50 protein-coding genes (1 of these 50 only partly in view) are annotated in these 57,671 nt (G+C 40.4%); 15 read left to right on the top strand and 35 right to left on the bottom strand.

The genetic code is table 11. The annotated features are described in order from the left end of the window. Both ACN9MR_RS22655 and ACN9MR_RS22650 read left to right on the top strand, forming a co-directional pair. Window positions 1-155 carry the final stretch of a putative quinol monooxygenase gene (locus ACN9MR_RS22655; protein WP_426326801.1) on the top strand. 181 nt of this gene lie to the left of the window's left edge, so only the last 155 of its 336 coding nucleotides appear in the window; its start codon lies beyond the left edge, outside the window; it ends in the stop codon at window positions 153-155. Window positions 156-329: 174 nt separating this feature from the next. Then, entirely contained in the window at window positions 330-2,348 is a 2,019-nt protein-coding gene (locus ACN9MR_RS22650) for a M13 family metallopeptidase (RefSeq protein ID WP_426326800.1), read from the top strand. Between the two features lie 125 nt (window positions 2,349-2,473). Here the strand turns inward: ACN9MR_RS22650 and ACN9MR_RS22645 are convergent, their stop codons facing one another. From ACN9MR_RS22645 to ACN9MR_RS22615, 7 genes are all read right to left on the bottom strand, one after another. Further along, window positions 2,474-3,781: an HlyD family secretion protein gene (locus ACN9MR_RS22645; RefSeq protein ID WP_426326799.1), complete on the bottom strand. Its 1,308-nt coding sequence runs from the start codon at window positions 3,779-3,781 to the stop codon at window positions 2,474-2,476. Further along, complete coding sequence (locus ACN9MR_RS22640; RefSeq protein ID WP_426326798.1) at window positions 3,771-5,963, bottom strand: peptidase domain-containing ABC transporter; 2,193 nt, start codon at window positions 5,961-5,963, stop codon at window positions 3,771-3,773. The genes ACN9MR_RS22645 and ACN9MR_RS22640 overlap by 11 nt, the downstream gene beginning before the upstream one ends. A gap of 1 nt (window position 5,964) precedes the next feature. Beyond that, the gene (locus ACN9MR_RS22635; RefSeq protein WP_426326797.1) at window positions 5,965-7,053 is read right to left on the bottom strand and encodes a hypothetical protein; all 1,089 of its coding nucleotides are present in this window, start codon (window positions 7,051-7,053) and stop codon (window positions 5,965-5,967) included. Beyond that, window positions 7,050-7,211: a hypothetical protein gene (locus ACN9MR_RS22630; RefSeq protein ID WP_426326796.1), complete on the bottom strand. Its 162-nt coding sequence runs from the start codon at window positions 7,209-7,211 to the stop codon at window positions 7,050-7,052. The genes ACN9MR_RS22635 and ACN9MR_RS22630 overlap by 4 nt, the downstream gene beginning before the upstream one ends. Window positions 7,212-7,215: 4 nt before the next feature. After that, window positions 7,216-8,148, bottom strand: a complete 933-nt coding sequence (gwsG, locus tag ACN9MR_RS22625) for a grasp-with-spasm system ATP-grasp peptide maturase (protein ID WP_057930908.1) — start codon at window positions 8,146-8,148, stop codon at window positions 7,216-7,218. Between the two features lie 84 nt (window positions 8,149-8,232). Further along, window positions 8,233-8,430, bottom strand: coding sequence for a hypothetical protein (locus tag ACN9MR_RS22620; protein WP_426326795.1), 198 nt, complete (start codon window positions 8,428-8,430; stop codon window positions 8,233-8,235). Between the two features lie 51 nt (window positions 8,431-8,481). Continuing rightward, window positions 8,482-8,673 (bottom strand): hypothetical protein, encoded by a 192-nt coding sequence (locus ACN9MR_RS22615; protein WP_157257913.1) that lies wholly within the window; start codon window positions 8,671-8,673, stop codon window positions 8,482-8,484. A 576-nt stretch (window positions 8,674-9,249) separates the two neighbouring features. Here ACN9MR_RS22615 and ACN9MR_RS22610 point away from each other — a divergent pair. Further along, window positions 9,250-11,022: a tetratricopeptide repeat-containing sensor histidine kinase gene (locus tag ACN9MR_RS22610; protein ID WP_426326794.1), complete on the top strand. Its 1,773-nt coding sequence runs from the start codon at window positions 9,250-9,252 to the stop codon at window positions 11,020-11,022. 10 nt (window positions 11,023-11,032) lie between these two features. Then, complete coding sequence (locus tag ACN9MR_RS22605; RefSeq protein WP_426326793.1) at window positions 11,033-11,779, top strand: LytR/AlgR family response regulator transcription factor; 747 nt, start codon at window positions 11,033-11,035, stop codon at window positions 11,777-11,779. Window positions 11,780-12,075: 296 nt separating this feature from the next. Here ACN9MR_RS22605 and ACN9MR_RS22600 read toward each other — a convergent pair whose 3' ends face one another. From ACN9MR_RS22600 to ACN9MR_RS22575, 6 genes are all read right to left on the bottom strand, one after another. After that, window positions 12,076-12,927, bottom strand: a complete 852-nt coding sequence (locus ACN9MR_RS22600) for a hypothetical protein (protein WP_426326792.1) — start codon at window positions 12,925-12,927, stop codon at window positions 12,076-12,078. Window positions 12,928-13,261: 334 nt separating this feature from the next. Continuing rightward, complete coding sequence (locus ACN9MR_RS22595) at window positions 13,262-14,623, bottom strand: sulfatase-like hydrolase/transferase (protein WP_426326791.1); 1,362 nt, start codon at window positions 14,621-14,623, stop codon at window positions 13,262-13,264. Between the two features lie 58 nt (window positions 14,624-14,681). Then, window positions 14,682-14,960: a hypothetical protein gene (locus tag ACN9MR_RS22590; protein ID WP_426326790.1), complete on the bottom strand. Its 279-nt coding sequence runs from the start codon at window positions 14,958-14,960 to the stop codon at window positions 14,682-14,684. Window positions 14,961-15,361: 401 nt separating this feature from the next. Next, window positions 15,362-16,390: an ABC transporter permease gene (locus tag ACN9MR_RS22585; protein WP_426326789.1), complete on the bottom strand. Its 1,029-nt coding sequence runs from the start codon at window positions 16,388-16,390 to the stop codon at window positions 15,362-15,364. Continuing rightward, window positions 16,335-17,348, bottom strand: coding sequence for an ABC transporter ATP-binding protein (locus ACN9MR_RS22580; RefSeq protein ID WP_426326788.1), 1,014 nt, complete (start codon window positions 17,346-17,348; stop codon window positions 16,335-16,337). Before ACN9MR_RS22580 ends, ACN9MR_RS22585 begins: the two co-directional genes overlap by 56 nt. Window positions 17,349-17,375: 27 nt before the next feature. Then, window positions 17,376-18,233 carry an NEW3 domain-containing protein gene (locus ACN9MR_RS22575; RefSeq protein WP_426326787.1) on the bottom strand — a complete coding sequence of 286 codons (858 nt, stop codon included), beginning with the start codon at window positions 18,231-18,233 and terminating at the stop codon, window positions 17,376-17,378. Between the two features lie 373 nt (window positions 18,234-18,606). Here ACN9MR_RS22575 and ACN9MR_RS22570 point away from each other — a divergent pair, with 373 nt between their 5' ends. The 7 genes from ACN9MR_RS22570 (at window position 18,607) to ACN9MR_RS22540 (ending at window position 27,372) form a co-directional block, all read left to right on the top strand. After that, window positions 18,607-19,218, top strand: coding sequence for a GIN domain-containing protein (locus ACN9MR_RS22570; protein WP_426326786.1), 612 nt, complete (start codon window positions 18,607-18,609; stop codon window positions 19,216-19,218). 257 nt (window positions 19,219-19,475) lie between these two features. Then, on the top strand, window positions 19,476-20,630 hold the full coding sequence (locus ACN9MR_RS22565) for a transglutaminase-like domain-containing protein (RefSeq protein ID WP_426326785.1): 1,155 nt from the start codon (window positions 19,476-19,478) through the stop codon (window positions 20,628-20,630). A gap of 5 nt (window positions 20,631-20,635) precedes the next feature. Beyond that, window positions 20,636-22,141: a serine hydrolase gene (locus ACN9MR_RS22560; RefSeq protein ID WP_426326784.1), complete on the top strand. Its 1,506-nt coding sequence runs from the start codon at window positions 20,636-20,638 to the stop codon at window positions 22,139-22,141. 401 nt (window positions 22,142-22,542) lie between these two features. Further along, window positions 22,543-22,956 carry a hypothetical protein gene (locus tag ACN9MR_RS22555; RefSeq protein WP_426326783.1) on the top strand — a complete coding sequence of 138 codons (414 nt, stop codon included), beginning with the start codon at window positions 22,543-22,545 and terminating at the stop codon, window positions 22,954-22,956. 35 nt (window positions 22,957-22,991) lie between these two features. Further along, a complete protein-coding gene (locus tag ACN9MR_RS22550; RefSeq protein WP_426326782.1) occupies window positions 22,992-25,232 on the top strand; it encodes a trypsin-like peptidase domain-containing protein in 2,241 nt (746 codons plus the stop codon). Between the two features lie 258 nt (window positions 25,233-25,490). Continuing rightward, on the top strand, window positions 25,491-26,306 hold the full coding sequence (locus ACN9MR_RS22545; protein ID WP_426326781.1) for an HNH endonuclease domain-containing protein: 816 nt from the start codon (window positions 25,491-25,493) through the stop codon (window positions 26,304-26,306). Window positions 26,307-26,520: 214 nt separating this feature from the next. Next, window positions 26,521-27,372 (top strand): helix-turn-helix domain-containing protein, encoded by an 852-nt coding sequence (locus ACN9MR_RS22540; RefSeq protein ID WP_426326780.1) that lies wholly within the window; start codon window positions 26,521-26,523, stop codon window positions 27,370-27,372. On the opposite strand, the gene ACN9MR_RS22535 is transcribed toward ACN9MR_RS22540, so the two are convergent. Both ACN9MR_RS22535 and ACN9MR_RS22530 read right to left on the bottom strand, forming a co-directional pair. Further along, window positions 27,369-27,896 (bottom strand): SRPBCC family protein, encoded by a 528-nt coding sequence (locus ACN9MR_RS22535; RefSeq protein WP_426326779.1) that lies wholly within the window; start codon window positions 27,894-27,896, stop codon window positions 27,369-27,371. The genes ACN9MR_RS22540 and ACN9MR_RS22535 overlap by 4 nt on opposite strands. 30 nt (window positions 27,897-27,926) lie before the next feature. Beyond that, the gene (locus ACN9MR_RS22530; protein ID WP_426326778.1) at window positions 27,927-28,811 is read right to left on the bottom strand and encodes an SDR family oxidoreductase; all 885 of its coding nucleotides are present in this window, start codon (window positions 28,809-28,811) and stop codon (window positions 27,927-27,929) included. 778 nt (window positions 28,812-29,589) lie between these two features. Between ACN9MR_RS22530 and ACN9MR_RS22525 the strand changes: the two genes are divergently transcribed. From ACN9MR_RS22525 to ACN9MR_RS22515, 3 genes are all read left to right on the top strand, one after another. Next, window positions 29,590-30,483, top strand: coding sequence for a S1 family peptidase (locus ACN9MR_RS22525; RefSeq protein WP_426326777.1), 894 nt, complete (start codon window positions 29,590-29,592; stop codon window positions 30,481-30,483). Between the two features lie 16 nt (window positions 30,484-30,499). Further along, on the top strand, window positions 30,500-31,762 hold the full coding sequence (locus tag ACN9MR_RS22520; RefSeq protein WP_426326776.1) for a hypothetical protein: 1,263 nt from the start codon (window positions 30,500-30,502) through the stop codon (window positions 31,760-31,762). 813 nt (window positions 31,763-32,575) lie between these two features. Continuing rightward, a complete protein-coding gene (locus ACN9MR_RS22515) occupies window positions 32,576-33,577 on the top strand; it encodes a hypothetical protein (protein ID WP_426326775.1) in 1,002 nt (333 codons plus the stop codon). A gap of 10 nt (window positions 33,578-33,587) precedes the next feature. On the opposite strand, the gene ACN9MR_RS22510 is transcribed toward ACN9MR_RS22515, so the two are convergent. The 17 genes from ACN9MR_RS22510 to ACN9MR_RS22430 form a co-directional block, all read right to left on the bottom strand. Next, window positions 33,588-33,764: a hypothetical protein gene (locus ACN9MR_RS22510; protein ID WP_426326774.1), complete on the bottom strand. Its 177-nt coding sequence runs from the start codon at window positions 33,762-33,764 to the stop codon at window positions 33,588-33,590. A 17-nt stretch (window positions 33,765-33,781) separates the two neighbouring features. Further along, a complete protein-coding gene (porV, locus tag ACN9MR_RS22505; RefSeq protein WP_426326773.1) occupies window positions 33,782-34,864 on the bottom strand; it encodes a type IX secretion system outer membrane channel protein PorV in 1,083 nt (360 codons plus the stop codon). Window positions 34,865-34,915: 51 nt separating this feature from the next. Beyond that, window positions 34,916-38,011, bottom strand: coding sequence for a T9SS type A sorting domain-containing protein (locus ACN9MR_RS22500; RefSeq protein ID WP_426326772.1), 3,096 nt, complete (start codon window positions 38,009-38,011; stop codon window positions 34,916-34,918). Between the two features lie 158 nt (window positions 38,012-38,169). Further along, window positions 38,170-38,703, bottom strand: a complete 534-nt coding sequence (locus tag ACN9MR_RS22495; protein ID WP_426326771.1) for a DUF6252 family protein — start codon at window positions 38,701-38,703, stop codon at window positions 38,170-38,172. Window positions 38,704-39,020: 317 nt separating this feature from the next. Further along, a complete protein-coding gene (locus ACN9MR_RS22490; protein ID WP_426326770.1) occupies window positions 39,021-39,548 on the bottom strand; it encodes a thermonuclease family protein in 528 nt (175 codons plus the stop codon). Beyond that, window positions 39,530-39,739, bottom strand: coding sequence for a hypothetical protein (locus tag ACN9MR_RS22485; protein WP_426326769.1), 210 nt, complete (start codon window positions 39,737-39,739; stop codon window positions 39,530-39,532). Before ACN9MR_RS22485 ends, ACN9MR_RS22490 begins: the two co-directional genes overlap by 19 nt. Before the next feature lie 90 nt (window positions 39,740-39,829). Beyond that, window positions 39,830-40,675 carry a hypothetical protein gene (locus ACN9MR_RS22480; protein ID WP_426326768.1) on the bottom strand — a complete coding sequence of 282 codons (846 nt, stop codon included), beginning with the start codon at window positions 40,673-40,675 and terminating at the stop codon, window positions 39,830-39,832. A gap of 10 nt (window positions 40,676-40,685) precedes the next feature. Further along, window positions 40,686-42,014: a hypothetical protein gene (locus tag ACN9MR_RS22475; protein WP_426326767.1), complete on the bottom strand. Its 1,329-nt coding sequence runs from the start codon at window positions 42,012-42,014 to the stop codon at window positions 40,686-40,688. A gap of 36 nt (window positions 42,015-42,050) precedes the next feature. After that, complete coding sequence (locus tag ACN9MR_RS22470; protein ID WP_426326766.1) at window positions 42,051-42,431, bottom strand: DUF6804 family protein; 381 nt, start codon at window positions 42,429-42,431, stop codon at window positions 42,051-42,053. Between the two features lie 20 nt (window positions 42,432-42,451). Then, window positions 42,452-42,832, bottom strand: coding sequence for a DUF6232 family protein (locus ACN9MR_RS22465; protein WP_426326765.1), 381 nt, complete (start codon window positions 42,830-42,832; stop codon window positions 42,452-42,454). A gap of 615 nt (window positions 42,833-43,447) precedes the next feature. After that, the gene (locus ACN9MR_RS22460; RefSeq protein ID WP_426326764.1) at window positions 43,448-43,783 is read right to left on the bottom strand and encodes a hypothetical protein; all 336 of its coding nucleotides are present in this window, start codon (window positions 43,781-43,783) and stop codon (window positions 43,448-43,450) included. A gap of 272 nt (window positions 43,784-44,055) precedes the next feature. Beyond that, complete coding sequence (locus tag ACN9MR_RS22455) at window positions 44,056-45,123, bottom strand: type I restriction endonuclease (protein ID WP_426326763.1); 1,068 nt, start codon at window positions 45,121-45,123, stop codon at window positions 44,056-44,058. A gap of 10 nt (window positions 45,124-45,133) precedes the next feature. Then, window positions 45,134-45,466, bottom strand: coding sequence for a YegP family protein (locus ACN9MR_RS22450; RefSeq protein ID WP_426326762.1), 333 nt, complete (start codon window positions 45,464-45,466; stop codon window positions 45,134-45,136). Between the two features lie 364 nt (window positions 45,467-45,830). Continuing rightward, window positions 45,831-47,135, bottom strand: coding sequence for an IS110 family transposase (locus ACN9MR_RS22445; protein ID WP_426324980.1), 1,305 nt, complete (start codon window positions 47,133-47,135; stop codon window positions 45,831-45,833). 320 nt (window positions 47,136-47,455) lie between these two features. After that, window positions 47,456-48,121: a response regulator gene (locus ACN9MR_RS22440; protein WP_426326761.1), complete on the bottom strand. Its 666-nt coding sequence runs from the start codon at window positions 48,119-48,121 to the stop codon at window positions 47,456-47,458. 10 nt (window positions 48,122-48,131) lie between these two features. Then, entirely contained in the window at window positions 48,132-49,799 is a 1,668-nt protein-coding gene (locus ACN9MR_RS22435) for a tetratricopeptide repeat-containing sensor histidine kinase (protein ID WP_426326760.1), read from the bottom strand. 121 nt (window positions 49,800-49,920) lie between these two features. Continuing rightward, window positions 49,921-50,115, bottom strand: coding sequence for a hypothetical protein (locus ACN9MR_RS22430; protein ID WP_426326759.1), 195 nt, complete (start codon window positions 50,113-50,115; stop codon window positions 49,921-49,923). A gap of 367 nt (window positions 50,116-50,482) precedes the next feature. Between ACN9MR_RS22430 and ACN9MR_RS22425 the strand changes: the two genes are divergently transcribed. Then, window positions 50,483-51,520, top strand: coding sequence for a hypothetical protein (locus tag ACN9MR_RS22425; protein ID WP_426326758.1), 1,038 nt, complete (start codon window positions 50,483-50,485; stop codon window positions 51,518-51,520). 90 nt (window positions 51,521-51,610) lie between these two features. Here the strand turns inward: ACN9MR_RS22425 and ACN9MR_RS22420 are convergent, their stop codons facing one another. The 3 genes from ACN9MR_RS22420 to ACN9MR_RS22410 form a co-directional block, all read right to left on the bottom strand. Next, complete coding sequence (locus ACN9MR_RS22420) at window positions 51,611-52,162, bottom strand: hypothetical protein (protein ID WP_426326757.1); 552 nt, start codon at window positions 52,160-52,162, stop codon at window positions 51,611-51,613. Between the two features lie 551 nt (window positions 52,163-52,713). After that, on the bottom strand, window positions 52,714-54,042 hold the full coding sequence (locus ACN9MR_RS22415; RefSeq protein WP_426326756.1) for an SWIM zinc finger family protein: 1,329 nt from the start codon (window positions 54,040-54,042) through the stop codon (window positions 52,714-52,716). Window position 54,043: 1 nt separating this feature from the next. Continuing rightward, on the bottom strand, window positions 54,044-57,139 hold the full coding sequence (locus tag ACN9MR_RS22410) for a DUF6493 family protein (RefSeq protein ID WP_426326755.1): 3,096 nt from the start codon (window positions 57,137-57,139) through the stop codon (window positions 54,044-54,046). Between the last annotated feature and the right edge of the window lie 532 nt (window positions 57,140-57,671).

Here is a 57,671-nt window from a genome sequence, read left to right as displayed (position 1 = left end):
AGCAATGGAAAAATAAAGAAATCTTCGTTGGTGCCCACATGCGAACGCAACATATGATTGATTTTCTGAAATTGGCAGAAGCGTTTCTTGAAAAGGAAGCCACATTCACATTTTGGAATGAAATTCCGCTTGACAAACTTAATCCGGTTATTTAATTATCCCGGGCATGGCGAATAAGGTTGGTACAAAATAAAAAATAAACGAAATTCATTGTAAAAAATAACTTAATTGATTAATTCCTGGCATTATCCATGTACAATTTATACGCCCGGCATAACTTGGGGCTAAGTGATGGAATGATGATATTATGAACGAAGTTAATACCAATTATGAAAAATTTGATCCTGGTTATATTTGCCTTAACAATTGTATGCTATTGCTGCCGGTTTCGCAACAAGGCCGAAACAATTGATGGCGCATCAAAAGGATTTGACAAGCGTAACATCGACTCTTCCCAAAATCCATGTTTGGATTTTGATGGTTTCGCAAATGGCAACTGGAAGAAAGCAAATCCGCTGCCTGCCACCGAAAGCAGATGGGGCGCTTTTGAAATACTTGATCAGGAAAACAAAGTAAAGCTGCGGCAGCTTGTAGATAGCATTACTAAAATATCAAAAGCTAAGCCTGGTACAGAGACGCAACAGATTGCCGACTTTTATCACTCCTTTGTAGATACGGGTACAATTGAGCAACTTGGCTTAAAGCCGCTTAGTACATATTTACAGGCAATAGACCAAATTGCCAGCCTTAGCGATTGGGTGAGGGAAACAGGAACCCTTCAAAATATCGGTGTTCCAACATTTGTAACATACAGTATAGAAGCCGATGCCAAAAACAATAAAATGCAGATTTTGTATTTAAGGCAAGGTGGATTAAGCCTGCTTGATGAAAGTTTTTACCATACAAACGTGCACAAGAATGTGATATTGCATGATCAGTTTGTTAAACATGTTAATTTAATGTGGAAGTTGGCTGATTTTAAGCCGCTAACTCCCGGAGAAACCATTTATAACTTGGAGCAACAGGTTGCTAAATTACAGTTATCGAGCCTGAAGTTGCGTGACCAATTAAAAACCTATAACAAAATCCGCACATCAGAAATTATTAGAAAGAACCCGCAGGTTGACTGGAATCTTTTCCTGAAAACTCAGGATATATATACCCCAACGGTTGTTGCAGAAGACCTGGCCTACATAAAAAACCTGACCTTTTTGCTGGAGAGAACGCCATTATCCACTTTAAAATTATATATCAGGTGGCAATTGTTATCTCATTTTGCGCCCTATCTGTCAAAAAGATACCAGGTGCCCCATTTTGCCTTTTTCGGAACAGTAATGGCGGGAAAAAAAGCACAAAAAAGTCGTGTAGAAAATGCAATCGAAGAAACTGAAAAAGCACTGGGTATCCCTCTTGGGAAGCTTTTTGTTGCAAAATATTTTCGAAAGCAGAATAAAGAAAAAATAAGGGAAATGATCGAAAACGTTCGCAGCGTTTACCATCAGAGAATTAACGCTTTAACCTGGATGAGCAATAAGACCAAGGTGGCTGCGCAAAATAAGTTAAAGGCGATGACCTTTAAGATTGGATATCCGGAAAAGTGGCAGAGCTACTCAAGTTTGAAGATCAGTCCATCACAACTGCTGGCAAACGTAATTGCCACAGCTCATTTTCAGCATAAAGAGTGCATAGCTAAAATTGATAAACCTGTAGATAGAAATGAGTGGCATTCGACGCCGCAGACCGTAGATGCGTTTTATGATCAATATACCAATAGCGCATGTTTCCCCGCTGGGATTTTGCAACCGCCATTTTATAATGAGCATGCGGATGACGCCATTAACTATGGTGCAATAATCGCCGTTATCGGGCACGAGATTACCCATGCTTTCGACGACCGTGGATCGAAATTTGATGCTTCAGGCAATTTGAACAACTGGTGGCAGGCTGAAGACAGGCGTAATTTTGAAAGCCTGGCCACCCGATATATTAATTACTTTAACCAAATAGAGGGACAACCAGGCTTGTATATTAATGGACAGCTTACCATTAGTGAAAATATAGCCGATCTGGGTGGGCTTACGCTCGCCTATTATGCCCTTAAGAAAAACTATAAGGACAAAAAAACTCCTGCACCGATTGACGGATTTACCTGGCAGCAACGTTTCTTCTTAGGCTGGGCACAAATGTGGCATAGCGATATTAGTGATGAAGCATTGCGCAACGAACTACAGACCAATCCGCATGTGCCTTTCCGATTCCGGATCAATGGCCCATTAGCACAGCTGAAGGAATTTGAGCAAGCCTGGGGATGTAGCAAAAGAAGAACAAGCTCAATAGTGATCTGGTAACGCTAAAGCTAAATACCGGAAACAAATTTCTAAACTGTTATAAGAACCATCTAAAAAATTGTTGTTTGTAACGGTTAGCGGTGGCTTATTTTTATCCCGGACAGGTACCGGGGGCCAGCCCTCTTCTACTCTGACTGGTACCTGGTAAGCTTTCTGATCTGGTAAAAAAACCGCTCAATTAACCGTAAGTCCTGTGTTACAATTTCGGCATTTCCCTTTAGCTCTTTATCGAAAGGAAGCGTTTTCTGATAAGAAGTTTTCAGTCCTCTTGGAAGCACAACATCAACATAATAATTGCCTTTTTCGTCGGGCGTGAAAGATATGTTTTGAACCCTGCCTTCTATAATGCCATATTCCTGGTAGCGGTAATTGTCGAGTTTGATTAAAACTTTTTCGCCCCTGGCAATTTTTCCCGAATTGGTTGCTGCTACAAACATTCTTCCGATAAGCGCCTTTTTTTGGTCGGGTAAAATAGATAAAACAGGATCGCCACGTTTTACAAATTGATTTTCGCCCCAAAACTGCTGGAAGCTGATTACCCCATCTGTAGAAGAAACTACCAGGTAGTTTTGCTCCCAGGCCCTTAGCGAACGCCTTAACTGCTCTAGCAGCTGTAAGGTTTGTGCGGCGAAATTGATTTTATCTTTCTCTGCATTTATGGTTGTACCGCTTTTTGTTTTATTGAGGTTAAAAATGGCTTCATCTGTTTGCGATAAAGAGATATCGATGTTTTCTAAGTTCTGTTGTGCCTGTAAAAATTTAATTTTTTCGTTTTCAAATTCCAAAGCCGAAATTACCTTTTGGTTTAGCAGCAGCTGAGCGCGCTGATAATTTTTCTTTACCAGTTCGAATTTTAAACCTTCGAAAGTTTTTTGCTTTTTTAATGCAATTATCCTGCTTTTATTGGTCTGAATGTTTTGAGCGGTTGCTATATTTTCGGGCGCATAGGGCTTAAGCCTGGTAAACAGCTGCTCATCCTGAAATGCCTTTGCAAAGTTATTGTAATCGCCCTGTAGCTCACCCAATTTGAACCGCGAAACTTTATCAACCGGAAACGAAAACAGCTTACCGGGGGAAATGGAATCTATAATGCTTTTAAGCTGTAAAACATCTTTATAATTTGCGGTAGATTGTAAAACCATTAATATTTCATCTTTTTTTATCTTTTGATGATCGCTGATGAATATTTTTTCAATTTTAGAGTCGGTTCTGATCTGTAATTTTTCTGGTGGGTTTTGCGAGGTAACCACAATTGTTGCGGGTACAAACTCGGGATATTTAATGAAATAACTCATTAGCAAAATCATTAAAAGGATGGCCAGGATAACCAAACTGCCCCAGCGGACCATCCAGTGTGGTGGTTCTGACAGAATATCCTGCACACCTTCCGAGCGCAGCTGTACCTCGTCCAGTTTATCTTTTTTAGTTTCCAAGTTCGAGCTGGTTTTTTATTAATCTGTAATATTCTCCTTTTTTGGCCACCAGTTCGTTGTGGTTGCCTTCTTCTACAACCATTCCCTTATCCAGCACGATAATTTTATCGGCATGTTTAACCGTAGATAACCTGTGGGCAATTACAATGGCCGTTTTGCCCTTAAAAAACTGGTTCAGGTTTTCGATAATTATTTTTTCGTTATTGGCATCTAACGCACTTGTGGCCTCATCGAAAAAGATGTATTCTGGCGATTTATACACCGCCCGGGCAATAAACAATCTTTGCTTCTGCCCACCGCTAACGCCCATACCTTCGTTACCGATTTTGGTGTTGTAACTTAAAGGCAGGCTTTCTATAAAATCCTGTATGTTGGCAATTTCTATGGCTTTTCTCAGTTTTTGTTTATCAATCGCATCCTCGCCAATGGCGATATTATTGGCAATACTATCGTTAAATACATAACTTTCCTGCATCACTACACCGCAATGGTCGCGCCAGTACCTGGGCGAAATATTTTTCATATCGGTGCTGCCAATTTTTATTTCGCCTTTGTCGGGTTCGTAAAATTTGGTCAATAACTTTAAAAGCGTTGTTTTTCCGCTACCGCTGGCCCCAACTATAGCCGTGGTTTTTTGAAAGGGGATAACAAGGTTTAAATCTTCGAAAACAAACGAATCGGCTCCTGTATACCTGAACGATACAGACTTCAGTTCGATATCTTTCTGCGCAATTTCGGTGGCATATTGTTCTTCGCTGCCTTCTTCGTTGTCTTTATCGTGAATTTCCTGTAACCTTTCGAGCGAAATTCTGGCATCCTGTGTTTGTTTGATAAATTCTATGAGCTGCATTAGGGGGCTGTTTAGCTGGCCAATGATGTATTGTACCGAAAGCATCATGCCCAGGGTAAGGTTACCACTCAGAACCAGTTTTGCGGCAAGGAAACTAACCAAAATATCTTTTATCTGATTAATAAAACCACCGCCAACAGATTGCCACTGTTCTAACGAGAGGGCCTTTATTTTGATCTTAAATAACTTTACCTGTAAAAATTCCCAGCCCCAGCGCTTCTGTTTTTCGGCATTATGCATTTTTATTTCCTGCATGCCATTAATCAGTTCTATTACCGTGCTCTGCTCTTGCGCAACCTGGGCAAACATTTTATAATCAAGTTCTTTTCTTCTTTTAAGGAAAAAAACAATCCACCCCACATACAAAAGTGCGCCCAGCAGGTACACGATAAATAACCGGTAATCGTAAATGAAGAGTATAATGCTAAAAATAAGCAGGTTTACCATCGAGAAGAGGGTATTGAGCGAGGAGCTGGTTAGCAATTGTTCTATCCGGTGGTGATCGTTTATCCGCTGCATAATATCACCTGTCATCCGTGTATCAAAGAAACTGATCGGAAGTTTCATCAGCTTGATAAAAAAGTCGGAAATGATTGAAATGTTAATCCGGGTAGAAAGGTGTAGCAAGATCCAGCTCCTAATTATTTCGATCCCCATTTTACCCATAAAAAGCATCACCTGGGCGAGTAAAACCAGGTAAATAAAGTTAATGTCCTGGTTTTGTATGCCTACATCAACAATACTTTGGGTAAGGAAGGGAAAAATAAGCGATAATAAACTCCCGGCCAGTAAGCCAACGGCCAGCTGGATAACGAGCGATTTATATTTTAGTAAATACCTGGAGAGGAAAGAGAAGCTTGTTTTTTTTTCTGTGTCTTCGAAATCGCTGGTGTAAAATGCAGGGCTTGTTTCTAAAATAAGGGCAATACCTTCTTCTGTATTTTCGTGGGCATTTTCGCCGATCCAGTATTTTATAAATTCTTCTTTGGTATAGGTAATTAAGCCATAACCCGGATCTGAAACATAAACCTTACCGGCCTTGTCTATTTTATAAACCACAACATAGTGGTTTTTATTCCAGTGTACAATGCAGGGCAATGGTGCATCGGCCAGCAGGGTATTAAAATTTATTTTAACACCAAGCGTTCTAAAGCCTAAAGCCTCTGCTGCATTACTCAGGCCAAGCAAACCACTTCCTTCCCTAGTGGTTTCCGCAAGGGTTCTGATTTGCTGCAACGCAATGCTTTTGTTATAGTGTTTGGCTATAATGCGCAGGCAGGTTGGTCCGCAGTCCTTATTGTCGGGTTGTTTATAAAAGGGGAAAGATTTCATGCTAAACAGACCAGGCCATATTAAAATGATTTGATAATTTTTGCTGATCTATATCGCATCCCCTTGCAGAGATGGCAACACCAGAATCCTTTAGGTTAATATAATTTTCTTCATAATCCCATTTTGATAAATAAGGATTGTAAGCACATTCAGCTTGATGATACCATTTCTCATCACCTTTAACAGGCACTCGGCTATCAACACACATGTACCTAAATTCACAATCGCTGCAAACAAGTGTATTGTTTTTGTTGATATTTCCTAATTCGCGAAATTTATCCGAATGGATGGTATTTAAAAACAGATCTTTGGTTAACAATTTTACATTGCCAAAGCTATATGTATTGTTTAAACCATTTTTAACGTTCCCTTCCCGATCGATGTATACCTTTCCGTAGTAGTAAGAATGAACGTTGTAGGCCTCTAAAAAATGTTCGTTATTTAACGACAGTTTATCTGTAGTTAGCTTGGTTTTATAGGTAGCAAATTCTTCTTCAAAAAAGTTAAAATAAACATTTTGATATAGTTGTGTGGTTTCTGCTTGGTTGGTTGAATTGAAGAAATTAACCGAAAAAATTAAGCGGTAATTGCAGATCAGCTGACGTGTTGTTTCATAGCTTTCCTGATCAAAGTTTTCAATGTACAGATAAACACTATCTATTTCGAGGGTATCTATTTTCGCTAAAAGCACGAACAGATGATCATCTATCCGAGGCGCTATAACTGATACGTTTAAAAGGTACTCATCTTTAATAAAATCAAAAAAAACAGGGTCTGTATCCGAATGCACAATTGCATTAGTGAGCAGATTTGGTTGCTCAAAATTTCTGTTTAAACTTTTGAAACGGTTCTTTTCATTACGGTCAGTTATTTCAAATATGATTTCTTCCTTAAGTAAAAAATCTACCAACTCCTCTTTTTCCCCCCGGTCGGTAATTTTATTAAAATTAATCACATCGTTGGTATCCAAAACGTCATAATGCGCGTTAGGGATAAAAAAATAATCTTTCCGAATAATATCATAAATAATTGCTCTATTGTAACCCTTAACAGGAATGCACAATTGATTTCTTAAAAATAATTTATTCATAACGGCGATTTATAAAGTAGGTCTAATTGTAAACTTTTGGTGCAGAATATTTTAGATTCTCTGGTTTTGATTAAATACCTCGGTTTTTCTTTTTTAACTAAAGATTTTAAATGAATGGGCGCATTTCCATTTTGAATTTCCAGGCTGATTTTTTTCATGTGATTATAGATTTAAAGCAATTTCCTTTTCCAGGTTGTAGTTGCAAGGACTGGAAACCATTCCGAACTGACCAATAGGATTGAGGTCTAAAAAATAATATTGCTGATCTTCTTTGGATAGAACGACATCAAAAGAAGCGCAATTCAAACCCATATTATCCAACAAGCCTTTAATTTTCCGCTCGTAATATTTTGGAAATTGGTAAGGTGTTATTCTATTGGGTTTCGATCTGTCGTAATTTCTAAAGTCGACCTTGGTTTTACTATTGCTTTGAGAAAAAATTGCCATCGCATAAAAATTGCCATTGAGGTAGAAACACCTTATTTCATAACTTTTTAAAATGTTTTTCTGGAAAAATGTAGGGACAAATTCATTTGGCAATGCTTCAATATCAGCTGCTGTTATTTCGGTTGTATAGGTTAGATGAATGAAATCATCAGTATCAAAAATAGAAAGAGGAGCATTTAAGGGTTTAGAAATGATATTTTTTTCCTGCTTATAAAATTCAAGTAAGGCTTCTTTATTTCCGGTAACAATAAAATTTGGCGCTGGTATTTTAAGTTTACTACATAAATCCAACAGATGAAGTTTGTTTATATCTCTTGTTTTAAAATTATTTATGCCGTCTTTTTTATCGAAAGTGAAATGAATGTATTCCATTAAACTTGCATTTTCTGCCGATAGGTAATTACTGATATGTTGACTATTAAAGTTTTTTACAAAGTCGATATCCCCCCGCCTGTACCATATTTTGGTTATTTCATTACTGTGAATCGTTTTTCCATTAATGTTGATTATAAAATCCTTTTCTGTAATCGAAATCAGTTTTGCATCTGTATCTTCATTAATGCGGATAAATTTCTTTTTCAAATGTAATAACCAGTTAATAACCATAGCGGTAGAGTAATCATCAGTAATGGAGAAAATCAGGATCATGCTTAATTGGAGTTAACTTTATGTTTTGTTTAATTTGGTGAAAAATGGAGGCTGTTAATCCTCCATTTTTTAATCGGAGCAGCTTTAATCAGTCGAGCTGGAAAGGCCTTGTACCGTTCTTACACTTCTTATACTTCCATCGTCATTGTAATAGGTATACTGGCCATCAGGTGAATTGGTTGTGCCGGTTCTTACCCAACATTCACTCATGCAGCCTGCGAGTTTTCCTCCATTGATTTGGCTATTTTTTAAATCAATTCGTTTTTCAAATAAACCTTTCATACTATTTGTTTTATTGGTTAACAGATATTGTAATTTTTGTTTTTGGTGTGATTAGCAATTGTATTCAGTACAAACCTGTATGGTTGTTTTATTATCGTCCTTAACGGTATAACGTACATCAGAACAGCCTTGCGTACAGGTTTCTGTGCGAACTGTAGTATTCGATTCGGCTAATTTCCCTCCATTGATTTGACAGCTTTTTAAGTCAATCCTTTTCTCAAATAACTTGTTGTTTGTTTTCATAATAAAATAATTTTAATGTAATAGATAAATTTCGCCATCTTACCCTGGCGTTTGGGTTTTGTTCATTTAAAAATCGACACAAACCGAAGGGATTACAAGCGGCAGTTGATATATGACAGGTTTGAGCACCTTTTCGTTAATTCTGCATGCATATTCGTAAAACAGCTAAGCAGCAACGGAGATTTAATTTACCTTTTCTAAGAAAAAAATGCTTAAAAAACACAGCCAGCAAGCCGCATATCCGCATTCAGGCCTTTTTTGGTATTGTAGCGGTATTTCAGATATATATTAAACCGGTACAGATATAGAATGAAACCCGACAGATATTTGTCTGCTGTTTTTTTTAGTGTATACTATTTATACTTTTAAAGAATAATTCAACCCGCACCCCATTGAAGGTGTTATATGTATGATAAGCCAATTCTTTCGTTAATGAACACCTGTGCGAGAACCCTGATAATCCTTTGTACGATTTGTTTTCTTATTATTCCGGCTTGCAGAAATAAGGAAATACCGCCTAAGGCTGAGCGCCAGTCTGTTAAAAAAACTGTTTTCCGGGATGATCTATCACTAATTTTGTCCTTAGATACGCTGTCTTCTGCAGCAGTTAAAAAAATAGTTTACCAGCAAGACAGCCTGTTGGGCAAGGATCCTGATAAAGAATCAAACCCTTATTATCATTATTTCCATGCCAGGAAATATGTTTATCAAAATAAAAGGGATAGTGGCTTAATTGCCTACCAGAAAATGAAAGGGCTAAAGCAGGATGATGATATTGAGTTATTGAAAACCTATCGTGTTTTAACCCATAAAATGGCCGGCGGATCGATGGTAGAGCCTGCTTTAATGGGCCAGATTTTTGCGGCTTTGAAAATTGCTGAGCAAACCCATAGCCGGTTAACCTATTCTTTTTATGATCTATTGGCGCAGGCCTATTTCCAGAACCAGGATGAAAAAAAATCAATTGAGTATGCTGCCATGTACTTTAAGCATAATCCGTTTAATACACACCCTGTAATTAAACAACGTTATTTCGATATTTCGTTCCTGTTGGCATCGCGGCTGGGCGATTTTAAAAAAATGGTACATTTTAACGCCCAGGCCCGGCGTTTGGCAAAACAGGTTGGCGATAGCCTGGCAATAGCCCGCACTTACGATAACGAAGCACAGATTTACAGCCGGCAATTGCAAACTGCCAAAGCCCTGGCCTGTAGTAAAATTTATTTCAACTACCTTAAAAAAACCAATAACCTGAATGGTATTGCCTACAATAACCTGGCTACCGCATTTTCTCAAGATAAACAGCCCGATTCGGCCATTAAGTATTATAAAGCAGGTATAGCTTTCGAAAAACGCGACGCATCAGCCAGGCAAAAGGATGTCTATTACAACGGCCTGCTCGAAGCCTATAAAATGAAGGGCGATTTAGCCCATGCGCTTCAGGCTGCAGATTCTGCCTATACTATCGAACTGGGTAACTATAAAGCAATCGAAGCTGTTAAGGTTGCCGAAATTCATGAAAAATATCAGACAGAAAAAAAAGACCGGAATATAGCAGAGTTAAATAGCCGCAATAAACTGAACGAAACCATTATTAAACAGCAACGCTGGACACTTTTTTTAGTCCTGATGATCTTTCTCAGTATAGTTTCTTTCTTTTATAGTTTCTACCGCCAGCAGCGTTTAAGGGAAAAGAATAAATTATTAAAGTCAGAAAACCAGCGCTTAAATGTAGAGCAGAAAATGTTACAGGCACAGTTAAACCCGCATTTTATCTTCAATGCCATAGCCAATTTACAAAGCCTGGTTGCTTCGGGGCATATTGAGGAGTCTGTGTGCTACCTCAGGTCTTTTTCAGAACTATTGCGCAGTACCCTGGAGCAGAACAGAAAAGATTTTATCGAAATAGATGAAGAAATTGCTTCGCTAAACAATTACCTCCGGTTGCAGCAAATGCGTTATGCCGATGTTTTCGATTATAAAATTGTAGTTGATGATCAATTGAATCTAAACCAGACGCTAATTCCGCCCATGCTTGTTCAGCCCTTTGTAGAAAATGCAATTGAACATGGTTTTAGAAATATAGGGTATAAGGGGTTGCTAAACATATCTTTCAAAATTAAAGACGGTTTGCTGGCAATCGAAATAGATGATAACGGAAGTGGCCTGGGCCCAAAGCCTAATGAAAACCCAAAGAAACAATCGCTTGCCCAGGTAATTTTAAAAGAAAGAATCGATTTGCTTTTTACCGCTAACGGGCAGCAAGCTCAATTTAAAGTAAGCGATAAGCGGATAAATGCTGTAACAGGCGTATTTGTTGAAATACAGATTCCAATAGTTAACGATTAAATAAGTTGTTATGAAACTTTATATTTTAGAAGATGAGATCCGGATTTTACAGCATATCTTACAAATTGTTAAAAAAATCGACTACCTCGAAGTTGTAGGCTTTGCCGGAGAAATTGCAATCGCAAAACAGGAAATCCTGGCATTAAAACCCGACATTATTCTGGCCGATATCCGTTTAAAGGATGGCGATAGTTTCCACCTGTTTGATGAAATCGGTGTTACCGATTTTCAGGTTATTTTTCTAACCGCCTACGATCAGTATGCCATACAGGCACTTAATTTAGGTGCCTTTGGGTATTTACTTAAACCAATTGATGAGGTAACATTAACCACGCATTTAAACAAATGTTATCATCACCGTGAGCAGGAAACTTTAGGGCAGCAACAGCTTGCCATTGCCAAAGAACACTACCTTGCCCAGGGCGTAGCTGCCGCGAAGCGAATTGCCTTAAAAAGCCTTGAATATATAGAGGTAGTAGCCATTGAAGATATTATGTACTGTAAAAGTGATAAGGGTTACACTACATTTTATTTAAACGATAACAGCGAGATCCTGGTTTCGAAAGGATTAAAGGAATATGAAAGTTTGCTTACGCCCTATGGTTTTTTAAGGTGCCACCAATCGTTTCTGGTTAATTTTAAATACGTTAAAAAATATTACCGCGAAGGGTATCTGCAAATGGAAAACAAAGAAAACATATTGGTTTCGAGCAGAAAAAAAGAAGAGGTATTAAGATACCTTGAAAATATTGCATAGTATTTGCCGAAGCGGTAACCAATGGCCGCTATAAAATAGACAGGAATTTCATCCGGCCTTTAAGCATATAGTCCCTAATTACGAAAAATACGGATACACCACATTTTCCGTCAATCAAATGGAAGATAAAACATCGTCAGGGATGATGGCGAAGAATCCCGGCAAACACATGGCCATGTTCGAGGCGTTGAAAAAAGCACTTAAACTGCCAGAATATTAAATTTTAAAACAGCCTCCAAAAAAAACTTGTAACTGTTGCAACAAGCATTCATTTCAAAATACCTGAATTGTTAATATTATTGGGATGTAATATTAATTTCTCCGCTAAGAATATTTCCTGAAACTTTTGTTGTCTTATTTCTTTCAATTGGAATGAAAACGGGGATCGGAAGTGATCCTGGGGGATCAATATCTATAAAAAGGGTTCTTCCGGTTGTTAGCAGCTTAAGTTTAAATGGTCCATTGGCTGATGTATTGACCTGAAAATGGGGCCTTCTGGTTACGCCATTAAAGGGATTATAGGTATCAAAACTTATAGCGGTAGATTCACCGAATAGCTCTGCATTAAAAGTATGAATATCAGAAAAAGAAATTTCGACTTCTCCGATTACACGCTGCATCATCAGATCCACGGTTTTGTTTCCCGTAATGCTAACGGTGTCTTTTGCCAGAAATGTATCAGTGGTCCTATAATTTTTTTCGCCCTCGTAAGGATCTGGATAAAGATACTGCATGTAAGCCTGTGCAATTTGTAGCTTTACTGGTGCTGTAGCAGGCGTTTGGTAAAAAAGATTAATGCCAAAAGGTGTATTGGATCCTGCTGCAACAAAAATGTAATTTGCTGGTGGCAGGCTAAAGGCGATTTGTCCAAAATTTAAATCAGTTGAGCTTTGAGTTTGCCTTGCTACTTCTTCACCGCTAGAAACATCGTAAACAATAATGCTCAGTTGTGTAATATAGTTTTTTATCGGTTCGTTTTGGAATCCAACATTAGCCTCCCCTATATTGTGATTTAGCCCACCAATACGAAAATTGACAGTATATTTTTTTTGATTTGAACCATTATTTATTAAATCAATAAAATCCATTTTACAGCTCATTATTAAAATCAACTGTGACAATGCCAATAGCAAAAATAACTTTCTCATACTACTAATGTACGGTTATTTAAGTGTATCACCCTGTAAAACAGTAGGTTGTGAAAATGTTTACAAGTGTAAATAAACTGTTTTTTATACAGAAAGTATAACAGATTGAGTTTCTAAATGATTTTGATCTTCCTATTGGTTAAAAAATGGTCAATAAGTGTGTAGCACTGTGCACCTCCCCAAATCGCACCAGTTAAAAGTAGGATGCCAGACCAATGATGGCAACTAATTGGTTTTTCTGTTTATCAGCGCTGAGCTGATCTTCACCACCGAACCCCTAAAATAATTAATTCGAAAAACCAACAACTTGCAGGTATGATTTCAAATGTTTTAATTAATTTTTGAGTTTGGGCAGAGATTCCCACCAGGCAAGCAGTTCGGTTTTTAGCTGATTGGTTATTTTAACCTGCTTGGCGCTTAGCTCGGTAGTTTCATTTTTATCTTTCACAATGTTATAAAGCTGCACATCAGTGCCGTCACTATTCATAAGCAATTTCCATTCTCCAGCGCGCACCGCCAGGTTAGGGCTTCTATTGGGTTTGGCAGGGTATTTAAAGGCAATATCATTTCTGCCATACTCCCAAAACATGTTTTTCTCCCTTAGCGATGATTTTCCGGCGAAAACCTTACTCCGGTCTAATCCATCTCCCTGGTAATTTGCAGGTAACTTTACCCCGGCCATGTTGGCTAATGATGGCAGTAAATCTATCGCATTTACTTCCGAGCCCGCATCTATTTTTCCCTGGGGAATATGCCCTGGCCAACTAATTAAAAATGGCATTCTGGTGCCCCCCTCGTATAAAGAAAGTTTAGTGCCTCTTAAACCACCAGTCCGGCTCCCTTTAAAACTGGGTAAAGGGCCATTGTCACTGGTGAAGATAATGATGGTATTCTTGTCTTCGCCCATTTTTTTTAAACCGTCCATTAATCTTCCCACCTGCTGGTCAAGTTCCTTCAGCACCAATTTAAAGGCCTGCTCAGATTCTTGTCCAAGCGGGAACTTACCAATATATTCATCTCCAACATTGGGTACCCATGGCGTATGTACATCATCTGGCCAAAGATTTACAAAACGTGGTTTATTTTTATTTTCTTTAAAAAAAACGAGTGTTTTATCAACAAAATATTTGGTTCTGTCCCAGCGTTTTATGCTGTCTTTATCCGACCAGATCCAGTTTGTAGCAGTGAGCAGTGGGTCTGGCTGTGGACTTTCGTAAGTACTGGCGTGGGCATCGTAACCATATTTTTCAAAAACCGGAGCATCCTTCACATCTCTTCCCCCGCCCATGTGCCACTTACCAAAATGACCGGTTGCATACCCGGCAGATTGGAAAATCCGGGCGATAGATGGCGCTTCAGGATTTAAGTAATCTGCTTGTTGTGCATTTTTATTGTGCTTTTTATTATCAAGATAGGTACTAAAGTTCCACCTTCCGGGGTACATACCCGTGAGCAGGCTGGTTCTTGATGGCGAACAGATCGGTGCGCCACTATAATATTGTTTAAGCATTAACCCGTTTTTCGCCAAACGGTCTATATTGGGGGTAGGCACAAAATTTCCGCCGAAGGTGCTTACATCGCTAAAACCCATATCATCAACAAGAATGATAATAATGTTTGGCCTGTTGTTTTGAGCAAAAGCAGAATAGCTAAACGCAAGCAGAAAAAAGGCAAATAATAACTTTAAATATTTCATATTAATCTTTTGGCATACGGCTTAGGCCATCCATCTCCCAGGCCAAGCGCCGTAGTGATTAAAATTTCTTATCCCTATTGTAAATACTTTCTAAATCAACCAAGCCATCCTGCGCCTTATCGCCTAAAACATCAGTTGCACCTTTTCTATCTGGTATTGTTAAAGAGGCAATGAGTGTTGGGTCGAACCGGAGTAAATCTTTTTTTACCGTTAATACAATATCAATAAAGAATTTGGGCTTTTCGCCAAGTTTAGGAATTTCTTTTTTAGAACTTTGAGCAAAAACTGTAATACCAATAATAAGCAGGCTTATTACAATAAATAATTTTTTGTACATTTTTAAGCGCTTAATGATTAGCAATGATAATAAATATTGCCTTAATATTGTATTTCCAATAGATCAAAATAATTAAGGCAATGTTTATTGGGGTTTTGCGGTTAACCGCATAGTAAAGCCATAAAGCCAGATTATTGATTAGAGATGAATGCCGCAGACTAAAAATTGGTGTACCGGATTTTTACCCTTATCAAAACAGCTTTAAAAGAAAACGGGAACCATCTGATAGACGGTCCCCGTTTTAATCTAAATTAACGCTCTCGGTATATAATACGGATATTGAGACAAATTATTGCCCTACAGCTATAATAATTTAAAAATTTCCAGGTATCAGGGTATTCTTTTTCCAAATCAGCAAAATAAAAACCAGATAGCGGGCGTATGCAAAGGAGGTGTCCGCTTTAACTTCTAATTTCCCTGCGCATAAAAAGGTAATAAGCAATGGCAAAACAACCTGTACTGGCGGCAATCATCCCGCTTAACTGGGGCCATACAATCATCAGGCTCTCCTTTACCGGCAGCGGACTGGGAATGGCACCTGCCATTTGCTCCATGCTCATCGGGCCGAGGCTCCGTATCGATGGCATCAATAATGTGGTGGCCGCATCAGTATAAAGCTGGTTAGGTGCAATCCGCATCATATCCAGGATTAATTCATTGTAACCCATTACCTGTGCCTGCGAAAGGTAGGCAGGGTCGGGTAAAAAGGCCCTTATAACCAGGTTAACAATAATCGGATAAAAAACAGTAAAGAACAGCCACAGCCCCAAAGCGCTCAGCGCAGCAGTTGCCGGTTGCCTGAAAACAATAGAAAGCAGGATAGATAAACTTAAATAGAATGCAACATAAAGAAGGGTTACAAAAACAAAGCCCATTATCCTGATCAGTTCCTGAGCTTCTAACCTAACGCCTGTTAAAACCAGCCCCCCGCCAATCATAAGTAAGGTAAGCGAAAGAAAAAGCATGCCTACTATCATTATAGCACTGCTAAATTTAGCCAGCAGCAGGTTGTCCCGGTAAATCGGTTGTGCCAAAAGCCGGGTTAAGGTTCCGTTATTCTGTTCCGAATTAATGGCATCAAAGCCCATACTAATGCCAAGCAGTGGAGCAAGGAAACTGAGCAGTACATGGAAAGGCGGCATAGAATTATCTGTCGAGGTAAGCAGTTTCAGGTACATAAAAGCATGGTCGGGGTCGTTTGTATTGGTAAAGGCCGTTCTGATATTGCCTACCGATACATATAAGGAAGCCACAAAGGTTAACAGCACCAAACCAACCAATACCAAAAAGCGCCAGCTTCTAATATGATCGGCAATTTCTTTCCGGATAATTACGCCAAAGGCCCTGTTTGGCTGAGATGGGCCTGTATATTTCTTATCTTTTGTGCTGTCCGAAGAAAGCACGTTTGAAGATGCCGCTTGATTTTCCATGATTTAGATTTTCATTAAAACTACTTTCAAAATATTTCTGATAGATTTCATCCAGGCCATACTCCTTACGGCTTACCTGTAAAATATCGTAACCCTTTTCCACTAAATGCCGAACAATGCGGGGGGTTATATCATTTTGGGTGGTAAACTCCAGCGTATCGTCAGAAATGCCGATATCTGTAACCGCATCCCATTGCCCCATTTCTGCTTCCAATGGCCAGGGCTGCTCAATTAAGTGTGCTGTTTTAATTGTGGTAACCGATCCTTCTTTGCCAAAAAGGTTAGCGGAAAGCGAGGCAATATCACCCTGGGCCAACAGTTTGCCGCCAACAAATATGCCCACACGGTCGCATACCTGTTGTACGTGGTGCAGGTGGTGCGAAGAGAGCAGAACGGTTAAGCCCTGCTGCTGGCTCAGGGTTTTAATCAGGCTTAAAAATTCTTTTACCCCTGCAGGGTCTATGCCGAGTGTCGGCTCGTCGAGAATAATTACCTCAGGGTCTTTGATCAATACATCGGCCAGGCCCAGCCGCTGTTTCATGCCCCGCGAAAAAATACCGGCTTTTTTATCCATACTGCCGGCAAGCCCTACTATATTAAGCACTGCCATGGCCCGGTCTTTCAATGTGCTTTCGTCCAGGTTGTTCAGCCTGCCCAGGTAAATTAAATTTTCGAGGGCCGTCATGTGGTTGTAAAAGCCTACACTATCGGGCATATAGCCCACCTTTTGCTTTACTGCAATAGGGTTTTTGGTGGCGTCGTATCCGCACACATGAGCCGTACCGCTATTGGGGTCGGTTAGCCCCAGCATCATCAATATGGAGGTGGTTTTGCCCGCACCATTTGGCCCGAGCAAGCCAAAAATCTCACCGCGGTATACGTCCAGGTTCAGTTCGTCAACCGCCTTAAAGGTTCCATAGCGTTTGCTTAGGTTCCTAAGTTGTATGATAGGTTCCATCTTATTTTTGTGCTGTTAAAGAATGGATTATCTTCTACCGTACTTACGGATGAGGTAGTATACACTGCCAATGGCCAGCAGAATTACCAGGATACCGATCCAGCCAGAAAGCAATGAAGTTTTAACAAACATGCGGAACGCCAACTGTGTGTTCGCATTGGCACCCGAAAGGCTAAAGGTTGCAGCATAATCTCCGGCTATGGTTTTATCAGGAACTTTTAGAAAGGCAGTAACGGCTACACTTTTTCCGGCCTCAAGTTTACTGATCTTGGCCGGCTCGAAACGTACTTCCCAGCCGCTCGGCAGCTGACTGTTCAGGTCCAGATCGCTCAGGGGCAGTGTGCCCGAGTTTTTAACCTCCAGTTGGATATCTTTATGCCCGCCCGAACTCACCTCTTCACTCAGCCTTCCGCTAGGCGTATTCATGGCAACACCATACGAGCCTTTTACTACCGCTTCGAGGTTAAGTAAAAGGGTATCATTGGCCGAAACGGCTTTAAGGGGGATATTGTATTTTTTAGGCGATGCATTTGCACTGGCGTTAATCTCCACTGCAATTTCCTGGCTTTTGCCTGCATCCATATTAAGCGAGGTAACCTGGTTGCCCTCTACTTTGTAACTCACTACCCAACCCTCGGGCAGCGCGGCCTTCAGCTCATAAATAGCCTGTTTTTTGGTTCCGTTGTGCAGGGTAGTGCTGTACCTGAAAACCTCGTTCGTGGCCGCCTCAATATTAATCAGCTTGGCCGTAAAAGCCGATGGACCTGCCTTGGCTTCGTTTAATTGTTGGGCAATGGTGGCCAGTGATGGCGCAAAAAAGATGATGAAAAAAAGCGCAAATCTTCCTGATAAGCGAAAACGGTTAAATAGTAATGCTGATAACATGATCTAAAATCAAAAAATAAATAATTGCTCTAAAAAATGCTTTCCTGTTTGTTTATCTGATGGAGGCTCAAAAAAAAACAACAAAATAATATTTTCAAATTCCTTTAACATTTTTTAACAATTGGCCGGTAAAGGCAGGCCGGTGCTGTGGCTTTTCCTCATTAAACAGGTTGCAAAAGCTGCTCTTTAGTTAATACTTCCCCAAAACTATTGCCGCAAACCGTTGCTCATTGGTAACCGTTCGTCTAGAAATTACAGGCGTTGGTCTAGTAGTTACCAAGGCTGGTATAATACCGGGTTTTTGCCTGCAACGTTTGCTGTGTAGCTGCGTCTTAATAACAAAACAATAGCAAAAACCTAAAATATAAAAGATATGAAAACTTTAGCAAAAACAATATTCGCAGCAGCATTAACAGCAGTAGTATTAACCTCATCAGCCGTGGCAACTTTTGCCGCCGAGCCAGTTAAAGCAGAAACAAAAAAGCCTTCATTATCAGGTTTCAACAGGATCTGGGTGAGCGGTAACGTGAAGCTGATCTTAACGCAAGGCGATAAACAAAACGTAGAAGGTACCAGTAACTACGATGCTGCAAAAACCTCCGTATCAACCGATGGAAAAACCTTATTCATCAATTCGTTGGAAACAAGTCAGGTAACGCTGAACATTACCGTAAAAGATTTGGAAAGGATTGAAGCTTACGGACAATCGGTTGTGGTAACCAGCAATAATTTCGATGTAAAATACCTTCAGTTATTTTTGGGCCAGAGTGCCACTGCAAAAATCAAAACTACTGCAGGCAGTTTATATACCATCGTTAAGGAAGATGCGGTATTAAAATTAAACGGCACTGCCGGTGAAAGTACCATGATTGCAAGCAACATGAAAAATGTAAAATTGGCAGATTTTGCCAGTCTTAAATCAGCATCATATGCTTCTCAGGCGATTATGGAAGCAGAACAAAACGCAATGAATTTAGCAAAATAGAAAATATCAATCCGATTAAGTTAAAGCTGCCCATTGGGTGGCTTTTTTTGTTTAAGGGGTTAATGTGTTGGCTAAACCCTGAAAAAGCGCCGGTGCGAAACATGCAGATTGCTGGTCTTTACACCTGGCATGGGTTGGTTTTTATATCCGGGGCACGAACCTTGTTTTAGCATGGCAACTATTATTTTAGGTGCAATGCAACGTTCCGGAGTTTCCCGGCGTCTTTGTTTTAAGCTCAAACCTTAAACCAATTGAAAATGAAACGTTCCATTCTATTCTTACTCCTTTTTCCGGTAACAACCGTATTCGCCCAAAAGAAACTTAAAATTGTTAAGGCAACTTCTACAAGTGTTGATATCAAAGATGATAACTACCCCGTTAGAAAAAACGCCTGGACGGTTATGCCTAAAGAAAAATTAGATGTATATACCACCTCAGCCAAAAAAGTAACCTTCTACACCGATCAGGAATCCATATCATTCAATGTCGATCCAAAGGTTGGGGAATATGATTTTATTATCCTGGTAAATGGAACCGATACCGCAAGAACACAGGTCAAATATGATGCAAAGGCCCCAAGCCGGAAACCCATTGCCTACCTGGATACACTTCAAAAGGCGGGAAAATATAACCTTTCAGACAGACGTGAAGTCCCTGTCTTTACCTATCAATCAATGGAGAACCCTAACCTGGTACGCATCAGAAAGGAGCTCAGGCTGGATTCGATCGCGGGCAAAGGAAATGAACTTTCCAAAATCTTCAACCTCATGCATTGGGTACATAACCTCATCAGGCACGATGGGAACAGCGATAACCCGACCCTTAAAAATGCGATTGAGCTGATCAGGGTGTGCCGCGAGCAAAACCGCGGGGTAAACTGCCGTATGCTGGCTACCGTACTCAACGAATGTTACCTCGCCATGGGCATCACTTCCAGGTATATCACCTGCATGCCAAAGGAAACGAACTTTGATGATTGCCATGTAATTAATATGGTATATTGCAAGGACCTTAAAAAGTGGATCTGGATTGACCCTACCTTTGATTCTTATGTGATGGATGAAAAAGGCAACCTGCTTGGTATACCAGAAGTAAGGGAACGATTGGTAAAGGGGATGCCGCTGGTATTAAATGCCGATGCAAACTGGAACCGTACGGCGCTGCAATCCAAGGAATATTACCTGCAGACCTATATGGCAAAAAATCTTTACCGCCTGGAAACACCCGTAGTTAGCCAGTATGATACCGAAACCTGGACCAGCGGAAAAGAAGTGGCCTATGTAGAACTGTTGCCGTTAGACGGTATTGTTCAGGGGCCGCATAAAAGAGAATCAACCAACCAGAAAACCGGGGTTAAGTTTATCAATTATAAAACCAATAATCCTGACCTGTTCTGGACTACCCCAAAATGATTGTTATGAAAAATATAGAAAGGCCTCATTTGGCCAGGCTTAAGAAGGACATTCAAAAATCCTATACATTCACTGCCACCCTGGCTTTGTTTTTTTCGGTTTTCATTTTTAACAATAGCCTTGCCCAATCTACCGTGCAGGAGCGGATCAGGCAGGTTGAAAACGGGCTTACTGAAAACATCCAGACCGGCGATTCAGGGCCTTCGAATTTGCTGGAACGGATGAAACATTTTAAGGTTCAGGGGCTCAGCATTGCGGTGATTAAGGATTATAAGGTCGATTTTGCAAAGGGTTATGGATTTGCTGATGCAGAAAAGAAAATTCGGGTAAACGATAAAATGCTTTTCCAGGCGGCATCCATCAGTAAATCGCTGAACAGCCTGGCCATATTAAAGCTTTTTAAGGAGCGGAACCTGGATTTATATGCAGACATTAATACTTACCTCAAAAGCTGGAAATTCCCTTACGATTCGGTTTCTAAGGGTAAGAAAATCAGTATGGCAAACCTGCTCAGCCATACTGCAGGATTGAATGTGCATGGCTTTGGGGGCTATGAGGCAGGTAAGCCGCTGCCATCGATCGTGCAGATTTTAAACGGCGAATCTCCGGCCAATTCTGATGCGGTACGTTCACTTTTCGCTCCCGGAGCCCGCCAGGAATATTCAGGAGGGGGAACAACCATTTCCCAGCTCGTACTCACCGATATTACCGGGCAACGGTACGAAACATATTTAATGGAGCAGGTACTAAAGCCATTGGGTATGCTCAGCAGCACTTTTGCGCAGCCGCCCCTGGGTATCAGGCAGGAACTGCTGTCTGCAGGATACGATGGTGATGGAAAAGAGGTGAAGGGGAAATATCATATTTATCCGGAGCAGGCTGCTGCGGGTTTATGGACAAACCCCAGCGACCTGGCCAAATATATCATCGAAACCCAGCTTGCCTACGAGGGTAAATCGGCAAAGGTTCTTGATCAAAAGGATACAAAATTGCGCCTTAGTCCGTACATGAATAATAACGGTGCTGCATTAGGTGTTTTTGTAGAGGATTACAATGGGCTAAAGTACTTTGGCCACGGCGCGGGCAATGCGGGGTTTACCGGCGGATACTATGGGAGCTTTGAGGGTGGAAATGGTTTGGTCGTTATGGTTAATTCAGATAACGGAGAAATTGTTCAGGAGCTGATCAACAGCATTTCTACCGTATATGGTTTTAAGGGCCTGAGCAAAACCAAGAAGGTTACCCTCGCTGACGTTCCTGAGCAGGATCTAAATAGTTATCTTGGCAACTATCAGCTTACTCCCGAACTTGTATTAACCGTAAGCCGCGAGGGTAAAAAGGTTTTTGTACAGGCCACCGGGCAGCCTAAAATAGAAGCCTTTGCAGAAAGTGCCAATAAGTTCTTTTTTAAAACGATCCAGGCCAGTATGGAGTTTGTAAAAGATGAGCACGGCTTAATAAAAGAGATGATTTTTATACAGGGCCGTACCATCCACGCGAAGAGATTGTAATTTTTACCGTCCACAATTTCTGGCAGTCTATTTTCATAAATAAGCAACCTGCTATAGCCATAGATGCACTAATCATATCAAAAGATGTATGCGCACAATAGGGTTTTCGGAAGATAAAAATATATGGTGTAAATGCTCCTGTAAGCTGGTATTACAGGGAGCATTTAATATTCAGTTGAATAGCCGTTTTCTCATCAATGAATTAAGAACTTTTTAACACCTATCAAATTTCATTGGGTAACCGATAAGGACCAGTCAAAAGCACCGATATCGGAAAGAATAAATACTGCACTCATAAAGGATTTGCTATTCAAATATTTAACAAAAAATTAATGTCAGATAATTTTTAATACAAAGCACCTGAGCTAACTTTGAAATATTAGCCTCTTAACTCATACCACGTGAAAAAAACATTTATTACATTCCTCATCTCAGCTATATTTTTCCTCATAGGCTATGGCTGTAATAATAAGCAACCTTTCAAACCGCCATATGATGGCGCCTCTGGTACCGTTATTGCAAAAGAAACATGCAATTCAGACCAAAACAAAGATTACTGGTTAATTGAGATACATTCTGCTTCCTCTGTACAGCAGCAATTTGGAGATAAACTAACCTTAAACGGCACCACTTACAATAATGTTATTAAAACCGTGGATTTGCCTGAAAGCCTGAAGAAGATAGGGCAAAAGATCGGTTTCGATTTTACAATAGCAGGCACAGCTACTTCAACCCCAAACTGCAGCGTAAGCGATCCGGTAGTGTACACCCTCAAGGTAGCCAAATTTGTACACGTAAGCCCAGCTGTCTTTTAGTTAGTTCAACCATTTTTCAAGTAAATAACGCACTCATGAGAATACTTTTAGTTGTATTTTTGAGCACCCTATTTTTATGTGCCAAAGCACAAATTTTAAGGGTTGCCACCACCCCTCAGCAAATTAACAGCCAGATTCCGGGCTACCCAGACCTCAAAACCGTCAATACCAAAACCTTTAGTTATTCACCGAAGATTGCAAATGCTAAAATCCAAGCTCCAATTGACGGCGATCCAAAAACTGAAATCAATAAAACCGAGCATTATGCAGATATATTGCCTGTTGCTGTTGGTATGGCAGATGGTAAAATCACCTCAAGCTCAGCAGGAAAAGTATGGACACTGCGTATCAGCGTGCCTAATGCATTAAATATCGGTCTGATTTTCAATAGTTTTGAGCTTTCCAGCACAGCAGAGATGTATATCTTCAACGATCAAAAAAACATATTGGACAGCTGCATCAAGAAAAATAATTTTACTGTTTCAAACACCATAGGCATTTCACCTTTAAATGGCAACAATATTACCATCTACATTATTGAGCCCCATAATTCCGGAGATTTTAAAAGCCGTATCTCCATCAATAAAATAGAAGTTGGATTCAAAGAAATGGGTGGTTCCAAAAATGGAGCACTAACGCGCGATGCTTCGACAAACTGTAACCCAACCGTAATGTGCCGCCCTTACATGATGAATTCGGCAAGGGCAGTAGCCAAACTTTCTTCTAACGGATATACAGGTACGGGCACTTTGATCAACAACGAATACAATAACGGCAAAGCCTACTTTCTAACTGCCTTTCATGTTATCGACGCTGATAATAATGATGTGCTGGATGCTTCAGAAATAAATGCACTGGCCAGTGCAAGAATATTATTCCAGTTCTGGCGCAACAACTGCCTGAGCAGTGTTAACGATTTTGGAATACAGTTCACCGGCGCAATCCTAAAGGCATCTTCTAAAGAAACTGATGTGGTATTGCTTGAGCTGACTAATCCTCCGGGCATAGGCGACGGTGTCAACTATGCGGGCTGGAACCGGCAGACCACTCCACCTGCTGATTATAGTTCTTATATACTGCACCATCCAAATGGAGAAGATATGCGCATCACCGACACTCGCGATGTAGCAGACTGGCTGTGGGGAAACAAATTCTGGACCGCCCATTATGCTGAAGGAGTCGTGTCACCCGGTTCTTCGGGCGCCGGCCTTTTCAATCAATATGGACAGGTTGTTGGCCAGCTCCGTGGAGGATGGAGCAGCTGTGATTTCACCGACTTTGGCGACCGTTATGGCAAGTTCAGCTACTCCTGGGGCGATGCCGGACTTCAACCCATACTATCACCATCAGGAAACCAGGCCGTAAATCCACTTATATTAAGCACAATAACAATGAACGGCGATGAAAACATTGACTATTGCGATAACAATAATCACACCTATTCTGTGCCAAATCTGATTGGCTGCACCTATAGCTGGAATGTCCCAAATACCCTAAACCTGATCAGCGGCCAAAATACCTCCAGCATTGTAGTCAACAGAAACGCGGCAGTATCACCGGCCTACACCCAGCTTACTGTAACCATCACCGATAGCAAGGGCTATAACCGGATAGTAAACGTTAACAAAACCGTTCAGGTAGGCATAGCAAATATTACCCTTGCCTCTGGTCCGCCTCCTCCGGCGCCCAGGTACGTGACTGTCATGTTCAAATACAACAATACCTATCCAGGGAGTTATTTCGATGTAGAAAGCGCAGACGGAAACCCCTTCATCCCCTTAAATACCCTCAATCCTGCCACCTACCTTCAGAACGTTCCGGGTATTTCGTTTGATACCACTTATGGCATGTACCGCACCATTACCGTACGCTATACAAACACCTGTGGGGTAAGCGCCTGGCAGCACTTTGGAATCAATTTAGACGATTACCCCCATTTATCTACATCCTCGGCATTTAAGGTCTATCCAAACCCTGTAAGCAATGAGCTTTCTGTAGAATTGGCCCCGGTAAAAGAAGATTTAACAGAACCTTCACAGCTTAGCCAGGCCACATCCGCTTTTCAAAGTCAACCAGGCCAGTCAAAAGCCAGCAACAAAACCAGTAATGGATTCTCAGCTGTTTTGTACGATATCGGAAGAAAAGTGGTTGCTACAAACCCATTTGCCCAGGACAAGATCACGCTGAATACCAGCGCTATTCCAAACGGCACTTATTTTCTTCACATTACCAAAGACGGTAAAACCATCAAACAGCAGATTATCGTTAATCATTAAGCAAAAACGTGGTGTACTAAAAAAAGAGGATATTAAGACAGATAAAAAACTCTACCGAGGTTATGGGGGCGGAAGGTTATTAATATGGTTAATGTGCTAGCTATTGGCAATGCAATAAAATATAACGCTCACAAAATGACCCCGAAGTCGTTGAGCGGTTGGAGCGATTGTTTGTAATTGTGAAAAAACAGGCAAAAACCAGCCCCTTCCACATAAAATCTGTAGATACGGCAAACCGTATTGCTAAGGTAAAAGAAGATGCAGCAGTTGAAGGGATCAGTATTGAATGAAGACCGAAACAAGATTAAGCAGCGCCTGGACAGTAGTGACCTACTGGCTACACAAAAGTTATTATGGCATTTTGATAAACAGGTTCCACACCGTTTTTTAAGCCCCTGGTTTCCATCCATTGCAGAAAACCGAAATGCCACCTATAAGGTATCACAAACTTTTGAAAACAATTGTCTTTATGCGGTTGATCAAACGCATATTACCATTAACCCCATCTGGATCGATTACCTGAGCAGGAATGCAGGGATTTTGAAAAGTTTTTGTTACTGGAAACTAAGTTTGTATTTTCAGAAACATAACCCTAATGTACCGGATATTCCGAACAAGTTAATTAAGCCAGCAAAAAGAAACAGCCTGTTAAGCCAACGTAAATTCTGGAACAGGGTTTTAGACCATACCGGCCCGTTGGAATGTATATACACGCATAAAAAACTTGTGCATGGCAATTTTGCCGTTGAGCATTTCATCCCTTATGCCTTTGTGTCGCATGATCTGATCTGGAACCTCATCCCCGCTGATCCATCTTTCAACAGCCGGAAGAATGACAGGCTGCCAAGGGTTGAAGATTACTTTGATGGGTTTTATCAGCTGCAAAAAACAGCAATCAAGGTAATGAGCGAGAACTACCCCAAAGAACCGATAATGGATGAATACCTCAGTATATTTCCCAGGGCTAATGCACTGGAGTTACCCGAGGTAGATTTAAGGGGGAGGTTTTTAGAAAACATCCAGCCGCTGCTTACCATTGCGAGTAACAACGGCTTTGAATATATGAGCAAGTAGATTATTTAATTGCAGCGCGTATGCCGCGAAAGTGCTTTAAGCAGCCCGAAATCAGAACAGGTATTGGGTAAATAGGTATTTTCCATCTTTCATGAACAGCAGAACCAAACAAATCATTCTTGCCATATTCCAGATCTCTGCCATCTTAAATCTCACTAAAAGGCCAAAAAAGCAGGTTTTTGTTTATTTTTGGATAGAATAGCCAGTAAAATATATGGAGAAAGATCAAAACGGACGTCTATATGAAACCAGCAGCGCTTTGAAAGGTGTTGTAAGCCATTTTTACCATGTTTTTAATTCCGCAGACGCTGCTCCGGTTATCAAACACGTTTCGCCCAGCCTTGAAATGAAATTGATCTTTAATTTTGGTCCTCCTGTTAGAATTTCTTACAATCAGGAAGCTCCGGAAACAGTGATAGAGCGCGTATCTATTATTGGGCCTTTAAAAAAAATGCTGAACTATGAGTTGCCGGCAAATGCAGATGCGATCGTAATCACTTTCGAATTAGACGGATTTTATCGCCTTTTTAAAGTCCCTTTAACAACGGTTACTGGAAATGAAACCCAGAACTTAGCTATTTTGCCACACAGCCATTACCTTGAAGAACTGTGGCGAGAGTTAACGGAGTTAGAAGATATACAAGACCGCTTGCAGATGTTGAACCATTTTATAGACTCTCTGGCCGAAACTAATGAAGCCGCAGTAAAACCATTAATAGAAGGAGAGTACTATTTTCATAACCCATTGATCCAGCCGGTTAAAGCAATTGCGGCAAATACGGGGTTAACGGAACGGAGTATACAGTTGCGTTTCCAGAAATATGCCGGTTACTCGCCAAAGGAGTTATTGCGTTTCTTACGTTTCAAAGCAGTTATAAATCACCTGTTAAATTTACCTAAGGATAAACCTGATATTTTCGGTATTATCGATGAATTTAACTATCATGACCAAAGCCACCTGATCAAAGATTTTAAGTATTTTTTGGGTACCACACCACACCGTTTCATTAAAGAACTAAAAGGCCGGCAGTTTTACCTGACCGGCCAGGACAAAAATAGATGCTAACCCTTTTCTGCTTCATTTTTTAAAGCCTGCAACCAGTTTTTGGTTGCAATGTTGAGGTTCTTCTGAAAATATCCTTTCATCAGTTTTACCATCCAGCCTTCCATGCTTTCGTTAACAACAACAGTTGTATATCCGTCCTGTTGCTTAAACTGCCAGGTATGTATTGCAAAAGCTCCAAAGGCCTTACCACACCATCCGATCTGTTGATTTGTTTTAACAGTTTGTAAGGTTGACTTGATGTTCATACCAGCGGTTGACCATTCAATAAAACTGCCAGGCTGAAGCGGCCCATCGAGCTTTGCGGCCGTAATTTCTTTTTGCCACTCAGGCCATTTTTGAATGTTTGTAAAAACTGCATATACTTTTTGGGATGAAGCATGAATCCTTATTGACTGTAAGGTTTTTACCGGAGCATCCCGATTGACATTGCCCGATGTTGTATAAGAACTGGTAAACTCCAGAATTAAAACTGCCGCCACTACAGCAACCAATAACATGGCTGATACTTTAATTAACTTTTTCATATCTTTTTCTTAAGTTGAACTACGTGAATTTTATGCCGAAAACAAATAGGCATAATCTTTTGCAAAGGCTTCAAATTTGTAGGGCGGCTTTCCGGTTACAGCTTCGATGTCGGGGCTGATCAAAGCTGCCTCCCCCCTTGCATAATGAGCATAGTCTTCTAATAGTCCCTCTGCCTGCCATTCGGGAAAGCCTACAGATAAGACAGCATTACGCATATCTTCTGGCGTAACGTCAATATACCTTATCTCTCTGGAAGTTGCTGCTGAAAGTATACTGGCTAAGGCTGTATGTGTTAAAGCTTCAGGTCCGGTCAGGTTGTAGATTTTTCCCTGGTGGCCGTCTTCTGTTAACGATTTGGCTGCAACAGCTGCGATATCACGAATATCAACTAAACTAACTTTTGCCTGGCCGGCTGGAGCAAAGAATTTGCCCTGGTGAATAATCGGATCGCGAAAAACAAGAAGCCCCTGCATAAAAAGATTGGGACGCAGGAACGTATAGTCAATTCCTGATGCAATGATCTTTTGTTCTACTGCGGCATGATAACGCAAATAACGCACCGGAGATTGAATATCTGCCGCAAACTGAGAAAGTTTCACAATATGTTTTACACCTGCAGATATTGCAGCATCAACCAATGCAATCTGCTGGATTTCTGCCTGTTCGGTAGAATTGGTCAGTAGAAATACTTTTTCGACACCCGAAAGTGCCTCACTCAGACTTTGAGGATCGTTAAAGTCACCCTTTACCAACTCCGATCCGGATAAAGATTTAAGTGATCCTATGCTGTTGAATGAGCGGACCATAGCCTTAAAGTTAAAACCTGCTACTGAGAGCTGTCTGGCTAATTCTGAACCTATTGTGCCAGTGGCACCAGTAATTAAAATAGAATTGTTTTTTGATGTATCGTTCATGATTGTTATAATTAATACTTCAAATTTCAATGTATTTTAATCTCTATAATTGTAAGAAAACGAAGGCATCTTAATTAGCGCCGATGGTTACCAGGACTGTCTAAAGAAGCACTAGCTAATTGTACGGGCCATTAAATGCCTACATCCGCACCAACGGATCTACTGTCTGAACGAACAAATACCAATTGAGAAAGTCATTTAAATACCTGGTTTGGAGCTGTGGCTTGTGCCGATCAGATAAACTGATCTTCAACAGCAGGCATGAGGTAAAAAGGATGATTATCGAAGCATTTCAGCCCCCATTTATAAACCACAAACGCTAAAGCCTTAACCAGCTGCTTTTAGCCTTGAAAGATTTTTCTTATGCTGCCAATACACAATGAGGTTTACACCACTGAGTAAAGACACAAGGACTACCGGTAGTTCCAGTAACTCACATTTCCTGAACGATTCTTTTCATTCTTCCATTTTGGGATTCCACAGGCGATAATATTCTTCTTTGGTGGGCTGTAGCTCTGTCGGTATCGGCGGGGTCTTATCATAATAGAGTCTTCCCATCTCATTGAAAATTAAAGGGTTGTGGTTTGGTTTGATCTAAGCTAATCCAATGAAAGAGCATATACAATACTTACTTTTGAGTAATATACGGCAATTCCGTTAATTTTTTCCTGCAGGAACCAGCACTCCTCGTAACAAATTCACGATCAGCACAATACCCAGAATTAAGTATTGTTTTATCGGTTTTTTTCATCCAATTTCACGATCAAACCATACAACTATGAGCTCTAGAAAAAAATGTGGCTGTTCCAATCATGAATTTGATGCGGAGGCGGCCTTCCGCGTGCTGAGCAGAAAGTATACCGCACTGGCTAAAGTGCTTCTGGAAATGCAGGAGAAATCTTCGGGATTTCAGGAAAGTGCGCAAGGTGGCGCTATGCTGGAAAAACTGAACTGGATCATCGGCGGAAAAGAGGTACCCGAGGGCGTCTATCCTGAGTGCTGTCTGGTGGGTTACCGGCAGGGCAGCTCCTTTCACTGGACATGCACGGGGATCCTCATTGCCCCTAACGCAGTACTGACCGCCGGGCATTGTTTTGTTCCGGGGGCGATATATGAGGTTGCCCTGAAGGCCACCAGGATCGACAGCCTTTCCAAGGCTGAACGGATCGGGGTGAAAAAGGCAGTTCTCCACCCTGGCTATAATGTAAACACTCATTTCAATGATCTGACCGTGCTAATGCTCGATCATGTAGCTAAGACGGTACCGATTGAGCTGGCCAGCCGTACGGAGCTCAACGCGGCAGTGGAAGTAAGGCTGGTGGGATTCGGCAATACCGATCCGCTGGGCACGATAGGTTTCGGGATCAAGCGGGAGGTCAGCGTTCCCATCAAAAGTATCCGTACCTCCCCCGCCCAAGATCTCCAGCAGCAGGAATACCTGTATGGATACGAGTCCGATATTGAGTTCGTTGCCGGCGGGGATGGTTATGATTCCTGCACGGGTGACAGCGGCGGCCCGGCCTATATCAACGTTGGGGGAAAACTCAAGCTGGCCGGAACAACCTCCAGATCCTCGCTAGACTCGATGTCAGATTGCGGGGACGGCGGGATTTACAGCCGGGTGGACAGCCATCTCAATTTCATTACTGATACCATCAAAAAATACAGTTAACCTAAATATGACCCTCATGAAAACCCGATACATTAAACAGCTGACTTTTTTACTTAGCATACCCCTTTCCGCGGTAATTGCCCCGGAGGCGATGTGCCAGACATCCAAGACCCTCCCGATTATCCTCAATGTGCAGGATGAGATGGAGGTGAAAGCCTTGAAGAAAGGCATCAAAAAAGGGGAACAGTATGTGGTGACCCTTTCCGGGATCAACACCGCTCACCACCAGTTCAAGCTTGAGGCAAAGTCTTTCGAGCTGTATTCGCCCCTGCCGGAGGCACTTAAACCATTGCTCTCCGGTCTTCCGGGGAGTGTAAGGTCGGCAAACATGGATGCAAAGGCCATGGAGGCCGATCTGCAGGTCAGGATGCAGAGGCTCATTGATCTGAAAACACTTGCCGATGCGCTTTACGAAAACTCAGAGCATGCGCCACTTTCTGCATCGCTTTTCCAGTCACAGGTGAAAACACCCTTGCAAAACATCTACGCTTCGGGGGTCAGCCCCAAACTGTTGGAGCTGGTCAGCGCTGATATTTATCTGCTCAATGCGGTGGCTGAATCGCTCCAGGGTACTGTTGCAAATGCCAGACGTTATGATCCCGAGCTGGTGAAGAACCTTGCCATCGCGAGCGCCAGAGCGGATGACCTGAAGAAAAATGATTACCTCTCATTTGCCCGCTACCTGATCCGCTCGGAGAAAGCCAAAAGCTCGATCACCACAAAGCCTTTTAAATCAGAAAAGGACCTCACTGAGCTCAGGTTGATCCTTTTTGACAGTTATGCGAAGGATACCCTGTATAAGGCGACCGAGACGCTATATAATTTCGGCGGATTCGGGCTGAGTTTTTCCACGGGCTTCATCTACAGTGAGGCGATCTCGGAAAAGCCGTATTACCTGCAGGCCCGTACTGACGGGAACATGGCGGTACTTCATGACAGGCCCATGGTGTCGGACGTGTCGGTGGGCGCTTTCGGTCAGCTCTATTACAAGTTCACCCCGGCCGTGCGCTTCGGACCAGGCATCGGTCTTTCGGTCTCGCCCTTTGACGGAAAGACTAGGTACCTTGCCGGAGGAGGCTTTCTGCTGGGCCGGGAAAAGATGATCGGTATTATCGGAGGCTGGGCATGGGCCAAGTCCAAGCTGCTCTCCGACCAGGTCAAGCAGGATGCCGGGGGTCTTTATCTCCCAGCAGCTGCAACGGCCATTCCGACCTATGAGCGCTTGAAATCCAGCTTTTTTATCGGACTAACCTATAACCTAACCTCCACAAGGAAGTAGCGGGCGCGGTATCGCGGCTGAAGTCAGGTATGCATCAAGAAAGAAGCCGTTGGCCCATGATGAACCAGCGGCTTTTATTTTTTAAAAAATTACTATTCCTCGCTGCCGGATTGTTCTTTTATCACCTTGGCTTCCCCCTGCCCTCTTTGCTTCTGCTTTGCGGTGGATCGACGCATAAAAATCTTTCGGCGTGACGGTAAATCGTGCATTCCCCTCGAAGCGTCCGGCATCGGCATCCTTGCAATACCATTTATAGGGCTAAATGCCTCTTGCAGCAAAATGCCATCTACAATAGGTTCTCCTGTTTAGGATAAGTAGTATCTACGATATTGGCCTTGGTACTTTTCGTAGGGACATGGTTATCATATCTGTCTTACCTTTCCCAAATCGCTTTAGCATTGGAAAAGGTATGACAAGGCTTAATTTAGGGACGCGGGATAGATATTTGGTATTAATGTAGGTGTTTACCTGGCTAATACAAGTTTTCGTTTCATTTTGCTACAATTTTCCTCAATATTAAAGTTCTCTCAGTGCTTTTTTAATCAACCTGATCAATGGTAAGTTAATCAGAAGGCGTGATCCCAGTTATCTATTCAAACAATATGTAACCGAAATTAAGAAGTGCTACCGAGGTGAAATACACATTGAGCACCTAATAAAAACAACGGCATAAAACCTTTCCTCCCTGGTCTGTTTGAAAATTGATAAACATAATAAGTATTGAAAATAGCGATGAGAATAGTTATTTTTAATGCTTTACCTTTTTTTACCAAGAGCATTAATACACAGGATCAGCTATAAGCCCATCAATGAATGAAAACAGAAATAAAATCACTGGCGTTAACCATCATTATAATAATCATCCTGGGGGGCTGTAACCCAAATAGCAAAAGTAAACATTCTGCCCGGCAAGAGGGTGCCATAGCTGTACAAAAAAAAGCAATGCCATATTCATCGCAAGATAGTATTGCCTTGTTGCAACTTACCAAAAACTTGTACAAATGGAACCAAAGGGATGATAATGACGATTATTTTAGCCCCTTGCTGAAAGAAAAAAACGATACTGCATATGTTGGGTTTGATATGAAGTTACACAAACAAAAGCTGCAGAAGATAAGGGGTTCGGGATTATTCTCTGAAACTTTTATAAGCAGTTACAACAAAATTGCTATGACCATTGATGCTAAAATGAAGGATGGTACGCTACGATGGAAAACCGGCGAACTACCACCATTCGGCAATGGTGCAAATCTCTGGTGCAATTGCCAGGATGTACCGGATGATTTTTTAAGCAAACTATATATTATGCACCTGCGGGAAGAAAAGGATGGCATATTTTATAACTGGGCTTGGGGAGAAGACATCGTTTACAATCTTAAAGCTTTAAAAGAAAACAATCAATGGAAAATATCGGAAATGGAAGGTTTTGATTACAACAGTTTGGTTAGCACTTTTCAGAACCAGAATGATTTTACCGGCAAGTGGGCAAACGGAATGGTTACGCTGAATATTGGGGAAACCTCACTGGCTTTTGAGTACCACGGCCAATGTGTGTATTTCTATCCCATAAAAAAGATAAGCAACACCGAATTCGAAATGATCTGGGCAAGAGATATGGACTGCAAATTCGACAATGGAACCAAGGAGACTTTTGGTTTAAAAGAGACACCCAAACCAGGAAAGCCGTTTGCAAAATTCAACATTAAAAAGGGCACTTTGTATGCTGAATATTATTACGCCGAATGGGTAAAAAGATATACCGCACAAATACAGGAAAATGTTTTCACCCCGGAATATTCCAGAAAAAATGACTAATTAAAGCGATTTATTGTTGTTTTGGAGAAAGTAGTTCTTCGTCATGACCCTGCCTGCAAGGTACCGACAAATAAATCAATACCTCCCTTAACATTAACCTAAAACATACACCAGCATCGGCACCAAACAGAATAGCCAGATTTAATCCGCCAATCTTGTTTTCGACAACGCCTACTGAAATATACACCCGGAATCTTAGTGTTTTTATATCGCGTAGCCCAAGGTAAAGCGCATCGTGTTACTTAAAAATGTCCGTTGAGGGTTTCCGGTTAGATAAGCCATATTCAACGCAATCGTTTTTCGTTTGAAGCCAATGCCGACAGAAAAAAAACTTCCCGGTGAACGCTCGTCACCTTGCAGATTATATCCCAGCCGGAATGCCGCAGTTTTCTTGTAGCAATACTCAGCACCTAAAGAAACCCCGAAATTAAATGCCCCATTTGAGTTAAAAGATGAAACCATACCTTGCATCAGGCTTTCATTTGCGTTCACATCATCTAAAGGGACCAGCAGCTTACTGAAGTCGAGCGCAATTCCCAACTCACTAATGGGATCAACCATGGTTTTATAAGCTGAACCAATCCTTAGGTTACCTGGCAAAAATGATTTCTGATCTGCTCGGTTGTAATAAGAGATTTTGGGGCCAATATTTTCTATATTGATTGCGAGCGCGACTTGGGCGCTATTCGAATAACCGACAGAGAAGATGTGATAAGAGGATATATCGATACAGTATGCACTGCCCGCCTGCCTGGAAACAGCTGCATCACTGCCGGTATAAAGATTGGAGTGTATGATTTTCAGTTTCATACCCAAGGAAAACCTTGAGCCGAAACCCTTAGCTATACCAACGCTTGCCACATATTCGGTTGGTTGAATATTGCCCAGATTGGTTTTATTCGCGTCGATCAGATCGATCTGTCCATATGAGAGATAATTTAGCGAAGTTGTTAAAGTCATTTTGGAATCCAGACGGCAAAAACCGCCTACAAACATTAACTTTCTATCGCTGACCAATTCCTTTAACCAGGGCGTGTAGGAAAGGTTTACGCCAAGTTTTCCTTCCAAAAAGGCTGACTTTGCCGTACTCGCCTCGGCAGTACTGCTGCTGGAAAGCAAAGCAGCACCTGCCTCACCCATGCCGGAAGAAATGGCATCGCTGGAGAGCAGTAAAAACGGAACAGCCAACTTGTTTGATGACAAGGGCGCCTGTTCTATCAGCTGCGGTTTCGCATACTGTATAGAAAGAAAATAAAAAAGCGTAAGGCATAAACAAGATCTTTTCATATAGGGCGAATTTAGGGGAGATGAAGATATCTCCCCTGATAGATACAAAAGTTAATGTTGTATAATAACCTGTTTCATAGATGTCTGTGCCCCATCTTTGATATGGACAAAATAGGTTCCATTGGGCAGGTCAGATACTTGAAAGGTAACTTCTTTATTTGAGCCTGTTTTACCTTCCCTTAATACCTTCCCTTTTCTATCATACAGTTTAGCCGAAAAATCGCGTTGACCTTCTATTTTGCCTGCTTTAGAGACAGACTTTGCCTGTTCAAGGTTTTGATAACCAATCTTCAGCTCATTACTGGTAGGATTTGGATAGACAACCATACGCAGATTGGCATCACAGTTTACCACAATGAACCCTTCTTCCCACATGGGCTCTGAGCATTCGGTACCTGTTAACCACAACTCAAGATTATAAAAGCCTTCTGGCATTTCCATTCTCGGAAATATAACCATTCCATTGCTCTCTGAGGTAGTAAACTTCTTTTGATAGAAAATCCCGTTGGCGTTCGCAATATAATAATTTACTTCAACCGGAAATGCCGGCGTTTGGCCAATGTTCCACTTAAAAATATTATTGTATTCGATGTAAGGCCTGTTACTGGTTGAGAACAACACCGTACCATCAGGAGCAATCCCCCCACACCCGTCTTCAGAATAAATCTCGGTAACATTTATACCATAAGGTACCCCCATTCTAACTGATGCGACCTCTAAAGGTATGCTACCACAATACGAGCTGATAATCGCTTTAACTTTTCCCAAACCATAACCTGTTCTGGTAACAGTGGCCTCGTTGCCAGCGCTAGCGCTGATATATGCAGGCCCTTCAACACTCCAGGTCACGGTCTGTCCGGGCTGCAGATTGTTTACAGTATAGGTAGCCTCATCGCACATTATCTTTGGCCCGGTAAGGGAAAGATCATATGCAGGCTGGCAGGTAGGGGAGCAGTTGAGGTTGTTACCAGTAACATTTTCTATTTCGTTGAATAACCACTCAGAAGTACGCGCGGTAAAGGTTGTGTGGCGTACATTACCGCCTCCCTGTGCAATGAAATTGAAGGCCGTTGAAGGATATCCTGTTGGGCTAACCCCACCTGTGTAGACTTTCGACAAACTTACCTGATCGATGTTCTGGATATCCAAAGCACTTACTGTAGGTACAAAAGTGAAATTGTTGAGCGTTCCACCTGCTGAAGCTCCATACAGTAGCTTTAAGAAAAGTACATCCAAAGATCCACCAATACTGCCGCCGAAACTAGCGCTTCCTATCGGAGAAGTTCCACCAGGCGCACCGTCAATTGGAAGGTAGCTTGAACTGTTCAATGTTTTTATTGATTTAAAAACATCCTTTCTGACTCTAACCAAACCAAAAAGATATATTTTTAAGGACATATCGATTTTAGCTATCTGCCCACCACCCCACATATTTGGAAGAGCGTTAGCTTCTATGCTCGCATTAGCCTTGGCGCTAGCTAAAAATGGCAGCAATGCTGCGGCGGCGTGGCCCTGTACATTTAGCAGCGAAGAACCTGGAGCTGCAAGTGCCGTACCGCATTCAGACCCCTGGCTTGTTGCGATAAAACGGTAGCTGGGTTGAGGATCTGAAGATGTAAAGGTAATCATTGGCCTATAGACGTTTGATAGCCACGTGTTCGATTCAATTGTGGTATAGTAATAATCGAAGAAGAAAAAAGGAGGGCCTATAGTATTTACATGCGTTTCTACCCTGTATTTTAATAATTGCTGAGTTGCAGGGCTCTGCATCAACCTGGTAATTTCAGCATATTGTGGAAGGATTTCCTGAACATTAAAACCAAGGATTTCAGCACGGCCAATATTCAAAACCACTTCCTGCAATCCCACAGGCACATTCGCTCCCTGGTGTGGACTGTCGTGTGTGATGAGCAGGCGTGTCTGTGTAGCGATGTTGTTTTTGGTGAGATCCGCCAGACCGTATCGTGCCACAAGACCGCCCATACTAACCCCCATTACCACGTTTTGTTCACTGCTACCGCCCAACGCCTTATCTGCATTTACCCATAACAGTACATCCTTGAACAGATTGGCATTTCTAACAATATCATCGGTACCGTTATTGTAATCAATAAATACCAGATCGTAACCGGCAACGTCATCAAGCTTTCCATTCAAGTCGTATGGAAGTGCATCAGTTGAGATTTGGTTAACAAAATTTTTATAGGTAAAATTCGCTCCCCCCAAGTTGGGCGCAGTAGAAGATGGATCATAGCCTTCGGCAACAATTAACGGTTTTTTGATGTGTCCACTTCCATTGAGACTGCTGTAGCGAACGAAAACCCTGCCGCCGCTGTGATTTCCTGTTGGATAAAATGTTTCAATAACATTGGGAGAATCGGGATTAAACCGTAAAAGTGCGGAAATCTCCTTAACTGTGATCGGTGAATAACATTCATAACTGCTGTTATCACTGAGGATCACCTTTATCTTTATATTTTTTGTCCCGATAGTGCTATAAGCAGGGTAAATGGGAGAATTCCAGGTAGTGGTGCGATACCCCTGCCCATCGTCAAAATCAATGTACAGATGGTTAACCGTTAAACCGCTATTGGTAAAAAATAAGTCCTGCTTAAAAATGAGCGAAAAATTTCCTGTCGCAAATTCATCTATGATCGGGCTTGCAGCGAAAAGAGAATTTGTCAGATAGGGTAATGCCGTCCTACCTGCAACATCATGGATCACATCATCTCCATCAATGCTCACCAGATTATTAGACAGTGCATCAGGTTTAAAAGTATTGAACCTACCTAAAACTACGCTTACCGGCACTGCGTCCTGAAGAGGAAAGTACCTATCGATTCGGTTATTGATGCTATCGACAGGTAGTAGAGGATTCGTTTGTAACATGCAACTCGAATACAGCGTGAAATAGCCCGCCCTTAACGTATTAATGCTTAACTTGTTACTATCAGTGAGCGTACCGTTAAAGGGTTTGAGGGAAATCATGGGAAAACCTCTTTCTTCCAGGAAACCAGTCGAAATATCGTTTCTATTGAGCTGCGCAAAAATGTATCGCATTTTGCCTTCCAGGCTTATCGTGTCCTGGGCATGGATGATTTTCCCCATTGACAGCAAGAGGATAAAGAGAGCGAAAAATTTTTTCATAGGTGGTTTGTTAACTTAATGATTGACAAGATTAAATAAACGGGAAATAAGCCGGGACATTAGTAGACCAGATTGCCTTAAACTTGATTTTTTTTCATGTGAATACCCGTTCCGATGTCGGCCAGAGAAATAAAAAGAAATAATTACTGTTGCTTCTACTAAATTTTTAGATCAAATCTACCTTCAGTAGCATTTATGATTTCGCAGCCCTGTTTTTCGAGAACAAACTCAAAGGAACCAGAAATTACTTTCTCAGTCAGGTCCAATTTGGTAATTTTCAGGACACCTTTTGGAACAATTTCATGGGAGCTGTAAGTGCAACTTCCTGTTTTATAAAAGCTCACAAGAACCTTGTCTTTATCAATAGAATAGGTTCCTGTTTTACTGATATTGTAACTGGCGATCGCTACGCTTTGAAACTGGTCTCCATCCAGATACCGATGTGCAGTAATATTCAGGGTTCCACCATTGAAATTTGCATCATACGTAATATTTAGCTTATCCTGGAGCAACGCTCCTTTTGGCAGCCATACCTTTCCATTGAGTACAAAGCCGAAGGTGTTAGCACCCTTCTGGGTTAGTGCAGGCAATTCCTCCTCTTTGGTTAATGATGTTTCTTTTTTGCATTTCACGCCGCTCATAGAAAGGCAGCAGACTGAAATGATCAGTAGTGTGAGTTTGTTGATTTTCATGCGTTTTAGATGTTACATAAAAATAAACCAAAAAAGTAATGGGTTGAACTTTTTAACGTTAAGTTTTTGTTAAATCGAATTGCTATCGTCCTTTTTTCTTGCCAGCAGAGTATAATCTATTCAACTGATATCAATTACAGTCTATCTTAATCTACCCTCCTGCCAGGACGCGACATCGTTCCAGAATACAAGGTGGTTGCTTAGGATCAAAAATATGTTCTTAGTTTCCAGACCCATGGTCATGCAGTAATTCAGGTTAAATCTGATAACTTTTGATAAAAAATTGCCAGATAACATCGTGGGCATTGTTTCAATGACTACTTTGCCAAACTATGCTTCGTTTCCCGCCATGCCCAGGGTGCAACCGCATCTGCTTCCTGCCACAAGCCTACTTTGTTTTTCCTGGCGGTAATTTCCAACTGCGCATAAAGCGGGTCGCTGGAGTATTTTTTAAAATGCCAGGCCATACCCTGCTTAATCATTTCCTGGTTCACTACCTGTTTTTTATTGTTAACAACCACAGCAATCAATCTTTTGTAGCGGTCGTATTTTTGGCCTTGTATGCTAACCATTTGCCCGAAACATAAATCGGATAAAGCTTTTTTAGCATTGTTGCCAAAAGGCTGCGAGCCGAGTTTCTCAGGGCAATCGATATGGGCCAAGCGGATTTTAACGGGCTGGTTGTGGTATAATACCTCCATGGTATCGCCATCCATAATGCGGATCACTTTGGCGGTAAAAACAAGATGGTTGTAGTTTACTAGTGGTTTGCTTTCGCCTGGCGGGATGAAACAAGCCTGGAGCGTTAACCATAAAACCAATAAACTTACTTTTCCCAACCGCATAATTTTTTTCCGTCTTTTTTGGCTTTTTCTATATCTACCTTTATAATTTTATAGGTGCAATTGCTTAAACCGCGGCAACTGGAGGTGTAGTGGTATTTTTTAGCACCAGGACTGTTGCAAATGTACACGGTTGTATTTTCTTTACAAGCAATGTTGGTAAAGAAAAAGAGGAGTAAGGAGAGCATTTTCATGGTTGAGGGATGATTTTATTGAAAAGTGGTTAATCAACAAGCTGTGTTATAGAAGATTATTGCTGGTTTTAAATTAACGAATATACCATCTTATTTTCCTGAAATAATTTTTTGAAGTACAGGTGCTAAATTGGCGGACAGATCGGTTGTGATTAAGTGGAATTTTTTCACATTCATAGCAGTAAACCAATCTGCCCAGTATTGTTTGATCACATCTTCTTCGTATGGGTTTTGTTTTGATGGATTAATGCCCAAAACAATAATTTCAAGGTCTTTTAAATTATAAGGAAAAGAAATAAAACCCAGCTTATTCTTTTTCATGATTGCCCTATAATCGGAAGAGATGAGCTTTTTTGACTGGATAAATGCCGGGGTGATGTAAGAGCTTTTACCTTTATCTAAAAACTTACTGTTTTGATGATACATATAACCATCGGTTAATATCACCAATATATTTCGTTGTTTGTCTTTAATACAATAATTCTGAACACTATTTTTGAAGAACTTCCAAATATCGGAACCAACATAATGATTGTCTTTAATGGTGTATGTATAGATTTTTGAAGAAACTTGTGTGTAAATGTTATCAATACCCAGAATAGCTTTTTTATCTGTTTTTGGATTGAAACTTATTTTCAATTGTTGGCTCAGCTCATTGATATTTGGAATTTTAGGAATCGGATCAAAAAAAACCTGCATCTGATCGTTTAAAAGCATTATTTTTTTTCCTTTTACATGATTGACAAAGGCTGTTTCTACAGATTTTATATATCCGAGATCTCTTTGATAGAAATCGGGGTTCTTTTTTGGCGCTATCCGATCAGATAAATCGAGCAAAAAGCTGATGTTTAGGTTCTGCGTTTGGGCTTTACTTTCTTTTACAAAAACGCCAACAATTAGTGGGATTAGTAATAAGGCTAACAATTTCGATTTCATGGTGCTGGTTTTATAATGTAGATACATAAACTGAATTTTGAGAATCTTCACTGGCCCCTACACTTTTAAGGTTTTCATCATAACAGGCTCTGCATTCATTTTGAAGATCTAATTTTTCGTGCTGTGAAATGCGGAGTTTTTCATTAACAAATGTAATCCAGCCTTGCATGTACTCAGAGGCATACAGCACGTATTCTTTGGTAGGAATAATTACGGCATCGATGATTCTTTGCAGGGTAACAATGCGCCCCTGTGATTCAAGCGAAAGTTTTTTTATATCGCTGAGTTCTGCGATCAGCTTTTCTTTTTGCATTTCGATATCCGTTATCCTATCCTGATGAATTTGGATGTCCTTTTTTCTGCGGAGCTGCTCATGTTTGATTTTGTCTTTTTCGCGGTGTTCTTTCATGATAAAATCGAATACCACACCCCAGATTAAATACACCACAAAACCTGCAAAGATGATTCCCCAGAACTGGATTTTGCCAAAGGCAATAGGGAGATTAAATGGAGGAGTATCGAAAGTTTTGGTTAATTCATAAATCTTTTCTTCTATCTGATAGGCCAGAATGGCATCGAACACAAAGGTGGTGAGTAAAAGAAGACCGATTTTAACATAGTTTACTACACTTTTCACTTCGCCAAACATATGGATTAAATAGCCTAGGCCTAAGAAAACGAACGGAATAAAGGTTACGAAAGCACCTTCTAGCGATCCATCCTGCCAGGCCTTTGAAAAAGCCTTTGAATCGAGCACATTCATGATAATAGTACTAGTTGCGTCAAAAGGTTTAAAGAAGGCTGAATAAGAGGTAGAAATATAAAAGGTAAATAAATATAAGCTTAAAGGCATCAGGATGATCAGACCAATCCAGAATTTTGTTGAGGCACCTTTTGAAGCACTGATATGGTATTTTTCAGGATCTCTGGCCAGTTCATTAATTTCGAATTTTAACTCTTCGATATTGTCTTTTACCTTTCTGATATTAGTTTCAACCTGGGCGATTTGTTGCTTTTTGCTTTCTTCACTGATGGCAAGGGTTTTGACTTCTGTTTCCTTTGTTTTCTGCTCGTTGATATAGGGCTCTTTAGCCAATTGCTGTTTTTCTACCAATTCTTTTTCTTCGTTTTGGAACTTGGCATAGATGGCATTCAGGCATATCGCAAGTGCCAAAGGGCTGCCACTGTTTCGCGATCCATCTCTAAAGCCTGCTTCGTGGTAAGTTCTTTTTCTTACTTCCTCTGCTTCCTCTGTAACAGGCTCCTTAATCTCCACATTTTCATCTTGAGGTGCTTCAGCTGTTTTTGGGTTAAAAAATTCTTCTATTTGGGCAATCATAACGTTAAGTTTTGAGTTTGATTTATTAATTCATGATTATATTTCTCGCTTTACCGAAACAATCCGGTCTCTGGCGTATGTTTTTTGAAGGGGCGGCAGCTCAACCGCTTTTTCTTCTTCTTTTGCGGGTTCCTTTTTGGAATAAAAAGCGATTAGTAAAAAGAGAATTCCGGTGATGATATCGAGCGGGATCCAGATGCTTTTCCGGTGCAGGTAAATGGGGTACAGGGGATTAAATAGAATGAGGACGAGGATAAAAACAATTGTTAAAGCATAGTTTTTTTGTTTTGTCCAAACGTAAATAAGCAGCAAGGCACCCAGCGAAACTATTGTTCTCAGAAAGGTATAATATTCGATTGGCAATTTAAATATTGCTACGAAACAGCAGAGGGCGCAGATAACAAGAAAAACTTTCATAATTAGGGCGGATTAAATGTTTAACCTCTGAATACAATTGCATGATTAAGTGCGTTTACAATATTCTGAACATATGATCTGTCTTTCGAAACAATACTGTTCACTTCTCCTGCATTTGTACTGATTCTGACTGTGAATTCGTTTTTGATAAGGACTAAAATTAATGTGCCAATAGCCAGAAGAATAAAACCTAGAACCCTTGATGCTTCAGAAAGGAGCATCAGGCCACCGAGTACGACCATCACAATGGGTAAGGTTTTACTTTTTACAATTTCAAAAATATGAACTGAGGATATGTTCCTCATTGCATATGTTTTTGAATTGGTAACATATCTCGATTGGGTAACCGTAACATTTACATCTTGATAAAATGTTACTTCATTTTGTAATTGTGTTTCCATGTTTAGTTTATTAATTGTTTGTTGATCAAAAGTATACAAGCCGCAGCCCTATACCTTACGGGAAACCGTAAAAAGAAAAAGTATTTAAGAAAAGTTATAGCTTGATTTACAGTTGATTATGTATTTTTACAGAGAATATAAATACTAAAGAAGGATTGCCTCATCTTCTTAAACGAACATGAAACAATCCTTCAATTTTTAAGCAGTTAAAAACTATATCAGTTTTACGTTGTGTGGCAGTCTATAGAACATGTTCTGCAACCGTTTGATTTGCTGTAAGTTTTTTTCGCTTCTGTTACCGCGCCTTTACATGAAGAAAATTCACCCAAATACTTTCTGTTATCACTAGACGGTAAGTAAATACAGTTTTCATCATGAACTTCATGATCGCCGTTACTTTGGGCATTTTTGTTTACATAATACTTTTTCATCTTAAATTATTTTAGACTATAAACCTATAGCGACAAGAAATCTTTTCCTAAAGGAAAACCGTAAAGCAAAATTTATTAGGTTCTTTTTATCAGATTTCTCCACTGCGGTCGAAATGACGACCTCGCGAGGTGTATAGCCCTACTCAGAATCGCCAATCGTTTATATGGATTTTTAAGAAATGAATTATTCCTTTGGCTTCACATAATCTTCCGATTTTTCTTTCTTCCACCAGCTGTTATCGAGCCGTTTAATGGAATAGAAAGCGCGGTTCACGCCAGGTTTCATGGTTGCCGTATCGAGGTGCCTGCGCCATACATGGATAATGGTGTCGGTACCGATTACTACCCACCAGAAAGTTTTGCCATAACGTTTTGTAGTGTATACCTCGCTGATGGCGCCCTTAATTGTTTTGTTATTGAAACCGGGTTCCATTAATTGATAAGTAATCACTTTCTGTTTTTGGGCCAGCGCTTTGTCCAGTAGGAGTGTTAACAATAACAGTATAACGAGATGTTTCATGCCACTAAGGTATTTCGGCAAAAAATGTATTCCTTACGGCTAACCCTAATGCAAAAATTATCTTAGTCTTGGCACAGCATTATCATCCACCTTACCTGTCTGATATGGTAAAAATAACCACTAACTGGCATAGGTGTTTCGCTTATGTGCTAAAGCCCGTTCAGGATAACCAGGCGCACTTAAGGAAGTAAAAGAATAAAAATGAGGGATTGCCCTTGTCTGCTACCTACAAGACAATAAAGCAATCCCTGCATTTTTTGAGTATCGAAAGGTTAATTATAAAGCGACAGGGTTTGATGCAGTTGGTTTCTATAATCATAAAGTTCATCGAGGTTGAACAATTGCTTTTTCTCTCCGGTATCTTTTCCGTTCTGAAAAGTTTCGATGTATTTATTGGCGGTATTAAAGTGGAATCTGCAAATGGGTTTGCGGTTATTGTCATCAAGCAGTACGCCAAAATAAGATTGGGTATCGCGGGCTGCAATCCGTGCCGAAGGTATCTTTTCGCGCAAAATGGCCTTTACAATCTGGAAGGCTTCTAATTCCTCTTCAGTAGTTACGATTTTAGAAGTATCGGGATCTTCATTTATGGGCATTACTTTGCCCTCCTCCTTTTTCTCGATCTTCTCGTTAATATTCAATGCCGATTTTAAGCGGTCGCTGATGGATTCGTTAATGGAAATAGTAAGGGCTTTTTTGGTATAGTCTTTAAAAGCAATCATCCGGTTTGCGGTTAAGGGTTTATCGAAAAAACGGTTAACCAATAGCTTCACCATTTCATCAGAAGGGCTGTCTATTTCTTTTTCAAATTCCTTTCTGATGGCTTTAATGTATTTTAAACTTTCGGCCGAATCAAGGATCGTTTCTAAATTATATTCATTTTTGGTAAAACTTTCGAGGATTTTAATGGCGTTATCTTTCAGGTCTTCGATATCGATGGTTAAGAATGGTTTCTCGTCCATAATATTCGGTTTTTCCAGATCGGCGTAAAAATTATAAACCGTACCGTTGGTTAATACCCCAAACCGTGCTTTAGAAACATGGTAGTAGCGGTGTAACTGAGAGTTGTGCGCATCGGCACTTTCTTTCCAGTGTTTACATTCGAAAATGAGGATGGGTTCATTGTTTTTACGGATCACATAATCTACCTTTTCACCTTTTTTGGTGCCAATATCGCAGATGTGTTCGGGTATAACTTCTGTAGGGTTAAAAATATCGTAACCAAGGATTTGAATAAAGGGCATTACAAATGCATTTTTCGTAGCCTCTTCGGTATTGATCTGGTCTTTTAATCCCACCACGCGCTGATGAAGTTGTTCTAAGTTTAGTTTAAGATCCATAACTTTTGCATTAAATGGTTTCATCACTTACTGATGCATTCGGTGCATTTTCTTTAACCGATTCGATACCATTGTCTCTGGCATCAGCAGTAGTATACATTTGGCTGGTGCCGATAATTTCGCCATTTGCAGCTTTTAAATTGAAATAGTAGGCTCCGTTTTTGGCAATTTTTCTGTCGTACCTGACATCGGTTGGTGCATTGGTTTTTACCGATTCGATACCTTTGTTGCAGCCTGCTTTTGTGGCGTAGCCCTCGCTGGTGAGGATAACCCTGCCGTTTGCTGCTTCGAGATTAAACTGGTATTCACCGTTTGTTCTTTTGGTAATGATAAATTTTCCCATCGTGATTTTTTTTAGCTGCTCAAAAGTATAGGAGGAATATGGCGCATCCTTACGGGAAACCGTAGGTTGGTTCATTAGTCAATAGTTCATTAGTTGATAGTCTATAGCTGTTTTCGTTGCGAGACCGGATTGAGGGAGCCGAAGCAATCTTTTAGGATAGGTTAATTGGGTGATGGTTTAATAGTTCATGGTTGAATAGCCTAGCGATTATCCATGTTAAACACCAAACATTAGCTCTTTTTTTAACTACACAGATTCACAGAAGCATGTCACAGCGCACGCTGAGGTTGTTAAAAGCAGTAAAATTCTTTTCATCGTTGAAGATCCTTCGACTCCGCTACCATTGACGTCTTTCCGTAATAGACTAATTTTCAATCAATTGTAGATTAAGTTCGTTTGCTTTCTTTTGAAGGAAAATGATCTGTTGTTCTTTTAATTTTTCTTGATATCTCTTTACTCCCTGTTCAACATAATCCATCCCTTTATCAAATATTCTATAATAAAGTTCCGCTAATTTTCTTGCGGTAGCTTTTATAGCTATGCCGGAACCCCTTTTTGCTTTAAGTCTTCTGGCAAAGGCTCCCAGCCCTGGCTGTTTGCTTAACAGTATAGACTGGGCTGCCTGTTTAAATATTTGCCCCGCTCTGGTTACAGGTTTTTTCTTGCTTCTTTTATTCATCTTTCCTGACTGATGCTTACCTGGCGCCAGACCCAACCAGGAAACAAAGTTTTTTATTGAAGGCCACTGCTTAATATTGTTGCCAAGTTCAGCCGTAAGCCTCATTAAACTGTAATCTGTTAAACCTGGTAAGGTGGTCGGGTTTGCTCCATGAATTCCTAATAATAATTGGTGTAGTTGATCAATATTTGGCTTATTATGGCGGATTGGTTTGACCGGATGCCCGTCTTTGTAATCTTTATTGGAAGAATTATTATAATCCTGAAGGACTTTTCCTGTTTCTATATCACATTTGGAAACCTGATCAATATAAAACATATATCCATCATAGGCCTGCAGAAGTTCGAAAAGGTATTCTTCTTTGTAATTGCCTTCAAGAGCGAGCAAAATATCTTTCCCCTTGTTCTTGATTAAGGATGGGGTACAGCATGCCAAAAGTTTTTCAGGGTTCCGTTCTCCTTCAAGAATAGCCTGTATCATTGCCATTCCACTGGCACCATGGGTTTGTGAAAGCACTTCTGGCAACCTTATGTTCATCAGGGTTAGGGCTTTCTGCATATGCTGAACGTGGGAGGAGGCCATCTGTAGCTTATCTTCCCGCATCCGGGTATAAACCCTCAGTTTTCTTACAATATCTTCAGGAACAAAACTTTTGCGGAGTAACCCGTAGCTAAAGAGCTGCTGAATCCACTGACAGTCTTGGACATCGGTCTTTCTGCCCGGAAGGTTTTTGCTGTCGGCTGGGTTTACCAGCGTAACCTCAAACCCATCAGCCTCTAAAACATCATAAAGGGTAATCCAATAAACGCCCGTAGCTTCCATGGCAACATGGGTTATTGAACACTCTTTTAGATAGGCACTCAATTCCTTATAACAGGAAGTAAAAGTGCGGAAGTTCCTCACTGATTGGTTTTCGACAGAAACATAAACCTTTTCACTCCCAATATCAATGCCTGCACTATTGGGATAAATTTTGCTTAAAACATTCATATCCAGTAATATATGTTTTTTTTAGGAAGATAAGCTCAACGTATTTCAGATAAGGATATTACTACCATGCGGGATATCAAACGATTCACCAATATTGATTACTATTATACGCTAAAACAAAGCTCAGGCACAGGTTAATGCACTATTAATGCGACTGTTATGCTGCTATCCTCCTTAACTCTCTATAAAGTTAACGTCATTTATATTGATTTTTATAAAATAAATTACCCCTCAGGATGACAACCACGAATAAGGACAATTGCGGGAGTGACTAAACGAAATCGATCGACTCCCGATTATGGACTGAAGGCTAGCCTCGGCTAAATTACTTTATTTGCGATGCAATAAGCAATTAACTGACCATTATTTGAAATGTTGAGCGCAGTTTTGATATAATTTATCCGTTTTTCGATGCTGCTCAAGCCAGATGGTTCCATCTTCTTTTGTTTTAAAATGCCCGACATTTCTTTTTGGGTTTTCCCATCTAAAATGAGCGAAACAATTGTTTTATCATAACGGGTAAAATCGTGCAGGTATTCTTCTTTTTGCCTCAGGTTCGGCGAATGGTATTTTTTGTTTTTATAAATGCTTTCCAAAGCCAGTTTAAGATCTTTTGCATCGTGGCGGGCTTTTGGCACGTATGCGTCGATATCTAATTCTTTAAACAGTGTATTGGCGATTAATGCCCTGTTTTCTATGGAAAACACCAGTACTTTTAAATCGGGCTGTATTTCTTTTAAAGCTTTGATCAGTTCCCTGCCGCCTGCTATCTTTTGTTTTGGATAGTCTTCATCAAAAGAAAGGTCGGTGATGATCAGTTCGTAAGGGTTGCCATCGCGCAGTGCTTTTTGTACGCGTGTAAATGCATCGTCACAATAAAATACGTAATCTTTATCGGTTATAGTAATGCCAAGATCGGTAAGGGCGCTGCGTAGCGATTTACTAACAATTTCATGATCTTCTGCGATGAGTACGTTTTTGAACATATCTATATTTTTATAAGGTTGGAAATGAAAATTCAACACGAAGCCCTCCATCAGGCCTGGTATCAAAAGTAATATGGCCCGAAATACTTTCTATACGGGTTTCCGTATTTCTTAATCCGTTTTTAGGCGTTAAAATCTCCATTCCCTTTCCATTATCTACATATAAAACAGTTATGTTATCATTTTCACGTTTAAAATTTAAAGTAACGGAATCTGCCTCACTATGTTTTTTCATATTGGTCATCAGTTCCTGCAAAATGCAAAATACTTCGGCTTTAGTGTCTTCTTTAATCGCTTCCCAAAGTTTTTCTCCACCACCTTCAATGACTATATTCGTTTTCGCGGAGGCATAAGCGTATAACATTTTCGATAGTTCAATCCAAAAGCTTTCTTCATTATGGACATCTTTATTGTCGTAAGAAAGATCTCTCGATATTTTATAGATTACATCAAGTTTGTCGGCAAGATCGTTCTTATCTATTTTAGTTGTGTTTTCTACTTCCGACATGACCTGGTATACCCTATTGGCTACACGGTCGTGAATTTTTTTTACGTATTTGAGTTCCGTTTTCTTAACTTCTATTTCCTTTTCCTGCTTTAGGTTTTTCTGTCTTCTTTGATATAAAAAATAACCAAATATTAAGCAGAGCCCCAAAGTACCAATTCCTATATTTCTGAGCAGTATATCTTTTTGTTTTTGAATATTTTCAGCTTTGGCCTTCAGAAAATCGGCTTTGTTTTTTTCCGTTTCGTAGCGGATTAGAGCAAATTGATTTTTGGCTGCATTGCGGGCAGTTTGTAGGCTATCGTCTAGATTTTTATAAATATTGAAATATTGTTTTGTTTCTTTTTCTGGGCTTAATTTTATAATTTTTAGTAACGATTGCAATTGATCATCAGGACTTTTTAGTTTTTTAGCACCTTCATACATCTTATGTGCATAAAACAAGGCTGTATCTGGTTGGCTAAGGGTATAGTAGTCGGCCAAATGTGCAAAACTGGCGTTTTGTCCCCAAAGATCATGATCTTTTAGCCGTATATGTAAAGCCGCTAGAAGCTCGGGTTTAGCATTATAGCGAGGATTTTGCTTCCATTTGTTAAAGGCATAATTGGATAATATTCTTGCGAAATTTTCATTGCTCATCTTCTTTTTTAAAATGTTGCTAAAGAGTGCAAGTGCTTTTTGATAAGCACCAATTTTACCATAGGCGTTTGCGATATTATTCTTGGTTACCAGTATCGATATGCTATCTTGTGCATAAGATATTGATTGATTATAGAATATAATGGCTTGCGAATAGTTTTTTAAGTAGGAAGATGCTACGCCAAGCTCGTGAAAGGCGGATTCTAGATATACAAATTGTTCTGTTTTGTCCTTATTGAAATAAGTTAATGCTTCGGTCGAAATTTCCTGACCGCCAAAATAATCCCCTTTATCAATAGAAATTATGGCCATATTTACTAGGCACTTTGCAGTTCCTAAACTATCTTTTTGTTTTAAAAAGACATCTTTTGCCTTGTTAAAATATATAAAGGAACTATCAGGTATTTTCTTTTCCCTAAATTCGAATGCTTTATCATAATCTGGATTGATGGTTGTTTTTTCTTTTGTTGCTTTCTGTTGCGAACACGAGAAAAAAAATAATAGCGAGAGGAACGTAAAATAGTAATATTTCAAGGTTATTGTTTTTTACCCTAAGCTAAGAAAATAATCAATGATTATTAGGAGTTTGACAAAACAATATAAAAACAGTATTAAAAGAAAAAGGCGGCACTGCTGCCGCCTTTTTGTAACTGTATTAATCACCTATTTTAGGTGGTGGCAAGTGGCCATTTTCACCACCTGTATCGTCGCCCGGAGGGGTATCTCCTGGCTCACCCGGATCAGTATCAGCAGTGTTTACTGTTGTTGTTCCGCCACAAGAAGCAGAATGGTTTGTATTTGTAGGCGTTGCCAATCCTAGTAGGATCGCAATAAATAATGGAATGAACATTTCTTAAATTTTTAGAATTGATTTATTAGGCAGAGTACCCGCGAACCATTCGCGGGCCTTTCTGCAGTTTGTAAATCAGAAGGCCTTCTGAAAATTTGGGAAGTGTTGAGTGTCTGTCGCGGAAGCCAATAACTGCTTCCCAAACCGGCTATTCACAACCGCGATTTCTACTCTTTTATTAATCAGTTTTTTAATTTAGCTTTGATAATGAATCGCCGTCTGTGCTGATCAACGATGCAAATATGGGGTGAGTCAAAAGATTAGTTATCAATACATTCCGATGTTTCCTAAGTTTCCGCTGTAATTCCGGAAAACCGTAAATATTCCACTTATTCCGCCTTATTTTTACGCTAAATTTTTAAAGAAAATGTTTGAGGAGTATAAAAGATCACTGCGCGATTTCTATCTATTAAAGAAAGAAAAACGGCTATTAACGACTAATTTGGAAAAGCTACAGCGAGATAGATTAAGAGCAGAATGTGCTTCAGTTTTTTTGAGGAAAAGATTAAGAGTAGATCAGGATCTTATCCGATCTGTGTTTGATCCTACAAATGAACATGAGGATCAAATGAGAAGTATTGAAAGATTTGATTTAGATAAATTTAGACCACTAATTACCTTTTTGACAATTGGCACAAATATTAGAGATGACAATCATGTTAAACTTTTTGCTTGGTTAATCGATTTCCCAACTTACGATGAGTGGTGCGAGTTTAGCAAAGAAGAACTAAAACACTTTTTTCAGCAAGTGGCTAATGGAAAGAAAATAGAAAAAGACCGCAAAGTACATGGTGGGGGTAAGAAGGGAAGAGATAATACAAACCAAGATTCCACTAGATTAATCCCCAGTAGCTATATTATCATTTCCTGTATTATTTTACTTTTTATGGGGAGCATTTCTTTTATAGCCTGGGAGCGTATGGCTACAACGGGGAGGATGCCTAAAGCGGGTGAGAAACACATGTACTGGGATGGCGATCATTACGAGCCCGTTAAAGAAGGAGATCAAAAACCTGGTGTAAGCATCATCCCTTTAGATCTTAAAACCTTACGACAGCAAAGAAAGATTACCATACCTGATACACTTACGAAATACTCATTGGGCAAGGTATGGTATAAAGGCCATGGTCGTAATCATGAATTTTTTACGGCTGCTGGCCTTTATCCGCCAGACACACTTAGAACACTTAAACCATTATCACTAGGTATCTTAAGAGATCATACTTCTAATTACAGGTATTTGCTTACTCGTTTAATATGGTTTTTATATGCTGCTATTTTTGTAAGCCTTTGTGGTTATTGGGTAAGTAGGATGAAGAGAAAAGTTAGCGTTGAAAAGCCGGAGCATGAGATTGATGATAATCGTATTACCGATTTTTCTGAAGCACAATTAGCCCAACAATAGTTTAACCTATTACTGGGCTATGAAATGTATTTAGCGGCTATTAATGGTTTACCCCAAATGCATCACACCTGGATTAAACCATTACTTATTTTATTTACCCCAGTTTACCTGGATGTTATTTTTTTGCGCATAAGCCTTGCCTTTTTCCATTAAGGCATTAAAATTTTGCTCAAAACGGGCGCCATATTTCTGGTCGATGCTGTTAATGATTTCATCTTTGGCACTTTGGCTGCCTTTGCTGTCGCACAGTTTGGCATAAGCCAGGTATTCGTTTTTATAAACGGGGATTACGAGTTCGTACAATTGCTGCGAAAGGGCTTTAATTTCTTTTTCTTCATCACCAGAAGCAGACAGTTTTTTTACCTTTTCGAGCGATTGCTCAAGGTATAAAATTTTGTAGTTGAGGTTGGTGGAGGCTTCGTTGCCTTTCTTTTTACTGGATGGGATATCGGGATATTCTTTGGTTTCGTCGTTGATGTGGCGGGCCAGATCGGCGCTGGCAAAATCGTTGATCATGTTGGTGTTTAAGATGGCAATGTCGAAAAAACGTTCTGGTGTTTCGGAACAGGCTGAGAGGAAAAGAGTTAACAGGATTAAAAGGGATACGAATGGTTTTGGGGATAGTGCTGGTAATTTGTTCATGAGCTAAAATGGGGTTTCTTATCGGATTTATTCTGGGGAGAAGCAAAGATTGAGCCGTTTTTTTTAGCCCAAAGTCGTGAGTCCGGAGTCGTGAGTCGATCGATGCGTTATTCTTAGCATAGCGCCGTTCTGAAGTTTCGGAGTGTCTTCATTTTGAGCGGAGTGTAATGCAGGCGAGAACCACAAAGTGCTCAGCGAAGCTAAATTTAACTGGCATAGATCTCTGCCAGAAGGTGTTTTTAATTTGAACCATATAAGACATAGAAGGTCATATAAGCTTAATGGCGCTATTTTTCTGCTCAACTCTGCGGCCTTTGTGCCTGCTCTCCGGGCCCTCTGTAGTTAAATGACGAGTGATGCTTTTCGGAATTTTTGCAGGTAGCATGATCGCTACTGACCACGTAGTAGCTACAAGACAATTGAAAATAATATTTCTACTTGTAAAACAAGTTTAGTATGACTGAATGCGCTCAATCAGCTCACAGTTAACCGACTTAAACAATTAACCAGTTAACAAAGTGAACCAATGACTAATGAACCAATTATCCTAACTATCCTGCAACCATCTTTACGGCCAGAATATGTTTGCAAATACCTCTTTTGCCCTGATAAGCGGTAAACCACTCGCAGGTACAGCGGTAGCCTTGTTTATCGATTACTACCTTGTGTAGTACGCCTGTGCCTTTAACTTCGGCTTCTATATAATCGTTTTCCTTTTTAACCATTTTAACCTGTTGCTCATCGATCAGTTTTTTGGCATTTTTAAGCCGGGGGTTTAAGCTCAAAATGCGTTCGGTTTTAAATGGAAGCTGGCGGTAAAAATGGCTTCTTCCCATCACATCATAACCCAGTAAACCGATAGCGGATAAACTGGAGGTGAGCTGATTCATGGTGCCGAAATCGATATCGTGTTCAATGGAAAGTAAAGTAGGATCAAAGTTTTCGTTGGCTTTAAGTAAGCTGTTTAAGCCATATATCCATTCTGCCGGAAGGTTTTCGGTCATTTGATCTAATGCTTTACCTTCGCCGGAAAAGCCCCTGTAGGCGTCTGGGGAGAAAGCCATCAGCAACTGCATTTTGCCAAACTCATATACAAAGGCAACGGTTTGTTTATCGGCCGATTCGTAAATGAAAACTTTATCGGCAATGGCTAAAATACCATCTAATAAACGGAGACGGTGTAAGCCACCCACACGAACGGCATCGGCCGTGGCAATGGTAGAGAACATAAATTTGCCTGCTCTTTTCGCAATAAAGAAATCGCCTTTAATGGCGCCTTTTGGCAGGTTTTGAAAAAGCTGTATGGTTTGTATTTTGTTCAGCTCGAACCGGAGGTCCATATCGGCCAGGTAAAGCTGTACGCTGGTTAAACCTTTAATCCAGCGTGTGGGTAAGGTTACTTTTTTTTCTACTACCTTAGTTTTGGTGGTAATTATCTGTACATCTTGCTGACCAACGGCCAGGGTTACTTTTTCGTTTTTTTGAATGCTGTTTAAGGCATTAAGCATGGGGTCGTTAAAATCGACATTGGTAGTGCCACTGGCTATAAATTCTCCGTCGATAGATTCGGGTTTCATATCTAAGCGGACATAGACCCCGTTGCAGGAAGAAAAACCTTCGAACCTGATGCGTTCGGTGCCTGCAGTAACAATAGGATCGCGTAAACTTGGCGGAATTGGTCCGAAGCTGGAGCGTACTACTTTGGCAATGGTACTCCAGCATTTAGCGGTTATATAAGGATCGGTTAAGTTGCCCCAAAAAAAACAGGGGATATTGTTTACAGTTTCTATTTCGGTTTGATGAGCCAAAACCAGGCTGTTTATGCCTTTTGTTTTGGTAAAGGTAGAAACACCGCTATAGTGATATTGGAGATCGGTCATGTTAGGCTTTGATGATTTGTTTAATTAAACTTTTAAGGGAGGCATTATCTTTCCATTTTTCGAAAAAAGCAATTGCTGCTGCCGAAGGGTTTTGATTGGTTTTGAAGAGGACATCGATGTAATGTTCTACCAGTTTTTTAAAATTAACAGGAAGTTTATCGTTAATTACCAGGTGTTTAAATAAGGATTCGAGCAATTTTAGAAAAGCGGAATTATGCAATGCAGAAACATCTTTTAAGGCACCGATACTTTCTACCAGGCGTAAAAATGCACCATATTTATTCGATGCCAGATAAGCTAGTTTAACCGCAAGCAGATCGAGGTTTATACTTCGTTTTTCGATCAGGTTGATCAAAACTTCTGATGCCATTAAACGCACTTCTTTTTTATCCATAAAAAACATGCAGGCAAAAACGAGCATCGAGATATCGGAAAAACGGAACCCTGTACTGTTGGTTACATGGAGAAAACCTTTCAGTTCTGATACCCCACCGCTGGCATGGATGCAAGAAGAACGGAGCATAAACCAGCTTAATGCATCAGCATTTTGCGGCATCAGGCTGTTCCAGTAATTGATATTGCCCTCTCCGCTTATCATATACTCCCAACTGTTTTTCCGGCCGTAAAGGTCTAAGCCAAAAAGGAAATAACCTGGTGTGTTTACATAGGCGGGAGAATCGAATTCGATGGCGTACCAGGATGGAGATTTTTCCATTTTTTTGGTCTGATAGTTCATGTATTCATTCCATTTTTCCTTAATGCTGATTTCGGGTTTAAAAGGAGAAACAGCCATGGGGTAATCGCTAAGGTAGGTATTGCTAAATTCGGTAAAGGTTTCGTCAGGATAGTAGGTGCGGGCCGCTACAGCCCATACACTTTTAAAATTTACATCTGCCGGGCTATTGATTTTATTTAAGAGTTTATTAAAAATACCGTCTGATTTAACAACAATCTCTTTGGTGGTGCCGAGACAGAAGGCCATTAAGGCTTTAAGCGGTCCGGTAAGCCTGCCCAATAAAGGGATGGCTTCTTCTACCTGCTCTCGTGGCATACGGCCAATGGCGATGGTTAAATCGAGCGGGTTAATTTCTGCCCCATTTTCCTGGTAGGCAATTAGCCTTTCTAAAAGCACTTTTGGTGCCACCCAATATGGATAATGGCTGGGAAAAGAGAGCATGGGCAAATTGATATTGCTGGCCATTCTTTTTTGTACGATATCTAAATAAGGCCTGATGAGCAGCAGCGTTTTTATTTTGTGATAGGTACTTTGTTCTATGGTAAAAACGTAATCGATACTTTTTATTTTTTCGCGCAGAAATGTGCCGATGTAATTTTTATGGACACTCTCAAAGTATTTCTTTTCTACTTGTTTGCCATAAGGGGCCAGCTGTTTGGCATAATCGGCCGGAAACAAATGCCTTTGGTTAATGTAGGCGTTCAATAAGATTTCTCCATCGGTAATTTCTTCTGATGAGATAAATTTACCGAACAGATAAAGTACCTCGTTCCAATCTTTTGGCAATACGATCGGTTCCAGTAAAACCTGTTCTTGCTTAGGTTCGTAATGATAGGTTGCTAATTCATCAACTGCCGGAAGAAGATCTTCTGCGGCCAGTAAGCTGCTTAAACCCGAGCGGACATTTCCCAGCATTAGCGAAGTATAGCCCGATAATTTATCGCGTAAGACTGCATCTTTTGGTGAGGCAATTTTTAAAAGCAGTTTACTTGCCCTTTCCTGCAGGTTAAGATCGGGCACTACATACACATCAGCAATAAGCGCGGTTATCTTTTTATTTAGCTTAGGCTGCGATTTATTTAGCTTTTCTAAAACCGGTAAAATATTTTTGATGGCAGTTTTATTATCGTTGCTCATCATCAAAGGTTCAAGCCAATCAAGAAAAGAATTTACGTTAAACTTTTTCTCTTCATAAATCTGTTTAACCAACTCTATTGCTGCATTAACAACCGGTGCAAAAGCATATTGTAAACAGGCAAAAATATATTCCTGATAAACAATAAGTTCGGCTGCGCCAGGATTTAAATCTGTTAATCTTTTACGATAGAAAGATTTAAGGTTATTATTCCATGCTTTGGTTTGGATTAAAATGGCCTGTTCTATAAACTGCTGGCGGTCTAATTTGCCTTCCTGGAGTAAGGTGTTATAAATAATTTCCCATATAGAAAATTCGTTATAGGCCTGGCTATCGCTATCTCTGAAGTGATTATTCTGTATCCCGGTTTCGTAAAGGTATAAATTGGGCACATCGCGTGTATAGGCTAGTTCATCGTTTACAATATATTGGATAAAATCTCTTGGTTTCACCTTGGTTACCCACTCATTGGCATTTGCTAAACATAAAGCATAAAGCTCGGGCTGTACGGTAATTAAAGCATGGCTTTCGAGAAACCTTAGGGTTTGGTAACTAAAACTTCGCCACTCGCTCTTTTTTATTTTATCGAGAATAAATTCGTTGATCCAATCGGGTTTTGCCCATTGAAGGACCGCTAAAATAGAGTTTCTTTGTTTCGCCTTGGCCAATAAATCGAAGACCTCATCCCAGGACATGATATCCGTTTTGCTCAATATGCCGATTGCGGTAAGGGTGATTATCTCCCTTAATTTTTCATCGCCCCTGGTACCCCAGCTATAGTTTCCTGTTTTAAATTGTGGCTCGTTGGAGAGATCTACGAACGCCATCCAATAACGTTTTTTTGCCTTAATGTGCTTTTTAAGTACCTCTATATTTCCTTTGGCATTTTCTTGCAGAAAGGGTAAAAGTGCGGCAAGGTTTTTCTCTTTCAGAATGGCATCGTAAGCATTTAATATTTCTGCTACATCTTTATTGCCATCTTTTTTAGCTGTTTTTATAGTCTGGTTAGTAACCACCTCGCCTGTTTCAGAATAGCCCTTTTTTGTTTTTTCGCTCAGCAGTTTTTCAGCGGCTTTTAAACACTGTTGGTTATCATCAAAAGTTTTGGTCTGCGAAGTACCACTGGTTCCATTTCGGCCGTAAGTAACGGTATAACAATTGTTCAGTACTTCAATCTGCCAGAATTTATCTGAGCTGCCATCAATATATTTAAGGTGTTTTTTCATGCGTGGAGCACTCTTTGAGCATTTGAGATTCCGTTAATTTATCAATTGCTAAACTATTCAATTTTTTCTAAAAAGAGAAGGTTAGCTGGAAGTTGATTATTAGTGATTTGTTATCCTGATCAGATAACTATCGCATGAAATGAAAGCGATTTAAAGCGCGGAGAAGATGGGATTTTAGTCCCAAGCCGGGTACTATGGCGTAATTAGTGCGGTTGCTATAACCGATAGATGTAAGATTGCTTTCCCGAACATTCGGGATTCTTCCCCGCATCTGATAGCTAGCTATCGGATGACGAACTTTTTAGTATCTGTTAGTGGTAGCGCTTGTATTAAGGGTGGTTGAAGTGAAGGATCTTTTTGATTAACCATATAAGACATATAAGGTTCATTATAAGCTTGAGGCCTTATATTTTCTTAAATTCCTTATATGGTAATGCATTGAGTTTAAGGTTCCGCCTGCGCGGGAATGACGGCCGCTTTTACCACCACATCAACTTCATTATTTATCATCACACGCTGTGGTTTTTGTGCC

Origin of the sequence: Pedobacter sp. R-06 (assembly GCF_049913135.1) — a bacterium.
Lineage (GTDB): Bacteria > Bacteroidota > Bacteroidia > Sphingobacteriales > Sphingobacteriaceae > Pedobacter.
Note: the sequence above shows the minus strand (reverse complement) of the source record. Positions and strands in the feature narration are given on the sequence as shown.

Excerpts from the sequence above, each read along its gene's own strand:
- ACN9MR_RS22650 (WP_426326800.1), top strand. The coding sequence starts at position 330 with ATGAAAAATTTGATCCTGGTTATATTTGCCTTAACAATTGTATGCTAT.
- ACN9MR_RS22640 (WP_426326798.1), bottom strand. The coding sequence starts at position 5,963 with ATGAAATCTTTCCCCTTTTATAAACAACCCGACAATAAGGACTGCGGA.
- ACN9MR_RS22635 (WP_426326797.1), bottom strand. The coding sequence starts at position 7,053 with ATGAATAAATTATTTTTAAGAAATCAATTGTGCATTCCTGTTAAGGGT.
- ACN9MR_RS22630 (WP_426326796.1), bottom strand. The coding sequence starts at position 7,211 with ATGAAAAAAATCAGCCTGGAAATTCAAAATGGAAATGCGCCCATTCAT.
- gwsG (WP_057930908.1), bottom strand. The coding sequence starts at position 8,148 with ATGATCCTGATTTTCTCCATTACTGATGATTACTCTACCGCTATGGTT.
- ACN9MR_RS22620 (WP_426326795.1), bottom strand. The coding sequence starts at position 8,430 with ATGAAAGGTTTATTTGAAAAACGAATTGATTTAAAAAATAGCCAAATC.
- ACN9MR_RS22615 (WP_157257913.1), bottom strand. The coding sequence starts at position 8,673 with ATGAAAACAAACAACAAGTTATTTGAGAAAAGGATTGACTTAAAAAGC.
- ACN9MR_RS22605 (WP_426326793.1), top strand. The coding sequence starts at position 11,033 with ATGAAACTTTATATTTTAGAAGATGAGATCCGGATTTTACAGCATATC.
- ACN9MR_RS22600 (WP_426326792.1), bottom strand. The coding sequence starts at position 12,927 with ATGAGAAAGTTATTTTTGCTATTGGCATTGTCACAGTTGATTTTAATA.
- ACN9MR_RS22595 (WP_426326791.1), bottom strand. The coding sequence starts at position 14,623 with ATGAAATATTTAAAGTTATTATTTGCCTTTTTTCTGCTTGCGTTTAGC.
- ACN9MR_RS22590 (WP_426326790.1), bottom strand. The coding sequence starts at position 14,960 with ATGTACAAAAAATTATTTATTGTAATAAGCCTGCTTATTATTGGTATT.
- ACN9MR_RS22585 (WP_426326789.1), bottom strand. The coding sequence starts at position 16,390 with ATGGAAAATCAAGCGGCATCTTCAAACGTGCTTTCTTCGGACAGCACA.
- ACN9MR_RS22580 (WP_426326788.1), bottom strand. The coding sequence starts at position 17,348 with ATGGAACCTATCATACAACTTAGGAACCTAAGCAAACGCTATGGAACC.
- ACN9MR_RS22575 (WP_426326787.1), bottom strand. The coding sequence starts at position 18,233 with ATGTTATCAGCATTACTATTTAACCGTTTTCGCTTATCAGGAAGATTT.
- ACN9MR_RS22570 (WP_426326786.1), top strand. The coding sequence starts at position 18,607 with ATGAAAACTTTAGCAAAAACAATATTCGCAGCAGCATTAACAGCAGTA.
- ACN9MR_RS22565 (WP_426326785.1), top strand. The coding sequence starts at position 19,476 with ATGAAACGTTCCATTCTATTCTTACTCCTTTTTCCGGTAACAACCGTA.
- ACN9MR_RS22560 (WP_426326784.1), top strand. The coding sequence starts at position 20,636 with ATGAAAAATATAGAAAGGCCTCATTTGGCCAGGCTTAAGAAGGACATT.
- ACN9MR_RS22550 (WP_426326782.1), top strand. The coding sequence starts at position 22,992 with ATGAGAATACTTTTAGTTGTATTTTTGAGCACCCTATTTTTATGTGCC.
- ACN9MR_RS22545 (WP_426326781.1), top strand. The coding sequence starts at position 25,491 with ATGCAGCAGTTGAAGGGATCAGTATTGAATGAAGACCGAAACAAGATT.
- ACN9MR_RS22540 (WP_426326780.1), top strand. The coding sequence starts at position 26,521 with ATGGAGAAAGATCAAAACGGACGTCTATATGAAACCAGCAGCGCTTTG.
- ACN9MR_RS22535 (WP_426326779.1), bottom strand. The coding sequence starts at position 27,896 with ATGAAAAAGTTAATTAAAGTATCAGCCATGTTATTGGTTGCTGTAGTG.
- ACN9MR_RS22530 (WP_426326778.1), bottom strand. The coding sequence starts at position 28,811 with ATGAACGATACATCAAAAAACAATTCTATTTTAATTACTGGTGCCACT.
- ACN9MR_RS22525 (WP_426326777.1), top strand. The coding sequence starts at position 29,590 with ATGAGCTCTAGAAAAAAATGTGGCTGTTCCAATCATGAATTTGATGCG.
- ACN9MR_RS22520 (WP_426326776.1), top strand. The coding sequence starts at position 30,500 with ATGAAAACCCGATACATTAAACAGCTGACTTTTTTACTTAGCATACCC.
- ACN9MR_RS22515 (WP_426326775.1), top strand. The coding sequence starts at position 32,576 with ATGAAAACAGAAATAAAATCACTGGCGTTAACCATCATTATAATAATC.
- porV (WP_426326773.1), bottom strand. The coding sequence starts at position 34,864 with ATGAAAAGATCTTGTTTATGCCTTACGCTTTTTTATTTTCTTTCTATA.
- ACN9MR_RS22500 (WP_426326772.1), bottom strand. The coding sequence starts at position 38,011 with ATGAAAAAATTTTTCGCTCTCTTTATCCTCTTGCTGTCAATGGGGAAA.
- ACN9MR_RS22495 (WP_426326771.1), bottom strand. The coding sequence starts at position 38,703 with ATGAAAATCAACAAACTCACACTACTGATCATTTCAGTCTGCTGCCTT.
- ACN9MR_RS22490 (WP_426326770.1), bottom strand. The coding sequence starts at position 39,548 with ATGCGGTTGGGAAAAGTAAGTTTATTGGTTTTATGGTTAACGCTCCAG.
- ACN9MR_RS22485 (WP_426326769.1), bottom strand. The coding sequence starts at position 39,739 with ATGAAAATGCTCTCCTTACTCCTCTTTTTCTTTACCAACATTGCTTGT.
- ACN9MR_RS22480 (WP_426326768.1), bottom strand. The coding sequence starts at position 40,675 with ATGAAATCGAAATTGTTAGCCTTATTACTAATCCCACTAATTGTTGGC.
- ACN9MR_RS22475 (WP_426326767.1), bottom strand. The coding sequence starts at position 42,014 with ATGATTGCCCAAATAGAAGAATTTTTTAACCCAAAAACAGCTGAAGCA.
- ACN9MR_RS22470 (WP_426326766.1), bottom strand. The coding sequence starts at position 42,431 with ATGAAAGTTTTTCTTGTTATCTGCGCCCTCTGCTGTTTCGTAGCAATA.
- ACN9MR_RS22465 (WP_426326765.1), bottom strand. The coding sequence starts at position 42,832 with ATGGAAACACAATTACAAAATGAAGTAACATTTTATCAAGATGTAAAT.
- ACN9MR_RS22460 (WP_426326764.1), bottom strand. The coding sequence starts at position 43,783 with ATGAAACATCTCGTTATACTGTTATTGTTAACACTCCTACTGGACAAA.
- ACN9MR_RS22455 (WP_426326763.1), bottom strand. The coding sequence starts at position 45,123 with ATGGATCTTAAACTAAACTTAGAACAACTTCATCAGCGCGTGGTGGGA.
- ACN9MR_RS22450 (WP_426326762.1), bottom strand. The coding sequence starts at position 45,466 with ATGGGAAAATTTATCATTACCAAAAGAACAAACGGTGAATACCAGTTT.
- ACN9MR_RS22445 (WP_426324980.1), bottom strand. The coding sequence starts at position 47,135 with ATGAATGTTTTAAGCAAAATTTATCCCAATAGTGCAGGCATTGATATT.
- ACN9MR_RS22440 (WP_426326761.1), bottom strand. The coding sequence starts at position 48,121 with ATGTTCAAAAACGTACTCATCGCAGAAGATCATGAAATTGTTAGTAAA.
- ACN9MR_RS22430 (WP_426326759.1), bottom strand. The coding sequence starts at position 50,115 with ATGTTCATTCCATTATTTATTGCGATCCTACTAGGATTGGCAACGCCT.
- ACN9MR_RS22425 (WP_426326758.1), top strand. The coding sequence starts at position 50,483 with ATGTTTGAGGAGTATAAAAGATCACTGCGCGATTTCTATCTATTAAAG.
- ACN9MR_RS22420 (WP_426326757.1), bottom strand. The coding sequence starts at position 52,162 with ATGAACAAATTACCAGCACTATCCCCAAAACCATTCGTATCCCTTTTA.
- ACN9MR_RS22415 (WP_426326756.1), bottom strand. The coding sequence starts at position 54,042 with ATGACCGATCTCCAATATCACTATAGCGGTGTTTCTACCTTTACCAAA.
- ACN9MR_RS22410 (WP_426326755.1), bottom strand. The coding sequence starts at position 57,139 with ATGAAAAAACACCTTAAATATATTGATGGCAGCTCAGATAAATTCTGG.